This window comes from Pseudomonas sp. TE3-3-F2023, assembly GCF_036784815.1.
Taxonomy (GTDB): domain Bacteria; phylum Pseudomonadota; class Gammaproteobacteria; order Pseudomonadales; family Pseudomonadaceae; genus Aquipseudomonas; species Aquipseudomonas pudica.
Genome location: NZ_CP145113.1, coordinates 2,535,931 through 2,593,300 on the forward strand (window position 1 = coordinate 2,535,931; position 57,370 = coordinate 2,593,300).

The 57,370-nt window shown below is 64.0% G+C and carries 47 protein-coding genes (2 of these 47 running past the window's edge); 23 read left to right on the top strand and 24 right to left on the bottom strand.

The genetic code is table 11. The annotated features are described in order from the left end of the window. On the top strand, positions 1-711 hold the 3' portion of the coding sequence (locus tag V3314_RS11555; RefSeq protein ID WP_135002554.1) for an acetyl-CoA C-acyltransferase. It extends 474 nt beyond the left edge of the window; the window shows 711 of its 1,185 coding nt (coding positions 475-1,185); its start codon lies off the left edge, out of view; it ends in the stop codon at positions 709-711. Positions 712-748: 37 nt separating this feature from the next. On the opposite strand, the gene V3314_RS11560 is transcribed toward V3314_RS11555, so the two are convergent. Next, positions 749-1,609 (bottom strand): CAP domain-containing protein, encoded by an 861-nt coding sequence (locus tag V3314_RS11560; protein ID WP_284386188.1) that lies wholly within the window; start codon positions 1,607-1,609, stop codon positions 749-751. Between the two features lie 143 nt (positions 1,610-1,752). On the opposite strand from V3314_RS11560, the gene V3314_RS11565 reads away from it, so the two are divergent. Beyond that, the gene (locus V3314_RS11565; RefSeq protein ID WP_338460238.1) at positions 1,753-2,049 is read left to right on the top strand and encodes a DUF3144 domain-containing protein; all 297 of its coding nucleotides are present in this window, start codon (positions 1,753-1,755) and stop codon (positions 2,047-2,049) included. Positions 2,050-2,225: 176 nt separating this feature from the next. Here V3314_RS11565 and soxR read toward each other — a convergent pair whose 3' ends face one another. Then, positions 2,226-2,681, bottom strand: coding sequence for a redox-sensitive transcriptional activator SoxR (soxR, locus tag V3314_RS11570; RefSeq protein WP_338460239.1), 456 nt, complete (start codon positions 2,679-2,681; stop codon positions 2,226-2,228). 85 nt (positions 2,682-2,766) lie between these two features. Here soxR and V3314_RS11575 point away from each other — a divergent pair, with 85 nt between their 5' ends. Both V3314_RS11575 and V3314_RS11580 read left to right on the top strand, forming a co-directional pair. Further along, entirely contained in the window at positions 2,767-3,864 is a 1,098-nt protein-coding gene (locus tag V3314_RS11575) for an efflux RND transporter periplasmic adaptor subunit (protein ID WP_046616295.1), read from the top strand. Beyond that, positions 3,861-6,941, top strand: a complete 3,081-nt coding sequence (locus V3314_RS11580) for a MexW/MexI family multidrug efflux RND transporter permease subunit (RefSeq protein WP_338460240.1) — start codon at positions 3,861-3,863, stop codon at positions 6,939-6,941. The genes V3314_RS11575 and V3314_RS11580 overlap by 4 nt, the downstream gene beginning before the upstream one ends. Before the next feature lie 74 nt (positions 6,942-7,015). Here V3314_RS11580 and V3314_RS11585 read toward each other — a convergent pair whose 3' ends face one another. The 3 genes from V3314_RS11585 to lysA form a co-directional block, all read right to left on the bottom strand. Further along, positions 7,016-7,753, bottom strand: coding sequence for a GntR family transcriptional regulator (locus V3314_RS11585; protein ID WP_046616293.1), 738 nt, complete (start codon positions 7,751-7,753; stop codon positions 7,016-7,018). Positions 7,754-7,787: 34 nt separating this feature from the next. Further along, positions 7,788-8,231, bottom strand: coding sequence for an acetyltransferase (locus V3314_RS11590; RefSeq protein ID WP_085601509.1), 444 nt, complete (start codon positions 8,229-8,231; stop codon positions 7,788-7,790). A 206-nt stretch (positions 8,232-8,437) separates the two neighbouring features. Beyond that, complete coding sequence (gene lysA, locus V3314_RS11595) at positions 8,438-9,670, bottom strand: diaminopimelate decarboxylase (RefSeq protein WP_085589290.1); 1,233 nt, start codon at positions 9,668-9,670, stop codon at positions 8,438-8,440. Between the two features lie 124 nt (positions 9,671-9,794). Between lysA and V3314_RS11600 the strand changes: the two genes are divergently transcribed. After that, a complete protein-coding gene (locus V3314_RS11600; RefSeq protein ID WP_046616290.1) occupies positions 9,795-10,700 on the top strand; it encodes a LysR family transcriptional regulator in 906 nt (301 codons plus the stop codon). A gap of 159 nt (positions 10,701-10,859) precedes the next feature. On the opposite strand, the gene V3314_RS11605 is transcribed toward V3314_RS11600, so the two are convergent. Then, positions 10,860-11,213, bottom strand: coding sequence for a hypothetical protein (locus V3314_RS11605; RefSeq protein ID WP_085601510.1), 354 nt, complete (start codon positions 11,211-11,213; stop codon positions 10,860-10,862). Between the two features lie 274 nt (positions 11,214-11,487). Between V3314_RS11605 and V3314_RS11610 the strand changes: the two genes are divergently transcribed. After that, entirely contained in the window at positions 11,488-16,353 is a 4,866-nt protein-coding gene (locus tag V3314_RS11610) for an NAD-glutamate dehydrogenase (protein ID WP_338460241.1), read from the top strand. Between the two features lie 167 nt (positions 16,354-16,520). On the opposite strand, the gene V3314_RS11615 is transcribed toward V3314_RS11610, so the two are convergent. Then, positions 16,521-17,339, bottom strand: coding sequence for a pyruvate, water dikinase regulatory protein (locus V3314_RS11615; protein WP_024086557.1), 819 nt, complete (start codon positions 17,337-17,339; stop codon positions 16,521-16,523). A gap of 177 nt (positions 17,340-17,516) precedes the next feature. On the opposite strand from V3314_RS11615, the gene ppsA reads away from it, so the two are divergent. The 8 genes from ppsA (at position 17,517) to V3314_RS11655 (ending at position 25,857) form a co-directional block, all read left to right on the top strand. Continuing rightward, complete coding sequence (gene ppsA, locus V3314_RS11620) at positions 17,517-19,892, top strand: phosphoenolpyruvate synthase (protein WP_046616287.1); 2,376 nt, start codon at positions 17,517-17,519, stop codon at positions 19,890-19,892. A gap of 102 nt (positions 19,893-19,994) precedes the next feature. Continuing rightward, the gene (locus tag V3314_RS11625; protein WP_338460243.1) at positions 19,995-20,987 is read left to right on the top strand and encodes an alpha/beta fold hydrolase; all 993 of its coding nucleotides are present in this window, start codon (positions 19,995-19,997) and stop codon (positions 20,985-20,987) included. Positions 20,988-21,200: 213 nt separating this feature from the next. Further along, positions 21,201-21,692 (top strand): ribonuclease E activity regulator RraA, encoded by a 492-nt coding sequence (rraA, locus tag V3314_RS11630; RefSeq protein ID WP_021785500.1) that lies wholly within the window; start codon positions 21,201-21,203, stop codon positions 21,690-21,692. Between the two features lie 27 nt (positions 21,693-21,719). Next, positions 21,720-22,715, top strand: coding sequence for a zinc transporter ZntB (locus V3314_RS11635; RefSeq protein WP_338460244.1), 996 nt, complete (start codon positions 21,720-21,722; stop codon positions 22,713-22,715). Between the two features lie 214 nt (positions 22,716-22,929). Beyond that, positions 22,930-23,202: a hypothetical protein gene (locus V3314_RS11640; protein WP_004376140.1), complete on the top strand. Its 273-nt coding sequence runs from the start codon at positions 22,930-22,932 to the stop codon at positions 23,200-23,202. A gap of 2 nt (positions 23,203-23,204) precedes the next feature. Then, a complete protein-coding gene (locus V3314_RS11645) occupies positions 23,205-24,029 on the top strand; it encodes a mechanosensitive ion channel domain-containing protein (protein WP_004376138.1) in 825 nt (274 codons plus the stop codon). A 112-nt stretch (positions 24,030-24,141) separates the two neighbouring features. Further along, complete coding sequence (gene sigX / locus V3314_RS11650) at positions 24,142-24,708, top strand: RNA polymerase sigma factor SigX (protein ID WP_003248665.1); 567 nt, start codon at positions 24,142-24,144, stop codon at positions 24,706-24,708. Positions 24,709-24,819: 111 nt separating this feature from the next. Then, entirely contained in the window at positions 24,820-25,857 is a 1,038-nt protein-coding gene (locus tag V3314_RS11655) for an OmpA family protein (RefSeq protein ID WP_046616285.1), read from the top strand. A gap of 213 nt (positions 25,858-26,070) precedes the next feature. Here V3314_RS11655 and cobA read toward each other — a convergent pair whose 3' ends face one another. The 5 genes from cobA to V3314_RS11680 all read right to left on the bottom strand — a co-directional run bounded on the left by cobA (position 26,071) and on the right by V3314_RS11680 (position 31,839). Continuing rightward, the gene (cobA, locus tag V3314_RS11660; RefSeq protein ID WP_046616284.1) at positions 26,071-26,811 is read right to left on the bottom strand and encodes a uroporphyrinogen-III C-methyltransferase; all 741 of its coding nucleotides are present in this window, start codon (positions 26,809-26,811) and stop codon (positions 26,071-26,073) included. 27 nt (positions 26,812-26,838) lie between these two features. Beyond that, a complete protein-coding gene (locus V3314_RS11665; RefSeq protein ID WP_046616283.1) occupies positions 26,839-28,509 on the bottom strand; it encodes a bifunctional protein-serine/threonine kinase/phosphatase in 1,671 nt (556 codons plus the stop codon). Between the two features lie 9 nt (positions 28,510-28,518). After that, positions 28,519-29,730 carry a nitrate/nitrite transporter gene (locus V3314_RS11670; RefSeq protein ID WP_338460245.1) on the bottom strand — a complete coding sequence of 404 codons (1,212 nt, stop codon included), beginning with the start codon at positions 29,728-29,730 and terminating at the stop codon, positions 28,519-28,521. A gap of 306 nt (positions 29,731-30,036) precedes the next feature. Then, a complete protein-coding gene (locus V3314_RS11675; RefSeq protein WP_338460246.1) occupies positions 30,037-30,612 on the bottom strand; it encodes an ANTAR domain-containing protein in 576 nt (191 codons plus the stop codon). A gap of 12 nt (positions 30,613-30,624) precedes the next feature. Continuing rightward, complete coding sequence (locus V3314_RS11680) at positions 30,625-31,839, bottom strand: CmpA/NrtA family ABC transporter substrate-binding protein (RefSeq protein ID WP_338460247.1); 1,215 nt, start codon at positions 31,837-31,839, stop codon at positions 30,625-30,627. Between the two features lie 280 nt (positions 31,840-32,119). On the opposite strand from V3314_RS11680, the gene V3314_RS11685 reads away from it, so the two are divergent. Continuing rightward, on the top strand, positions 32,120-33,142 hold the full coding sequence (locus V3314_RS11685; protein ID WP_338460248.1) for a quinone-dependent dihydroorotate dehydrogenase: 1,023 nt from the start codon (positions 32,120-32,122) through the stop codon (positions 33,140-33,142). Between the two features lie 148 nt (positions 33,143-33,290). Here the strand turns inward: V3314_RS11685 and V3314_RS11690 are convergent, their stop codons facing one another. Beyond that, a complete protein-coding gene (locus tag V3314_RS11690) occupies positions 33,291-33,506 on the bottom strand; it encodes a ribosome modulation factor (RefSeq protein WP_003248687.1) in 216 nt (71 codons plus the stop codon). 561 nt (positions 33,507-34,067) lie between these two features. Here V3314_RS11690 and rlmKL point away from each other — a divergent pair. Both rlmKL and V3314_RS11700 read left to right on the top strand, forming a co-directional pair. Beyond that, positions 34,068-36,260: a bifunctional 23S rRNA (guanine(2069)-N(7))-methyltransferase RlmK/23S rRNA (guanine(2445)-N(2))-methyltransferase RlmL gene (gene rlmKL, locus V3314_RS11695; RefSeq protein WP_108481429.1), complete on the top strand. Its 2,193-nt coding sequence runs from the start codon at positions 34,068-34,070 to the stop codon at positions 36,258-36,260. A gap of 94 nt (positions 36,261-36,354) precedes the next feature. Continuing rightward, positions 36,355-38,745 (top strand): diguanylate cyclase, encoded by a 2,391-nt coding sequence (locus V3314_RS11700; RefSeq protein WP_046616277.1) that lies wholly within the window; start codon positions 36,355-36,357, stop codon positions 38,743-38,745. Between the two features lie 136 nt (positions 38,746-38,881). On the opposite strand, the gene dacB is transcribed toward V3314_RS11700, so the two are convergent. From dacB to V3314_RS11740, 8 genes are all read right to left on the bottom strand, one after another. Next, complete coding sequence (dacB, locus tag V3314_RS11705; RefSeq protein WP_338460249.1) at positions 38,882-40,339, bottom strand: D-alanyl-D-alanine carboxypeptidase/D-alanyl-D-alanine-endopeptidase; 1,458 nt, start codon at positions 40,337-40,339, stop codon at positions 38,882-38,884. Positions 40,340-40,524: 185 nt separating this feature from the next. Further along, a complete protein-coding gene (locus V3314_RS11710) occupies positions 40,525-40,869 on the bottom strand; it encodes a YggL family protein (protein ID WP_004376110.1) in 345 nt (114 codons plus the stop codon). Positions 40,870-40,910: 41 nt separating this feature from the next. Beyond that, positions 40,911-44,543 (bottom strand): transporter substrate-binding domain-containing protein, encoded by a 3,633-nt coding sequence (locus V3314_RS11715; RefSeq protein ID WP_338460250.1) that lies wholly within the window; start codon positions 44,541-44,543, stop codon positions 40,911-40,913. Between the two features lie 8 nt (positions 44,544-44,551). Further along, positions 44,552-45,169 (bottom strand): response regulator transcription factor, encoded by a 618-nt coding sequence (locus tag V3314_RS11720; RefSeq protein ID WP_046616274.1) that lies wholly within the window; start codon positions 45,167-45,169, stop codon positions 44,552-44,554. Positions 45,170-45,452: 283 nt separating this feature from the next. Next, on the bottom strand, positions 45,453-46,784 hold the full coding sequence (locus V3314_RS11725) for a deoxyguanosinetriphosphate triphosphohydrolase (protein ID WP_085601519.1): 1,332 nt from the start codon (positions 46,782-46,784) through the stop codon (positions 45,453-45,455). Positions 46,785-46,973: 189 nt separating this feature from the next. Continuing rightward, positions 46,974-47,303, bottom strand: coding sequence for a hypothetical protein (locus tag V3314_RS11730; RefSeq protein WP_046616272.1), 330 nt, complete (start codon positions 47,301-47,303; stop codon positions 46,974-46,976). Further along, complete coding sequence (locus V3314_RS11735; RefSeq protein WP_013971683.1) at positions 47,300-47,674, bottom strand: phage holin family protein; 375 nt, start codon at positions 47,672-47,674, stop codon at positions 47,300-47,302. The genes V3314_RS11730 and V3314_RS11735 overlap by 4 nt, the downstream gene beginning before the upstream one ends. A 9-nt stretch (positions 47,675-47,683) precedes the next feature. Next, entirely contained in the window at positions 47,684-47,998 is a 315-nt protein-coding gene (locus V3314_RS11740; RefSeq protein ID WP_046616271.1) for a YqjD family protein, read from the bottom strand. Positions 47,999-48,311: 313 nt separating this feature from the next. Here V3314_RS11740 and V3314_RS11745 point away from each other — a divergent pair, with 313 nt between their 5' ends. The 5 genes from V3314_RS11745 (at position 48,312) to V3314_RS11765 (ending at position 51,681) form a co-directional block, all read left to right on the top strand. Continuing rightward, on the top strand, positions 48,312-49,520 hold the full coding sequence (locus tag V3314_RS11745; RefSeq protein ID WP_338460251.1) for an ammonium transporter: 1,209 nt from the start codon (positions 48,312-48,314) through the stop codon (positions 49,518-49,520). 71 nt (positions 49,521-49,591) lie between these two features. Continuing rightward, the gene (locus V3314_RS11750) at positions 49,592-49,831 is read left to right on the top strand and encodes a glutaredoxin family protein (protein WP_085601521.1); all 240 of its coding nucleotides are present in this window, start codon (positions 49,592-49,594) and stop codon (positions 49,829-49,831) included. 108 nt (positions 49,832-49,939) lie between these two features. Beyond that, positions 49,940-50,371: a D-Ala-D-Ala carboxypeptidase family metallohydrolase gene (locus V3314_RS11755; RefSeq protein WP_046616268.1), complete on the top strand. Its 432-nt coding sequence runs from the start codon at positions 49,940-49,942 to the stop codon at positions 50,369-50,371. A gap of 65 nt (positions 50,372-50,436) precedes the next feature. Continuing rightward, the gene (locus tag V3314_RS11760; RefSeq protein ID WP_046616267.1) at positions 50,437-50,745 is read left to right on the top strand and encodes a hypothetical protein; all 309 of its coding nucleotides are present in this window, start codon (positions 50,437-50,439) and stop codon (positions 50,743-50,745) included. Between the two features lie 51 nt (positions 50,746-50,796). Beyond that, on the top strand, positions 50,797-51,681 hold the full coding sequence (locus V3314_RS11765) for a pseudouridine synthase (protein ID WP_338460252.1): 885 nt from the start codon (positions 50,797-50,799) through the stop codon (positions 51,679-51,681). 59 nt (positions 51,682-51,740) lie between these two features. On the opposite strand, the gene V3314_RS11770 is transcribed toward V3314_RS11765, so the two are convergent. From V3314_RS11770 to acnA, 3 genes are all read right to left on the bottom strand, one after another. Next, positions 51,741-53,306, bottom strand: coding sequence for a PAS domain-containing methyl-accepting chemotaxis protein (locus V3314_RS11770; protein ID WP_046616265.1), 1,566 nt, complete (start codon positions 53,304-53,306; stop codon positions 51,741-51,743). A gap of 198 nt (positions 53,307-53,504) precedes the next feature. After that, a complete protein-coding gene (locus V3314_RS11775) occupies positions 53,505-54,281 on the bottom strand; it encodes a type II CAAX endopeptidase family protein (protein WP_135002943.1) in 777 nt (258 codons plus the stop codon). A gap of 78 nt (positions 54,282-54,359) precedes the next feature. Next, a complete protein-coding gene (gene acnA, locus V3314_RS11780) occupies positions 54,360-57,101 on the bottom strand; it encodes an aconitate hydratase AcnA (RefSeq protein ID WP_135002942.1) in 2,742 nt (913 codons plus the stop codon). Positions 57,102-57,317: 216 nt separating this feature from the next. Here acnA and rlmM point away from each other — a divergent pair, with 216 nt between their 5' ends. Next, positions 57,318-57,370, top strand: partial view of a 23S rRNA (cytidine(2498)-2'-O)-methyltransferase RlmM gene (gene rlmM / locus V3314_RS11785; protein ID WP_046616262.1) — the beginning only. The gene runs 1,012 nt beyond the window's last position; 53 of the gene's 1,065 nt are visible here — the first part of the coding sequence; its start codon is at positions 57,318-57,320; its stop codon lies beyond the right edge, outside the window.

Genomic DNA, 57,370 nt, shown 5'->3' on the forward strand with positions numbered 1-57,370 from the left:
CGCCGCTATGGCATCAGCCGAGATGCGCAGGATGCCTACGCCTTGCAGTCGCAGCAACGCACTGCTGCGGCGCAGGCGGCGGGGTTGTTCGCCGATGAAATCGTACCCGTCACGGCACGCAGGAAGGTGGTCGACAAGTTGACCGGTGCGGTGAGCCATGAGCAAGTCTGCCTCAGCCAGGACGAAGGCAACCGGCCGGCGACCACCCTGGCAGACCTGCAAGGGTTGAAGCCGGTTGTCGAAGGCGGCTGCGTGACGGCTGGCAATGCCAGCCAGCTGTCTGATGGCGCCAGTGCCTGCGTGCTGATGGAAGGCGCCCTGGCCGCCCGCTCGGGCAGGGCGCCGCTGGGGCTGTATCGTGGCATCGCCGTGGCTGGGCTTGCGCCTGAAGAAATGGGTATCGGCCCTGTACTGGCGGTGCCCAGGTTGCTGCGCCAGCACGGCCTGACGGTGGACGACATCGGCCTGTGGGAGCTGAATGAGGCGTTCGCCTGCCAGGTACTCTACTGCGCCCAGCGCTTGCAGATAGACCCTGCGAAGCTGAACGTCAATGGCGGTGCCATCGCCATCGGCCACCCCTACGGCATGAGCGGGGCGCGGATGGTCGGGCATGCGCTTCTGGAGGGCAAGCGGCGCGGTGTGAAGTACGTGGTTGTGACCATGTGCGTTGGCGGCGGGATGGGCGCGGCGGGGCTGTTCGAAGTGCTGTAGCAAAGGTTTGTCTGGCCAGCCCCGGAGCCTGGGCCGGTCAAGGCGCGCCGAACAGCATCGTCCAGTAAACGCCGTTATCGCTACGCGAGTTTTCGGCAAAGGCCGCACCTACCTGGGTAAACATCGGGTTCATCAGGTTGGCGCAATGTCCGGGGCTGGCCAGCCAGCCTGCCATCGCCTTGCTCGGCGAGCCCTGGCCTGCGGCAATGTTCTCGCCGATCTGCCGCCCACGGTAGCCGGCATCCCATGCCCGATCCGCGGGCAGATCACCGTCGAGGTCGCGGTGCGCGAAAAAATTGTCGTTGGCCATCGCCCTGCTGTGGCGCTGCGCCGCCGTTCCCAGGGCGGTGTTCCAGGTCAACGGGCGTGCAGCGGCAAAGCGCTTGCGACCACACAGGCGCGGCTTCGCCCGTGCAGCGTTCACCTGTGCCAGCAACGCGTTGCTTGCCGATCGCCTATCGTCAAGCTGGGCATCGAGCAGGGGCCGAGCCAGCAGCACCCGCCATTCATTGCGTGAGCGACTGACGCCGATATCGGCATATTGGCTATCGAGCAGGGCTGCGCAGTAGTCGCTGCGGAGCATGTCAAAGGCCTCCTCGGCATCTCGCGCGCCGACCAGGCGGATGGCCCGCACCTTCACCGCCTGATAACCCGCAGCCTTCAATCCTTCCCGCAAACCCCCGCTGTAGCCGACCGGCAACGCCAGTTTCGGTTTCAACACCAGCGGTGTCGAGCCCCGGACAATGCGCCGCTCGCAGCGCTGTGGCTGGGCGCGATAGTCGTTGATGGCTGCCACCAGTTGCCTTTCCCCGCTGGCATGGGCGGGGTTGGCAAACAGGGGAAATAAAGGAATGAAGCAGAGCGAGACAAAGGGGAAGCGACGGACTGCTTGGCGCATGGGGTGAATGGCTCTGGTGGATAACGACGGCAAGGCCGATTTGAAAGCTCGGCTAAGACTGTGCGGCTCAATACAGGTTCACGTGTACGGAGTACAATTTTTCGCGGGTACTCAACGTGAATGCTGCAACAAGGTAAACCGCAATGACACAAGCTACCGATCAGGCTTTTTACGACCGCGCGGATGCGCATATCGAACTGGCGAACCAGCAGATCGAGAAAATCGAAGACCTGGGCAAGGTCAGTGCCTCGCTGACCTTCGGCGCCTCGCGCTTCAATGCCTGGATGAGTGCCCGCAGTTTCAAGACCAGTGCCGAACTGGCTGCCGCGCGGGAGGAGCTGTTGAAGTATTTCTGCGAGCAGTACCGGATGATGCTCGAGGACAACCTGGACGAGCACATTGAGCATTTTGACCAGTATGTGCTCGGTAAAGGCGACTGAACCCTATGGGGCAGGCGGTTTCCTTGTAGGAGCGGCCTTGTGTCGCGAACGGGCTGCGGAGCAGCCCCAGGACCTCAGCCGAAACGCACAAATTGCTGGGGCTGCTCTGCAGCCCTTTCGCGACACAAGGCCGCTCCTACAGCGGTACGCGATGTGGAGATAAACCCGGTGACGGGCTATCGGGCCTTTTTCTCCAGAAGCCGCGCCCCGGTACCTTCCTTGCCCAGCACATCCTCGGGGTTGCGCAGCGGGCATTCCTCCAGCGACAGGCAGCCGCAGCCAATGCAGTTGTCCAGGCTGTCGCGCAACGCTTCCAAGGTGCGAATGCGGGCGTTCAGGTCTTCGCGCCAGGCGGTCGACATCTCACTCCATTGCGCTGCCGTGAGCTTGCTGTTGGGCGCATAGCGGCTGAAGGCTTGCTTGATCTCCTCAAGCGCAATACCCGTGCGCTGCGCCACCTTGATGATGGCCAGCGTGCGCAGCACCAGTGAAGGATAACGGCGCTGGTTACCCGCCGTGCGGACACTGGCGATCAGCCCTTTGGTCTCGTAGAAGTGCAGCGCAGAAACCGCCACGCCGCTGCGCTTGGCCACTTCCCCTACCGTTAGCATCCGTGTTTTGTCCGCTGCCATGCCTGTTGACCTCAAGTTAACTCGAGCTTTTATAGTCCTGCCCGATCTTCCCCGCAACCGCTTTTCCTGATGATCGGAGCACTGCATGAACAAAAGGACGTTACTGGCCTGGGCTGGCGCTGTTGCAGGTGTGCTGGCCGCTGCCTATGCATTGGTCGGCAGTGGCTCGGCGCCGCCGGCTACGGCGGCATGGCCGGCGACCAAGGTGGCGCTGGCCACGGCCGAGCAAGTGCAGCTGGCACGGCAGAACTTTGCCTCGGGGGAACTGGAGGCGGTCAACCAGGTACAGGTGGCGGCCGAGACGGCGGGGCGCATCACCCGCATCGCCTTCGAGTCGGGACAATGGGTGAGTGCAGGGCAATTGCTGGTACAGCTGAACGATGCCCCGGAGCAGGCCCAGCGTGTGCAGTTGCGGGCCAGGCTACGCAATGCCGAAGTGGTGCTGCAGCGCAGCCGCAAGCTGCGCGCGGTGAACGCCGTGTCACAGGAGCTGCTCGACAATGCGGCCACCGCCGTGGACGTGGCCAGCGGGGAGCTGCAGCATGTCGAGGCGCTGATCGCGCAGAAGGCAATACGCGCGCCGTTTGCCGGCAAGCTCGGCATTCGCCGGGTGCATCAGGGCCAGTACCTGAGCGCCGGTGAGACCATCGCCAGCCTGGCCGACATCAGCCAGCTGCATGTCAATTTTTCCCTGGGCGAACAAGCCGCCCCCGAAGTGCACGTGGGGCAACTGCTGGCGCTGACGGTGGATGCGGTGCGCGGGCAGGACTTCCAGGCCCGGGTGGTCGCGGTGGACCCGGTGGTGAGCAAGGCGCGCCTGGTGCAGGTGCAGGCGGCCTTGCCGAACCCGGGCGGGCAGTTGCAGCCGGGCATGTACGCCGGCGTGCGCCTGGATGCCGCGCAGCCGTCAAGCGTGCTGGCCGTGCCGGAAACCGCGATCACCTACACCGCCTACGGGCAGACGGTGTTCGTCGCTACCCGGGACCCGGAACAGGGCACCCGGGTCAGCCGGGTGCGGGTGACTACTGGTGAGCGCTGGCAGGGCCGGGTGGAGATCACCTCAGGCCTGGCGCCCGGTGACCAGGTGGTGGTGTCCGGCCAGTTGAAACTGAGCGACGGCATGCCGGTCGAGCCTGTGGCGCAGGACAGCCTGCAGGCCAGCCAGGGAGGGCGGCAATCGTGAAGTTCACTGACCTCTTTGTCCGCCGCCCGGTGCTGGCGCTGGTGGTCAGCAGCCTGATCATCCTGCTGGGGCTGTTTGCCATGGGCAAGCTGCCGATCCGCCAGTACCCGCTGCTGGAAACCTCCACCATCACCATCAGCACCGAGTACCCGGGCGCCTCTGCCGAGCTGATGCAAGGCTTCGTGACCCAGCCGATCACCCAGGCGGTGTCGTCGGTAGAGGGCATCGACTACCTGTCCTCGTCGTCGCAGCAGGGGCGCAGCCTGATCACCTTGCGCATGGTGCTCAATCGCGATTCGACCCAGGCGCTTGCCGAGACCATGGCCAAGGTCAACCAGGTGCGCTATCGCCTGCCGGAAAAGGCCTACGACCCGGTGGTGGAGCTGTCGGCAGGGGACTCCACGGCGGTGGCCTACGTGGGCTTTGCCAGCGAAAGCTTATCGATACCCGAACTGAGCGATTACCTGTCGCGGGTGGTGGAACCGCAGTTCTCCGGCATCGACGGTGTGGCCAAGGTGCAGTCGTTCGGCGGGCAGCGATTGGCCATGCGCCTGTGGCTGGACAGCGAGCAGATGGCCGGGCGCGGGGTGACGGCCGCCGACGTGGCGCAGGCGGTGCGTGCCAACAACTACCAGGCGACGCCGGGGCAGGTGCGTGGGCAGTACGTGCTGGCCGGTATCCAGGTGGACACCGACCTGACCCGGGTCGAGGACTTCCGCGAGCTGATCATCCGCAACGATGGCACCGACCTGGTGCGCCTGCGCGATGTCGGCACCGTCGAGCTGAGCGCGGCCGCCACACAGACCAGCGCCACCATGGACGGCAAGCCCGCCGTGCACCTGGGGCTGTTCCCCACCCCAACCGGCAACCCGCTGGTGATCGTCGAGGGTATTCGCCAGCTGCTGCCGCAGATCCGCCAGACCCTGCCACCCGGGGTGGAGGTGGCGCTGGCCTACGAGACCGCACGCTTCATCGACGCCTCGATCGACGAGGTGCTGCGTACCCTGGTGGAAGCCATGCTGATCGTGGTGCTGGTCATCTGGCTGTGCCTGGGTTCGCTGCGCAGCGTGGTGATCGCGGTGGTGGCCATCCCGCTGTCGATGCTCGGCGCGGCAGGCCTGATGCTGCTGTTCGGCTTCAGCCTGAACCTGCTGACCTTGCTGGCGATGGTGCTGGCCATCGGCCTGGTGGTGGACGACGCCATCGTGGTGGTGGAGAACGTGCACCGCCATATCGAAGAGGGCAAGTCGCCGGTTGCCGCGGCGCTGGCCGGGGCGCGGGAAATCGCCGGGCCGGTGATCGCCATGACCCTGACCCTGGCCGCCGTATACGCGCCGATCGGCTTGATGGGCGGGCTGACCGGCACGCTGTTCCGTGAGTTTGCCCTGACCCTGGCGGGGGCGGTGATCGTGTCCGGCATCGTCGCGCTCACCCTGTCGCCGGTGATGAGTTCGCTGTTGTTGCAACCCGGCCAGCAGCATGGCGCCATGGCCAACATGGCCGACCGCCTGTTCGGCATGCTGACCGGGGCCTATGGGCGAGCACTTGCCTACACCCTGTCGCATCGCTGGATCAGTGGTGGTGTGGCGCTTCTGGTGTGCCTGAGCCTGCCTTGGCTATACCTGCTGCCGCAGCGCGAACTGGCCCCGCCCGAGGACCAGGCGGCGGTGCTGACGGCCATCAAGTCGCCGCAGCATGCCAGCCTGGATTATGTGGAGCGCTTTGCCCTGAAACTGGACCAGGTGATGAAGTCCCTCGCCGAAACCACCGACACCTGGATCATCAACGGCACCGACGGCCCGGCCGCCAGTTTCGGCGGCATCAACCTCAGCGCCTGGCAGGTTCGCGAGCGTTCCGCCGCGCAGGTGCAGGCGCAGTTGCAGCAGGCCGTGGCGGACATCGAGGGCAGCAGCATCTTCGCCTTCCAGGTGGCCTCGCTGCCGGGCTCCAGCGGTGGCTTGCCGGTGCAGATGGTGTTGCGCAGCGCACAGGACTACCCCGAGCTGTACCAGACCATGGAGATGATCAAGCAGCGCGCCCGCGACAGCGGCCTGTTCAGCGTGGTGGACAGCGACCTCGACTACAACAACCCGGTGGTCAAGGTGCGCATCGACCGCGCCAAGGCGGCCAGCCTGGGCATCAGCATGCAGGCCATCGGCGAGTCGCTGGGCGTGCTGGTGGGCGAACAGTACCTCAACCGCTTCGCCCTGTTCGGGCGCTCCTACGACGTGATCCCGCAAAGCATCCAGGACCAGCGCCTGACACCGGCTGCGCTGAACCGCCAGTACGTGCGTGCCGAAAACGGCAGCCTGGTGCCGCTGGCCACGGTGGTGCACCTGGACATCGAAGTGGCGCCCAACCGCTTGCTGCAGTTCGACCAGCAGAACGCCAGTACCCTGCAGGCGATCCCGGCGCCCGGTGTGTCGATGGGTAATGCCGTGGCATTTCTCGAACAGCTTGCCGCCGAACTGCCACCTGGCTTCAGCCATGACTGGCAATCGGAGTCGCGCCAGTACGTGCAGGAGGGCTTTGCCCTGATGTGGGCGTTTCTCGCCGCCCTGGTGGTGATCTACCTGGTGCTGGCCGCGCAGTACGAAAGCCTGGTGGACCCGCTGATCATCCTGGTGACCGTGCCACTGTCGATCTGCGGTGCGCTGCTGCCGCTGGCGCTGGGCTGGGCCACGCTGAACATCTACACGCAGATCGGCCTGGTGACCCTGATCGGCCTGATCAGCAAGCACGGCATCTTGATGGTGGAGTTTGCCAACGAGATCCAGGTGCGTGACAACCTCGACCGTGCCGCCGCCATCGTCCGCGCCGCGCAGATACGCCTGCGGCCGGTGCTGATGACCACGGCGGCGATGACCTTCGGCGTGCTTCCGCTGCTGTTTGCCAGCGGCGCCGGGGCCAACAGCCGCTTTGGCCTGGGGGTGGTGATCGTGTGCGGGATGCTGGTGGGGACCTTGTTTACCCTGTTTGTGCTACCGACGATCTATGCCTTGCTGGCGCGAGACCATCGGGTGACCACGGTGCGGGGGCAGCAGTTGGCGGAGGCTGAGCGGGCGCTGGACATGTGAGGTAAACCTGGACACAAGGCCGCTCCTACAGGGATCGCGCAAGTTTTGGGATATCGAGCATGGCGCTGGTTTGATCAGCCAGGCGACCGATCGCGGCGTATCTGGGTGACGAGGGTAAAGCGATCATCCGGGTGCACCGTCTCGGAAACCGCCATCAGGTCGCCGTTTTCCTCGCGGTAATGGCGAATGATCTTCAGCCCCGGCGCGCCTGCCTCGGCCTTCAGCACCCTGGCCATTTCCGCGGTCAGCAACACTGCCCGCACCTGCTGGTCGACCACCGCGATCGCCCGGCCATAGTGCTGCTCGATCAGCCCCGCAATCAGTTGGTCGGGGTGCTCGCGGGCCAACTCGATGACCTCGGCATAGTCGCGCTGCGCGTACACATCGGTCCAGCACAGCGGCGCCGCGTTGTGCACGCGGTCGACACGGATGCTCGACACGCAGAAGTAGTGCTCGCCCGGTACCAGCCCCAGCCGCGCCGCCTCGCTCAGGTCGGCGACGAAGTGGCGCACGTCCTGGATTTCCCGTTGCTGGGTTTCCGCCAGGTGCGCGAGGTCCGCCACGCTGGCCAGTGACTGCGAGTAGCCACCGCGCGGGCTGCTGGCCTCCACCCGGGTACCCACGCGCTTGCGCCGCGATACCAGCCCTTGGTTGAGCAACTGGTTGATCGCCGCGCGCACCGTGTGTCGGCTCACATCGTAAAGGTCGCACAGCTCGAACTCGGTCGGCAGCAGGCTGCCCACCGGGTAGCGGCCGCTGGCAATACCTTCCATCAAGTCCTTTGCCACGGTGGTGTAGCGCGTCGGGTTCATACCTTTGGTCTGTCTCGCGAAGTAGCCCCGGAAATCAAGCCTGTGCGGGCAGGCTCATATGCAGCAAGGGGAACGGCCGGCCTTCGCCATCCAGCGGTGAGCGGCCGGTCTGGATGAAACCGTAGTGCCGGTAGAACCCCACTGCCTGCGGGTTCTGCTCGTTGACATCGACGCTCATAACGTTGTGCTTCTGGCGGCCGAAATCCAGCAGCGCGCGGCCAATGCCCTGGCCATGGCGCTCGGGGGCGACAAAGAGCATTTCCACGTGGTTGCCATTGAAGCCAATGAAACCAAGTGGGCGGTCTTCGGTGTCAACCGCAACCCAGAGCTCGACGGCCTGGAAGTAGACGTCGCGCAATTGCGGCAGCAGCGCGTCGATGTCGGACGCTTGCAGAAAGTGGTGCGTGGCGCGCACGGCGCGCAGCCAGATATCGAGCAGTTGCGGATGATCTGCAGCGATGCTTTGGCGGATGATCATGGAGTGATGCCTGGTCGGTGTATGGCTGCGGGGTCGGGAGGAAGAAAAAGGGTACCCGGATTGTAGGTGGCGGGGCAATGACGGTGGGGCAGGGCATCAGCTGATGCGTTGCCCGGGCTGGCCCTTTCGCGGGTAAACCGCTCCCACAAGCAAGCACTGCCCTCGAGCCCGGCGCCGTACCTGTGGGAGCGGGTTTACCCGCGATATCAGAAGCCCGCCTCCAGGCCCAGCAGGTCCTGCACTGTCTGCCTGCGGCGAATCATCCGTAGCGCCCCATCCTCGATCAGGAACTCCGGCAGCAATGGCCGGCTGTTGTAGTTCGACGACATCGACGCGCCATAGGCCCCGGCGTCGTGGATCACCAGCAGGTCACCCACCTGCGCCTGGGGCAGGTCGTGCGGGGTCAGTTCCTGGTCATCCTGGGTAAACACATCACCCGACTCGCACAGCGGCCCGGCCACCACTGTCGGCTGCCGTGGGCGGTCAACCGGCTGGCCGTCGGCGTCGAGCAGTGTCATGCGGTGGTAGGCCCCGTACATCGCCGGGCGCATCAGGTCGTTGAAACCGGCGTCGATCATGACGAAGGTATTGCGGCCCACCTGTTTCACGGCGCGTACCTCGGCCACCAGGTAGCCCGATTCCGCCACCAGGAAGCGCCCTGGCTCGATCTCCATGCGCACGGGGTGGCCCAGCATCGCCTCGATCTCCTTGCGGGCCACGGCCCAGGTCCGGGCGTAGCGTTGCAGGTCGACCGGCTTGTCGCTGCTGCGGTATGGGGTGGAAAGGCCGCCGCCAATGGAGAACGCCTCGATGTCCACGCCCAGGCGGCCGATCAGCTCGATCATCGAGCGGGCCACTTGCTCCAAGTGCTGATAATCCACCCCCGAGCCGATGTGCATGTGCACCCCCACCAGGTGCAGGCCATGGGTTTTCACGCAGGCCAGCGCTTCGCCCAGCTCTTCGTGCCAGATGCCGTGCTTGCTGTTCTCGCCACCGGTGTTGGTCTTGCGGCTGTGGCCATGGCCGAAGCCGGGGTTGATGCGGATCCACACGCGGTGGCCGGGCGAGCGTTCACCCAGTTGGCGCAGCATGTCAATGGAACCGGCGTTGACTTCGATCTTCGAGGCCACCACCCGCTCCAGGGTCGGCCGGTCCAGCGCGTCGCAGGTCAGCACCACGCCGGCAGGGTCGCCATCCACGCTTGCGCCCGCGGCAAAGGCCCGCTCCATTTCGCCCAGCGACACTGCGTCCAGCACCAGACCGTGGGCGCGCATCAGGCGCAGCACATGCAGGTTGGGGTTGGCCTTCTGGGCGAAGCGCACGGTATCGAACACTTTCAGCTGTTCGACGCGCTCGGCGATGGTGCCGGCGTCATAGGCCCATAGCGGCGAGCCGTGCTGGCGGACAGCCTCGGCCAGAAGAGTGAAGGGTGCAGTCATGGTGGCGCTACTCATATAAGGAAGGCCACGAGAATGAGCCAAAGCAGGAATTCAGAAAAATAGCTATTTTTCTGTCAGCCATTCATATCTGATATGACTATTACCGACTTGCCAGGTGCTGCCCGTGAAACTGTCCGTCCGCCATATCGAAGTGTTTCGCGCCATCATGGCCGCTGGCAGCGTCACCGGTGCGGCGCGCTTGCTGTTTACCTCGCAGCCCACTGTCAGCCGCGAACTGGCGCGGCTGGAGCAGGTGACCGGGCTGAACCTGTTCGAGCGCGAAGGCGGCCGTCTGGTGCCGACGGCCCAGGCGCTGCTGTTGATCGAGGAGGTTGAGCGGGCCTACGTAGGGCTGGAGCGCATCGACCGCTTTGCCCAGGCCATCCGCAATTTCGAGCAGGGTCGGTTGGCCATTACCTGCCTGCCGCTGTTTTCCCAGACCTTGCTGCCCAAGGCTTGCCAGCGCTTTCACCAACAGCACCGGGGCGTGAGCGTGAGTATCCTGGCGCAGGAGTCGCCGTTGCTGGAGGAGTCGCTGGTTGCCCAGCAGCATGACCTGGGCCTGACCGAGGTAGAGCAGATACCGCGTGGCGCCTACGGCGAATTGCTGTTCAGCGCCAACATGGTGTGCGTGCTGCCCGACGGGCACCCGTTGCAGGCAAGGGCCGAGCTGGAGCTGAGCGATTTCCACGAGGTCGACTTCATCAACCTGGCCAGCCTGGACACCTACCGGCAGCGCCTGGACCAGCACTTTCGCGCGGCGGGGGTGAACCGCCGCACGGTCATCGAAACCACCAGTGCTGCCTCGGTGTGCGCCATGGTCAGGCAAGGCCTGGGGGTGGCGATCATCAACCCGCTGAGCGGGCTGGAAGCGGCGCAGGGCGGGTTGCCGATCCGGCGGTTGCGGGTGTCGGTGCCGTACCAGGTGATGCTGATCAGGCCGGACCACCGGCCGGCATCGGCGGCGGTGGAGCCGTTTTGCCAGGCGTTGCGGGTGCAGGCCCGGGAGATGCAGCAGGCGCTGGCATGATCGTTGTGGGGGAACTGCCTTGCACAAAACCTAAAAACTGGCGCGATCACTGTGGGAGCGGGCAAGCCCGCGAAGCAGGCGACGCGATGGATGGCACCGGCTGTGCCGGTGTTCGCGGGCATGCCCGCTCCCACAGGGGCAGCGCCGGTATTCAGTTCGTCACAGCTCGCAGACGAAGGTGCCGGTCCCGGCCAGGATGTTCTCCAGGGTTTCCTTCACTTCCTCCATGTCACTCAACTCGCTGGTCAGGTTGATCTCCAGCACCTCATCTCCCTTCAGCGCATCCCGGTCGCCGGCCGCCACTTCGATCAGCAGTCGCTTGGCGCCTAGGGTCACTTTCAGGCCATCCAGCGTCGACGGCTCGTCATCCAGGGTCAGGTCGACGGTGTCTTCGTCCGGGTAGCGGGTCAGCAGGAACATCTGACCCTTGTCGCTGTGGCAGCACAGGGTCGCCATGTTGTCTTCCTCGTCATCGCAAGGGGTGGCGAACAGAAGGGCAGTATTGATTTGCATGGACAAGGCTCGGATCAAAGGAAACGGAAGGGAATTCTGACAGTCTTGCCTACAGGCATAAACGTAAAGTTACCGCCCCTTGACCGAAATTGTCGCAGCGCTGCAAGCCTTGATGACCAATCAGTCGTTAAGCTTCGGCGAGCCCTGGGCGTGCCTGCGCACGTTCAACGCCTGGTTTTACCGTCCGCCTTGCCACGGGTTGGCTATCGTTGATCCGTACACGGCGCACGCAGCGACGCTTCAACTATTACAAAGCCCAAGCGGAGTACCACAGATGGCGTTCTTCACCGCAGCCAGCAAAGCCGACTTCCAGCATCAACTGCAAGCGGCCCTGGCGCAGCACATCAGCGAACAGTCCCTGCCACAAGTCGCGCTGTTCGCCGAGCAATTCTTCGGCATCATCTCTCTGGACGAACTCACGCAACGCAGGCTTTCCGACCTGGCCGGCTGCACCCTGTCAGCCTGGCGCATCATCGAGCGTTTCGACCCCGAACACCCGCAAGTACGGGTGTACAACCCCGATTACGAACGCAATGGCTGGCAATCGACCCACAGCGTGGTTGAAGTGCTGCACCACGACCTGCCGTTCCTGGTCGACTCGGTACGCACCGAGCTCAACCGCCGCGGCTACAGCATCCACACCCTGCAGACCACCGTGCTCAGCGTGCGCCGCGGCGCCAAGGGCGAGCTGCTTGAACTGCTGCCCAAGGGCACCCAGGGCGAGGGCGTACGTCATGAGTCGCTGATGTACCTGGAGATCGACCGTTGCGCCAACGCCGCCGAGCTGACGGTACTGGCCCGCGAGATCGAGCAGGTGCTGGCCGAGGTGCGGGTGGTGGTGGCCGACTTCGAACCGATGAAGGCCAAGCTGCGTGAAGTGGTGGCGGAGGTGGAGCAGACCGCCTTTGGCCCGGCGCAGAACGAAAAGGGCGAGGTCAAGGCTTTCCTCGAGTGGCTGCTGGACAACCACTTCACCTTCCTGGGCTATGAAGAATTCACTGTCAAGGGCGATGCCGATGGTGGCCAGATGGTCTACGACGAGCAGTCGTTCCTCGGCCTGCCGCGCCGCTTGCGCGTGGGCCTGACGAGCGATGAGCTGCGCATCGAAGACTATGCCGTGGCCTACCTCAATGAACCGTTGCTGCTGTCGTTCGCCAAGGCCGCGCTGCCAAGCCGCGTACACCGCCCGGCCTACCCGGACTACGTGTCGATCCGCCAGCTGGACGCCGACGGCAAGGTGATCAAGGAACACCGCTTCATGGGCCTGTATACCTCGTCGGTGTACGGCGAAAGCGTGCATGCCATCCCTTATATCCGGCAGAAGGTTACCGAAATCGAGCGCCGCTCGGGCTTCGATCCCAAGGCCCACCTGGGCAAGGAACTGGCCCAGGTGCTGGAAGTGCTGCCGCGCGACGACCTGTTCCAGACCCCGGTCGACGAGCTGTTCAGCACTGTCATGTCGATCGTGCAGATCCAGGAACGCAACAAGATCCGCGTGTTCCTGCGCAAGGACCCGTACGGCCGCTTCTGCTACTGCCTGGCCTATGTACCGCGGGAAATCTACTCCACCGAAGTGCGGCAGAAGATCCAGCAGGTGCTGATGGAGCGCCTGAAGGCCAGCGACTGCGAGTTCTGGACCTTCTTCTCCGAATCGGTGCTGGCCCGTGTGCAGCTGATTCTGCGGGTAGACCCGAAAAACCGTATCGACATCGACCCGCAGCAGCTGGAACGCGAAGTGATCCAGGCCTGCCGCTCGTGGCATGACGACTACTCGGCGCTGGTGGTCGAAAACTTCGGCGAAGCCCAGGGCACCAATATCCTCGCCGACTTCCCCAAAGGTTTCCCGGCTGGTTACCGCGAGCGCTTCGCCGCGCACTCGGCGGTGGTCGACCTGCAGCACGTGCTGAACCTGTCGGAAAGCAAGCCGCTGGCGATGAGCTTCTACCAGCCGCTGACCCAGGTCGGCGAGCGTACCCTGCACTGCAAGCTGTACCACGCCGACACCCCGCTGGCGCTGTCCGATGTGCTGCCGATCCTGGAAAACCTCGGCCTGCGCGTACTCGGCGAGTTCCCGTACCGCCTGCGCCATGCCAGTGGCCGCGGCTACTGGATCCACGACTTCGCCTTCACCTACAGCGAAGGCCTGAGCCTGGACATCCAGCAGCTCAACGACACCCTGCAGGATGCCTTCATCCACATCGTCCGCGGCGATGCCGAGAACGACGCCTTCAACCGCCTGGTGCTCACCGCCGGCCTGCCATGGCGCGATGTGGCGCTGTTGCGCGCCTATGCCCGTTACCTGAAGCAGATTCGACTGGGCTTCGACCTTGGCTACATCGCCAGCACCCTGAACAACCACACCGACATCGCCCGCGAGCTGACCCGGTTGTTCAAGACCCGCTTCTACCTGGCGCGCAAGCTCACCCAGGAGGACCTGGATGACAAGCAACTGCGCCTGGAACAAGCCATCCTGACAGCGCTGGACGACGTGCAGGTGCTCAACGAAGACCGCATCCTGCGTCGCTACCTGGACCTCATCAAGGCCACCCTGCGCACCAACTTCTACCAGCCGGATGCCAACGGCCAGAACAAGTCGTACTTCAGCTTCAAGTTCAACCCCAAGCTGATCCCCGAGCTGCCCAAGCCGGTGCCCAAGTTCGAGATCTTCGTCTACTCGCCACGGGTCGAGGGCGTGCACCTGCGCTTCGGCAACGTCGCCCGCGGCGGCTTGCGCTGGTCCGACCGCGAGGAAGACTTCCGCACCGAGGTGCTGGGCCTGGTTAAAGCCCAGCAGGTGAAGAACTCGGTGATCGTACCGGTCGGCGCCAAGGGCGGCTTCCTGCCGCGCCGCCTGCCGCTGGGCGGCAGCCGCGACGAGATCGCGGCCGAAGGCGTGGCGTGCTACCGCATCTTCATTTCCGGCCTGCTCGACATCACCGACAACCTCAAGGACGGTGGCGTGGTGCCGCCGGCCAACGTGGTACGCCACGATGATGACGACCCGTACCTGGTGGTGGCGGCCGACAAAGGCACCGCGACCTTCTCCGACATTGCCAACGGCATTGCCATCGATTACGGCTTCTGGCTGGGCGACGCCTTCGCCTCGGGCGGTTCGGCCGGTTACGACCACAAGAAGATGGGCATTACCGCACGCGGCGCCTGGGTTGGCGTGCAGCGCCACTTCCGCGAGCGCGGCATCAATGTGCAGGAAGACCCGATCACCGTGATCGGCATCGGGGACATGGCCGGCGACGTGTTCGGCAACGGCCTGCTGATGTCCGACAAGCTGCAGCTGGTGGCTGCCTTCAACCACTTGCACATCTTCATCGACCCGAACCCGGAGCCAGCCGCAAGCTTTGCCGAGCGCAAGCGCCTGTTCGACCTGCCGCGCTCGGCCTGGAGCGACTACGACACAAGCATCATGTCCGAAGGCGGCGGGATCTTCCCGCGCAGTGCCAAGAGCATCGCCATCAGCCCGCAGATGAAAGAGCGCTTCGCCATCGACGCCGACCGCCTGACCCCGACCGAGCTGCTCAATGCTTTGCTCAAGGCACCGGTAGACCTGCTGTGGAACGGTGGCATCGGTACTTACGTCAAGGCCAGCACCGAGAGCCACGCCGACGTCGGCGACAAGGCCAACGACGCGCTGCGGGTCAATGGCAACGAACTGCGCTGCAAGGTGGTGGGCGAGGGCGGCAACCTGGGCATGACCCAGCTTGGCCGGGTCGAGTTCGGCCTGCTTGGCGGCGCCACCAACACCGACTTCATCGACAACGCCGGCGGCGTGGACTGCTCCGACCACGAGGTCAACATCAAGATCCTGCTCAACGAAGTGGTGCAGGGTGGCGACATGACCGAGAAGCAGCGTAACCAGCTGCTGGGCAGCATGACCGACGAAGTGGCCGGCCTGGTGCTGGGCAACAACTACAAGCAGACCCAGGCGTTGTCACTGGCGGCTCGCCGCGCCCGCGAGCGGATTGCCGAGTACAAGCGCCTGATGGCCGACCTGGAGGCCCGTGGCAAGCTGGACCGCGCCATCGAGTTCCTGCCGTCCGAGGAGCAGTTGGCCGAGCGCCTGGCCGCCGGCCAGGGCCTGACCCGCGCCGAACTTTCGGTGCTGATCTCGTACAGCAAGATCGACCTCAAGGAACAGCTGCTCAAGTCGCTGGTGCCGGACGACGATTACCTGACCCGCGACATGGAAACCGCCTTCCCGCCGTCGCTGGTCAGCAAATTCGCCGACTCCATGCGCCGCCACCGCCTGAAGCGCGAAATCGTCAGCACCCAAATCGCCAACGATCTGGTCAACAACATGGGCATCACCTTCGTCCAGCGCCTGAAAGAGTCGACCGGCATGAGCCCGGCCAACGTGGCCGGAGCCTATGTGATCGTGCGCGATATCTTCCATCTGCCGCACTGGTTCCGCCAGATCGAGGCACTGGACTACCAGGTGCCGGCGGAAATCCAGCTGACCCTGATGGACGAACTGATGCGCCTGGGCCGCCGTGCCACCCGCTGGTTCCTGCGCAGCCGCCGCAACGAGCAGGACGCCGGGCGCGACACCGCGCACTTCGGGCCGAAGATCGCGCAACTGGGGCTCAAGCTCGACGAGTTGCTCGAAGGCCCGACCCGCGAGCGCTGGATGGTACGCTACCAGGGCTTCGTCGAGGCTGGTGTACCGGAGTTGCTGGCGCGCATGGTGGCTGGCACTACCCACCTGTACACCCTGTTGCCGATCATCGAGGCCTCGGATGTTACTGGCCATGATCCGGCGCAGGTGGCCAAGGCGTTCTTCGCCGTGGGCAGCGCGCTGGACCTGACCTGGTACTTGCAGGAAATCAGCAACCTGCCGGTGGAAAACAACTGGCAGGCGCTGGCCCGCGAGGCGTTCCGCGATGACATCGACCTGCAGCAGCGGGCGATCACCATCTCGGTGCTGCAGATGGCCGATGCGCCGGAAGACATGGACGCCCGCGTGGCGCTGTGGGCCGAGCAGCACCGGGGAATGGTGGAGCGCTGGCGCGCCATGCTGGATGACCTGCGCAATGCCACCGGTACCGACTATGCGATGTACGCGGTGGCCAACCGCGAGCTGGTCGACCTGGCCATGAGCGGGCAGGCGGCGGTGGTGCCGTCCTGAGCTTCATGAGGCGGTAGAAGAAAGCCCCGGCAGTGATGCCGGGGCTTTTTTGTATTCCTGGGCCGGCCTCTTCGCGGGTGAATCCGCTCCCACAGAAGTATCTCAAGCCTTGAGTGCAGTGAGGTCCCTGTGGGAGCGGGTTTACCCGCGAAGAGGCCGGTACAGGCTTACTTGAACCTGCGCTCCACGCCTTTCTCCACCAGAATCTTCGCCGAAATCTCTTCCACGGAAAAATGCGTGGAATTGATGTTGGGAATGTTCTCCCGGCGGAACAGGTTCTCCACCTCGCGCACTTCGAACTCGCACTGGGCAAAGCTGGAATAGCGGCTGTTGGGCTTGCGCTCGTGGCGGATGGCGGTGAGGCGGTCGGGGTCGATGGTCAGGCCGAACAGCTTGTTGTGGTGCTTTTTCAGCACCGCCGGCAGCTGCAGGCGCTCCATGTCGTCCTCGGTCAGCGGATAATTGGCGGCGCGGATGCCGAATTGCATGGCCATATAAAGGCAGGTGGGGGTCTTGCCGCAGCGCGATACGCCTACCAGGATCAGGTCGGCCTTGTCGTAGTAGTGGGTGCGCGCGCCATCGTCGTTGTCCAGGGCGAAATTCACCGCCTCGATGCGTTCCATGTAGTTGGAATTGCCGCCGATCGAGTGCGACTTGCCGACGGAATACGACGAATGGGCAGTCAATTCCTGTTCAAGCGGGGACAAAAACGAAGAAAAGATGTCGATCATGAAGCCATTCGAGGTAGCCAGGATCTCACGGATGTCCTGATTGACGATGGTGTCGAAGATGATCGGGCGTACACCATCGCGCTCGGCCGCGGCATTGATCTGCTGGACCATGGTCCGTGCCTTTTCCGGCGAATCGATGTAGGGACGGGTGAATTTATTGAACGGAATGCTCTCGAATTGAGCGAGCAGACTCTGGCCCAGGGTTTCGGCAGTGATGCCGGTGCCGTCGGAGATGAAGAACGCGGTTCGTTTCATTTGCGATCTGGGCCTTAAGCTGATGACGTTTCTTGGATATGATAAGTTCGGTTTGCCGAATGCGGCTGTCGGCATTCTCACTTATTTTCCAGGTACAGGCCACAAGCGTCCGGCCAAGTCAACGAAGGCAGGCGGGCGCCCTTGAGCTTTTCCAATACAGTTAGTGGAGAGATCACCTTGGTAGAGTACGTAGTTTCCCTCGATAAGCTCGGCGTCCATGATGTAGAGCATGTGGGGGGCAAGAACGCATCCCTGGGCGAGATGATCAGCAACCTCGCAGGTGCTGGTGTATCGGTACCGGGCGGCTTTGCCACTACGGCGCAGGCGTACCGCGATTTTCTCGAACAGAGTGGTCTCAACGACCGTATCCACGCCGCGCTCGACGCACTCGACGTGGATGACATCAACGCCCTGACCAAGACTGGCGCGCAGATTCGCCAGTGGGTCATGGAAGCCGACTTCCCGCCGCGTCTTGACAGCGAAATCCGTGCGGCCTTCGCCGAAATGGCCGCCGGCAACGAAAACATGGCCGTCGCCGTGCGTTCCTCGGCCACCGCCGAAGACCTTCCGGACGCCTCGTTCGCCGGCCAGCAGGAAACCTTCCTCAACATCCGCGGCGTCGACAACGTGATCCGCGCGGCCAAGGAAGTGTTCGCCTCCCTGTTCAACGACCGCGCCATCGCCTACCGCGTGCACCAGGGCTTCGACCACAAGCTGGTGGCCCTGTCCGCCGGCGTGCAGCGCATGGTCCGCTCCGAAACCGGCACCGCCGGCGTCATGTTCACCCTCGACACCGAGTCGGGCTTCCGCGACGTGGTGTTCATCACCGGCGCCTACGGCCTGGGCGAAACCGTGGTGCAGGGTGCGGTCAACCCTGACGAATTCTACGTGCACAAGAGCACCCTGCAGGCAGGCCGCCCGGCTATCCTGCGCCGCAACCTGGGCAGCAAGGCGATCAAGATGGTCTACGGCGAAGAAGCCAAGGCCGGCCGTTCGGTCAAGACCGTCGAAGTGGACCGCGCCGAGCGCGCGCGCTTCTGCCTGACCGATGCCGAGGTCAGCGAGCTGGCCAAGCAGGCCATGATCATCGAGCAGCACTACCAGCGCCCGATGGACATCGAATGGGCCAAGGACGGTGACGACGGCAAGCTGTATATCGTCCAGGCGCGCCCCGAGACGGTGAAGAGCCGCTCCAGCGCCAACGTCATGGAACGCTACCTGCTGAAAGAGAAGGGCACCGTACTGGTCGAAGGCCGCGCCATTGGCCAGCGCATCGGCGCCGGCAAGGTCCGCGTGATCAACGACGTATCGGAAATGGACAAGGTCCAGCCGGGCGATGTGCTGGTCTCCGACATGACCGACCCGGACTGGGAACCGGTGATGAAGCGCGCGAGCGCCATCGTCACCAACCGTGGCGGGCGTACCTGCCACGCGGCGATCATCGCTCGTGAGCTGGGCATTCCGGCCGTGGTCGGTTGCGGCAATGCCACCCAGGTGTTGAAAGACGGCCAGGGTGTGACCGTGTCCTGTGCCGAAGGCGACACCGGCTTCATCTTCGAGGGCGAGCTGGGCTTCGACGTCAAGCAGAACTCGGTCGACGCCATGCCCGACCTGCCGTTCAAGATCATGATGAACGTCGGCAACCCGGATCGTGCGTTCGATTTCGCCCAGCTGCCCAACGCCGGTGTCGGCCTGGCGCGCCTGGAGTTCATCATCAACCGCATGATCGGCGTGCACCCCAAGGCACTGCTGAACTACGCCGGCCTGCCAGCCGACCTGAAAGACAGCGTCGACAAGCGCATCGCCGGCTACAACGACCCGGTCGGCTTCTATGTCGAGAAGCTGGTCGAAGGCATCAGCACCCTGGCGGCGGCCTTCTACCCGAAAAAGGTCATCGTGCGCCTGTCGGACTTCAAGTCCAACGAGTACGCCAACCTGATCGGCGGCAAGCTGTACGAGCCGGAAGAAGAAAACCCGATGCTGGGCTTCCGTGGCGCTTCGCGTTACATCAGCGAATCGTTCCGTGACTGCTTCGAGCTCGAGTGCCGTGCGCTCAAGCGCGTGCGCAACGAGATGGGCCTGACCAACGTCGAGATCATGGTGCCGTTCGTGCGTACCCTGGGTGAAGCCAGCCAGGTTGTCGACCTGCTCGCCGAAAACGGCCTGGCCCGTGGTGACAACGGCCTGCGCGTGATCATGATGTGCGAACTGCCGTCCAACGCCATCCTCGCCGAAGAGTTCCTGGAATACTTCGACGGCTTCTCGATCGGCTCCAACGACCTGACCCAGCTGACCCTGGGCCTGGACCGTGATTCGGGCATCATCGCCCACCTGTTCGACGAGCGTAACCCTGCGGTGAAGAAGCTGCTGGCCAACGCCATTGCCGCGTGCAACAAGGCTGGCAAGTACATCGGCATCTGCGGCCAGGGCCCGTCGGACCACCCGGACCTGGCCAAGTGGCTGATGGAACAGGGCATCGACAGTGTGTCGCTGAACCCGGACTCGGTACTCGAAACCTGGTTCTACCTGGCCGAAGGGCAGGGCGCGGTCTGATGCAGTAAAACGCGGGGGTACGTCTGGCGTACCCCCGCCTGGTTTTTTCCAGGGCGAGCTCCAGCAATGGATCCCGCCCTTTTTTGTGCACCAAGCAACCTTATGCAAAGCAGCAGCACTCTATTCCCCGTCGCCTTGCTCAGTGCCGAACGCCGCGGCGACCTCAGCGAAGACGTGTACCGGATCAAGGCCGGCAACAGCCCCGACCCCAGCGTCGAGCTGGCTGTCACCCGCCTGGGGCTGGCCGATCAGGGCCAGGCCCAGGGCGTGCCGGTCATTCTCCTGCACGGCAGCTTCTCCAACCGCCGCTTCTGGTACTCGCCCAAAGGGATTGGCCTGGGGGCCTATCTCGCCCGCGCCGGCTTCGATGTATGGATCCCGGAAATGCGCGGCCACGGCCTTTCGCCGCGCAACCATGACTGGAAGCACAACAGCGTTGCCGCCTATGCCCGCGATGACCTGCCGCTGATTGCCGCGTTCGTGCGTGAACAATCGGGCCAGGCGCCGCACTGGGTCGGCCATTCCCTGGGTGGTACGACCCTGGCGGCAGCGCTGGGCGGTGGCTTTCTGCCTGCCGAGCAGGTGGCCAGCGTGGCGCTGTTCGGCACCCAGATCAGCCGCGTGTACTGGCCGCTGAAGGTGCCGCCGCTGGTCTGGGGGGCGAAGCTGCTGCTCAAGCGCTGGGGGCAGATCTCCGGGCCGCGTTTCAAGCGTGGGCCGGAGGATGAGCCGATCGGCCTGGCCCTGGAGAGCATGCGCTGGCATGGCCTGTTCGGGCGCTTTGGCGACAAGCAGAGCGACTGGTGGGCGGGGCTGGCCAAGGTGGATGTGCCGCTGCTGGCGGTGGCTGGTGCAGGGGACTTCCAGGACCCGGTGTGGGCCTGCCGCAAGCTGTTCGAGCAATTGGGCGGTGAGCGCAAGCAGTTTTTGCGGTTGGGCCCCGAGGAAGGGTTCGAGGCTTTCGGGCATGTCGACATGCTGGTGAGCAAGGCCGCGCAGGTGCAGGTGTGGCCGCTGGTGGAGCGTTGGCTGCGGGATCCGCTGGTGCCGGTGCATGAATCCACGGTGGTGGCGGAGCCTGTGCCCGCCAGTTGATTCTGCTGTGTCTGTACTGGCCCTATCGCCGGCAAGCCAGCTCCCACAGGAGTACCACTAGCCTGAAGCCAGCGGGGGCCTGTGGGAGCTGGCTTGCCGGCGATAGGGCCGGTACAGGCAAAACATGACCGTTCGGTCCTGGATGACTGCGATGGGCTCTACGGTGTAGCCTTGGCCGATACCCGCTTTCGTTGTGACTGACAGGAGCTTCCCATGCAGCATTACGTTACGCCCGACCTGTGTGATGCCTACCCGGACCTGGTGCAGGTGCTGGAACCGATGTTCAGCAATTTCGGCGGCCGTGATTCGTTCGGCGGCCAGATCGTCACCATCAAGTGCTTCGAAGACAACTCGCTGGTCAAGGAGCAGGTCGAGCTCGATGGCAAGGGCAAGGTCCTGGTCGTCGACGGCGGTGGCTCGCTGCGTCGTGCATTGCTCGGCGACATGCTCGCCGAGAAGGCTGCCAAGAACGGTTGGGAAGGCCTGGTCATCTACGGCTGCGTGCGTGACGTCGACGTGCTGATCCAGACCGATGTCGGTGTGCAGGCCCTGGCCAGCCACCCGATGAAGACCGACAAGCGCGGCATCGGCGACCTTAACGTGGCAGTGACCTTCGCCGGGGTGACCTTCCGCCCGGGCGAGTACGTGTATGCCGACAACAATGGCGTGCTGGTTTCGCCAAGCCCGCTGAAAATGCCGGAGTGATGCGCCGCCCGCGCTGATGGAGCTTTGATGTTCGAGGAAGACAACGCGCAGTGGGGGCTGGTACACGCCCTGGTGCTCGATGGCAAAGGTGGCGCGCGCTCGATTGCCCGTACCGAGCTGGACGACCTGCAGCTGCAACCTGAGCAGAGCCTGTGGCTGCACTGGGACCGCAGCCATCCGCAAACCCGTACCTGGCTGCTGCACGACAGCGGCCTGAGCGCGTTTGCCTGCGAGCTGATGCTGGAGGAAAACACCCGGCCGCGCCTGCTGCCCATGGCCGATGAACAGTTGTTGCTGTTCCTGCGTGGGGTCAACCTGAACCCGGGTGCTGAGCCCGAAGACATGGTCTCGGTGCGCATCTTCGCCGAGGCGCAGCGGGTCATTTCGCTGCGCCTGCGGCCGTTGCGCGCCAGTGACGAGATTCTCCAGCAGCTCGAAGAGGGCAGGGGCCCGAAATCGGCGTCCGAGCTGCTGCTGCTGATGGGCGAACTGCTCACCGAAAAGGTCCAGGGCTTGGTCAGCGACCTGTCCGAACTGGTCGACCTGGAAGAAGAAAAGGTCGAGTCCGACGAACGGTACACCCCGGAAAACGGCTGCTTGCAGCAGATCCGCCGGCGTGCCGCCGGCCTGCGGCGATTCCTGGCTCCGCAGCGGGAGATCTACGCCCAGCTGTCGCGCAGCAAATGGAGCTGGTTCGTCGATGCCGACGCCGATTACTGGAACGAGCTGAACAACAGTCTGATCCGCTACCTCGAAGAGCTGGAACTGGCCCGCGAGCGGGCCGCCCTGGTGCTGGAAAGCCAGGATCGCCGGCGCAGCGAGCGCATGAACCGCACCATGTACCGCTTCGGCATCATCACCTGCATCTTCCTGCCCATGAGCTTCATCACCGGGCTTCTGGGCATCAATGTCGGCGGCATCCCCGGGGCGGAAAACCCCTATGGCTTCCTGTTCGCCTGCATCGTCGTGCTGGGGCTGGCGGTGGGGCAGTGGTGGCTGTTCCGGCGGTTGCGGTGGGTATAGATGCTCATTGACCTGCACCGGCCCTATCGCCAGCAAGCCAGCTCCCACAGGTGCACCACAGGCTTCCGGGTTTGTGGTACCCCTGTGGGAGCTGGCTTGCCGGCGATAGGGCCGGTGCAGGCAAGCACCATTCATTTTGAAACATTCGTCCCAATGCGATGTGTGACCCATCGACCGGCCATCTCGTCTCTGACTGACACTGCGCGAGGTGCCCATGCACGATCCGTTTGAAGAATCCCTGCGCGACCTGCTCAAGGCGTCACCTTCCGGCAATGACCGGGACGACCGGGACGACGCCGCTTGCCTGGGCCGCGTGCTGAAAACCGCCAACCGCCAGGTTGGCGCAGGTGATCTGTTCAGCCTGCTTGGCCGCTGGAGCCAGGCGCTGCTGATCGCCGTGAACAATGGCGCGGCGCATGTTGCGCCGGTGCGTCGACACTCTTCCCGCAACGCTGCCAACGGCAGCAAAGCAGATAAGGCCGATTGAATATGGAACTCGATCTCTGGACCCAGAGCCTGGTCACCGCCATGACTGCCCTTTGGACCAAGGTAGCGAACTTCATCCCCAACCTGTTCGGCGCGCTGGTCGTGGTGCTGCTCGGTTTCGTGGTGGCCAAGCTGCTCGACACGCTGCTGTCCAAACTGCTGGCCAAGTTCGGCCTGGACCGCCTCATGGCCGGCACCGGCCTGACCAAGATGCTTGGCCGGGTCGGCATCCAGGTGCCGATCTCCACCTTAATCGGCAAGATCGTCTACTGGTTCGTGCTGCTCATCTTCCTGGTGTCGGCCGCCGAGTCGCTGGGCCTGGAGCGGGTCTCGGCAACCCTCGACATGCTTGCCCTGTACCTGCCGAAGGTGTTCGGCGCAGCCCTGGTGCTGCTGGCCGGCGTGCTGCTGGCGCAAGTGGCCAACGGCCTGGTGCGCGGCGCTGCCGAAGGCATCGGCCTGGAATACTCGGCAGGCCTGGGGCGTATCACCCAGGGCCTGGTGATCATCATCAGTATCTCGGTGGCCATCAGCCAGCTGGAGGTGAAAACCGACCTGCTGAACCATGTGATCGTGATCGGGCTGATTACCGTTGGTCTGGCCGTTGCGCTGGCAATGGGCCTGGGCAGCCGCGAAATCGCCGGGCAGATCCTGGCCGGCATCTACGTGCGCGAGCTGTACCAGGTGGGCCAGCAGGTGCGAATTGGCGAGGTCGAAGGGCACATCGAGGAGATCGGTACGGTCAAGACGACGCTGCTGACCGATGATGGCGAACTGGTTTCGCTGTCCAATCGTGAGCTGCTTGAACAGCGAGTCAATAGCCGCTAACCGCACAAAGCTGTTAATGTATGCCGCCGCGAAAATCGACCCACGGGGTCGCGCGGCGACATTGACCTGACTGTCGGCCAGATCCGTTTTGAATAAAGTTCATTCGCCGCCCATGCGTTATGACCCCCGCGAGCTCACCGACGAAGAGTTGGTGGCGCGTTCGCATGAGGAGCTGTACCACGTTACCCGCGCCTATGAGGAGCTCATGCGGCGCTACCAACGGACCCTGTTCAACGTCTGTGCGCGTTATCTGGGGAACGACCGTGACGCGGACGATGTCTGTCAGGAAGTCATGCTGAAAGTGCTGTACGGGCTGAAGAACTTCGAGGGTAAGTCCAAGTTCAAGACCTGGCTCTACAGCATCACCTACAACGAATGCATTACCCAGTACCGCAAGGAGCGCCGTAAACGTCGGTTGATGGATGCCTTGAGTCTGGACCCTGTTGAAGAGGCGTCCGAGGACAAGGCTCCGAAGCCGGAAGAAAAAGGCGGGCTGGACAAATGGCTGGTGCATGTGAACCCGATTGACCGGGAAATTCTGGTGCTGCGTTTTGTCGCAGAGCTGGAATTTCAGGAAATTGCCGACATCATGCACATGGGCCTGAGCGCGACAAAAATGCGCTACAAGCGCGCGCTAGACAAGCTTCGGGAGAAATTTGCCGGCCTCGATGAAACTTAGTGGCATGCAAATATCTCTAACGAACCGGCGAGTTCTGCTAGACTTGCCGTCGAGTTGTCCCCCTTGTTTGTGGTGGGACTGCTTAACTATCACCAGATGGGGATTTAACGGATGAAATTGAAAAACACCTTGGGCTTGGCCATTGGCTCGCTCGTCGCTGCTACTTCGTTCGGCGTTCTGGCTCAAGGCCAAGGCGCTGTGGAAATCGAAGGCAACGTTACCAAGCAGTACTACGACAGCGAACGTAACTTCAAGAACGACGGCACCAATCCTGGTGTTCGCCTGGGCTACTTCCTGACCGACGACGTTTCCCTGGACCTCGGCTACAACGAGACCCACAACGCTCGTGGTGAAGTCTTCAACAAAGACATCAAAGGTTCCAAAGCCAAGCTCGACGCTACCTACCACTTCGGTACCGTTGGCGACGCTCTGCGTCCGTACGTTTCCGCCGGTTTCGCTCACGAGAGCCTGGGCCAGGCCACTCGTAGCGGCCGCGACCACTCCACCTTCGCCAACGTCGGCGCTGGCGCCAAGTGGTACATCACCGACATGTTCTTCGCCCGTGCCGGCGTAGAAGCCATGTACAACATCGACAACGGCAACACCGAGTGGGGTCCGACCGTTGGTGTTGGTCTGAACTTCGGCGGTAGCCCGAAGCAAGCTGAAGTCGCTCCGGCTCCAGTTGCCGAAGTGTGCTCCGACTCCGACAACGACGGCGTTTGCGACAACGTCGACAAGTGCCCTGACACCCCGGCCAACGTTACCGTTGACGCTGATGGCTGCCCGGCTGTTGCCGAAGTCGTTCGCGTTGAGCTGGACGTCAAGTTCGACTTCGACAAGTCGGTCGTCAAGCCAAACAGCTACGGCGACATCAAGAACCTGGCTGACTTCATGAAGCAGTACCCACAGACCACCACCACCGTGGAAGGTCACACTGACTCCGTCGGCCCAGACGCTTACAACCAGAAGCTGTCCGAGCGTCGTGCCAACGCTGTCAAGCAGGTCCTGACCCAGCAGTACGGCGTGGAATCCAGCCGTGTTGACTCGGTTGGCTACGGCGAAACCCGTCCGGTTGCCGACAACGCCACCGAAGAAGGCCGCGCTATCAACCGTCGCGTTGAAGCTCAGGTAGAAGCCCAGGCCAAGTAATTGGTTTGAAGCTTCATGAAAAACCCGGCCTCGGCCGGGTTTTTCTTTGCCTGTTTCTTGGGTTTGTGTGCCCCTTGTGGGAGCGGCCTTGTGTCGCGAAAGGGGCGCGTAGCGGCCCCAGTTTTTCAGCTTCGCCGCAGGTATTGCCGGGGCTGCTGTGCAGCCCTTTCGCGACACAAGGCCGCTCCCACAAAGGCCGGCGCAGGCAGCGCATCATCCGGCAATTGCCACAAGGTCCTGCTCCCCCTGTTCCCCAACCACCTCCCCAATCACCAATATCGCCGGGCTACGCAAGCCAAACCCCCGCGCATCCTCGACCATCCCCCGCACATCGCTCCTGCACTCCCGCTGCTGCGGCAACGAGGCATTTTCGATCATCGCCACTGGCGTCGCCGGTGCCATGCCCCCGTCGAGCAACCCTTGGCGTACCTGCTCCAGCCTGGCCACGCCCATGTACACCACCAGCGTCGTCCCGCCCTGGGCCAAGGCCGCCCAGTTCAGTTCGCTGTCGTCCTGGGTATGTGCCGTCACCAATGTCACGCCCCGGCTCACACCTCGTGAGGTCAGGGAAATACCGCATTGCGTGGCGCCAGCCAGGCCGGCGGTGATGCCGTTGACCACTTCCACCTCGATGCCATGCCTTTGCAGCCACAGCGCCTCTTCACCACCACGGCCGAAGATGCACGGGTCGCCGCCCTTGAGCCGCACCACGCAGCGTCCTTGCCGCGCATGGCGCAGCATCAGGCGCTGGATGAAGGCCTGCGGCGTGGAGCGGCAGCCGCCGCGCTTGCCCACGGCAATCACCCGAGCCTGTGGGCAATGCTCCAGCACCGCCGGGTTGACCAGGTCGTCGATCATCACCACAGCGGCTCGCTGCATGGCGCGCACGGCCTTGAGGGTGAGCAGCTCGGGATCACCAGGGCCAGCACCAACCAGCCAGACTTTCGCATTCATCAGGGTTTCCTCATCGGCAGGGTGCGTTCAGCCCTTGAGCAGGGTGAGCAGCAATATCAGGTTGAACAGCAAGGACAGCAGGGCCAGGGTGCGCCAGACCTTCAACGGTTCGCGCTCCAGCAGCGGCCGTGGCCGGCTGGGCAGTTCCTGGCGGTCGCCACGCTCGAGCAGCAGCAACCAGTGTTCGGCGGTTTCGAAGCGCTGCGCCGGGTCGGCTGCCAGTGCCTGCTGCAGGTTGTGCTGCAGCCATTCCGGCAGGTCGGGACGGTAGCGCGCGGCGTTGACCGGCTGGCCGAAGCGCGGGCGCTGGAAGGCCTCCACTTCGCCGTAGGGGTAATGCCCGGTCAGCAGGTGGTACAGCGTCACGCCTACTGCATAAAGGTCCTGGCGTGGGCTGGGCGGTTGGCCGTCGAACGCTTCCGGGGCAATGTATGACGGCGTGCCTGGCAACTCGTGCAGTGGGTCTTCCGACAGGCCCGGGCAGTAGGCCAGGCCAAAGTCCAGCAGGCGCAGTTGGCCATCGCTGCCCAGGTGCAGGTTCTCTGGCTTGATGTCGCGGTGCAGCAGGTTGCGCCGGTGCAGTACACCGACCGCCTGCAGCAGCTGCCGGGCCAGCTCCAGCCACTGCGGCATGGGTAGCGGGCCGTGCTCGGCCAGCAGCGCTGCCAGGCTCTGGCCGGGGTATTCGCGCATCACGTAGTACAGGTGCTGGCGCTGGCCGGCGGTGTGCAGCTCGGGGAAGTGCCGGCCAGCGACCCGGCGCAGGAACCATTCTTCCAGCAACAGCCCTTGCGCCGCGCCGGGCTCCTGCTCGCGTGCGGTGGGCAGGGTCTTCAGCAGCCAGGCTCGGCCCTGGCCATCGCGCACCCGGTACAGCAACGACTGGCGGCTGTGCGAAAGCAGCTTTTCGGCTTGCCAGCCATCGATTACCTGGCCTTCACGCAGCGGGCCGGGCACTGGCCATTGCTGCAGTTGCGCCAAGGTATCGCCCAGGTTGGCCGTGCCCAGTTGCTCGACCTGCACCAGCAAGGCACTGGCGTTGTCCTGGCTGCCGTTCAGGTGCGCGCTGGCGACCAGGGTGTCGACGGCCAGTTGCAGGTCAGGTTGCTCGCGCAGCACCGCCTGGATGTGCTGGTCGCCCAGGCTGGCCCATACGCCATCGCTCAACAGCAGGAAGCTCTCGCCTGGCTGCAGCTCACCTTCCAGATAATCCACCAGCAGGTGCTGGTCCAGCCCCAGCGCGCGCTTCAGCACATGCTGCATGCCGGGCTGGTCCCATACGTGGTCTTCGCTCAGGCATTGCAGGCGCCCAGCGTGCCAGCGGTACACGCGGCAATCACCCACGTGGGCCAGGGTAAAGCGCCGGCCACGCAGCACCAGCGCGCTGAGAGTGGTCAGCAGTGGCTGGCCACTGCCTTGGGCACGCAACCAGCGGTTCTGCGCCAGCAGCAGGCGGTCGAGGGCCTGGGCCACGCTCCAGGTCGCGGGAGTGGCATAGTAGTCCAGGGCCAGCGCCTGCAGGCTGGCACGGGCTGCCAGGCCGCCATCGGCACATTGGCTGACGCCGTCGGCGAGGGCGAACAGGTAGCCTTTGCTGGCGGCCAGCTCCGGCGCCGGGGTAACCAGGCGCAGGGCGTCCTGGTTTTCCTCGCGCGGCCCGGTGGCGCTGGCCTGGGCAAAGTTCAGTTGCAGGCTCATGGCTGTGCCTCAGACCCGTGCCGCGGTAACCGCAGCCGAGCCCCAGGTGGTGCGCCAGCGCTGTTTAACGCCGTGCAGGCCGAACCAGGCCAGCAAGCCCAGGCTGGCGAACAGCCACAGCCCCAGCTGGTAGTCACCGGTGTACTGCTTGATGGTGCCCAGCCCGGCGGCCAGCAGGAAGCCTCCAATGCCGCCGGCCATGCCGATCAGCCCGGTCATCACGCCGATCTCCTGGCGGAAGCGTTGCGGTACCAGCTGGAACACCGCGCCATTGCCGGCCCCGAGGCCGAGCATGGCGCTGACGAACAGGGCCAGTGCGGCGGCAGCGCTGGGCAGATTGAAGCCGACTGCTGCGATGCAGATGGCCGCCACGCTGTACATGCCCAGCAGGGTGCGGATGCCGCCGAAGCGGTCGGCCAGCGCGCCGCCGAGCGGGCGCATCAGGCTACCGGCGAACACGCAGGCAGCGGTGTAGTAGCCAGCCGTGACCGGGCTCAGGCCATACTGGTCGCTGAAGTAGCCGGGCAGGGCGCTGGCAAGGCCGATGAAGCCGCCGAAGGTGACGCTGTAGAAGAACATGAACCACCAGCTGTCACGGTCACCCAGGGCCTTGAGGTAGTCGGCCATCGCTTTTGGCTTGGGCCGCTGCGGAGCATTGCGTGCCAGCAGGGCGAACACCACCAGGGCCAGCGACAGCGGGACCAGCGCGAAGCCGAACACATTGTTCCAGCCAAAGCCCGCAGCCAGCGCCGGGGCCAGCAGGGCGGCGAACACTGTGCCGGAGTTGCCGGCACCGGCAATGCCCATGGCTTTGCCTTGGTGCTGTGGCGGGTACCACTGCGAGGCCAGCGGCAGTGACACGGCGAACGAAGCGCCGGCGAAGCCGAGGAACACGCCCAGCAGCAGCGCTTGTTCATAGCTGTGCACGCCCAGTTGCCAGGCAGTGGCGAGGGCGACGATGACCACCACCTGGCCGATCAGCCCGGCGGTCTTGGGCGACAGGCGGTCGACCAGCACGCCCATGGCAAAGCGCAAGATCGCCCCGGCCAGGATCGGCGTGGCCACCATCAGGCCCCTTTGTTGTGCACTCAGCTGAAGATCGGCGGCAATCTGCACCGCCAGTGGGCCAAGCAGGTACCAGACCATGAAGCTGAGGTCGAAGTACAGGAACGCGGCGAACAGCGTGGGCACATGCCCGGATTTCCAGAAGCTGGTACTCATCGAACACCTCACTCGGCAATGCAACGGAACGAAAAAGACGCCGCTACCCGCTCCACGCAGGTGGAGGGGAGAGCGACGTCTTTGTCGGGATCAAGTGGGCAACCGCCGTTGGCTACCGGTGATATTCGTTCAGCAAGAGATGGGCCAACTCTGAGAAGTTGCAGTCCCCTTGTAGGAGCGGCCTTGTGTCGCGATGGGCTGCGCAGCAGCCCCGGCAATCTCTGCCGCGAAGCTGAGATCCTGGGGCTGCTGCGCAGCCCATCGCGACACAAGGCCGCTCCTACAGGGACCGCGTGAAGGAGGTTGCTAGCCCAGCATCTCGTGCATGGCAATGATCTGCTCGGCCACCTGGATAAGTTTCTGCTGCCGGCTCATGGCCTGGCGGCGCATCAGGGTGTAGGCCTCTTCTTCGTTACAGTCCTTCATCTTCATCAGCAAACCCTTGGCCTGCTCGATGCGCTTGCGCTCGGCCAGTTGCTGGTCGCGAGCAAGCAGTTGCGCCTTCAGTGCCTGGTCGCTTTCGAAGCGGGCCATGGCCACGTCCAGGATCGGTTGCAGCCGCGCGGCATGGATGCCTTCGACGATGTAGGCGCTGACCCCTGCCTGGATCGCCTGGCGCATCACCTCGGGGTCGTGCTCGTCGGTGAACAGCACGATCGGCCGCGGCTGGTCGCGGCTGACCAGGACAACCTGTTCCATCACATCGCGGTCCGGTGAGTCGGTATCGATCAGCACCACGTCCGGGCGCACCGTTTCGACGCAGGCGGGCAGGTCGATGGTCAGGCCAGGGGCTTCGATGACCTCGAAGCCGGCCTCGCTCAAGGCGGCCTTGAGGCGGCCGAGTTTGTTCTGGGTGTCGTCGATCAGCAGGATGCGCAACATGGATGGTTCCCCTCACGCGCCGACACGGGCATCGGGCAGGTTGCCTAGGGCATGCAGGCTGAAACTTCGGGCATAACCGTAGGGGTCGCTGCCGTCCCAGCGGCTGCCATCGATCAGCAGGCTGCTGCGCATCGGCTGCTCGGGGCAGGCCACGCCGAGGCTTCGGGCCGCCTCGCCATACAGTGCCAGTTGCTGGACCTCGCGGGCTACGCCGAGGTAGTCGGGGTCATCGCGCAGCAGGCCCCAGCGGCGGAACTGGGTCATGAACCACATGCCGTCGGACAGGTACGGCAGGTTGGCCCGGCCATGGTCGTGCAGGCGCAGGGCGTGGGGGTCTTGCCAGTGGTTGCCCAGGCCATCGTGGTAGCTGCCGAGCAGGCGCGGTTCGATACTTGCCTGGGGGGTGTCCAGGTAGGCGCTGCCGCTGAGCAGTTGCGCGGTGCTGCGGCGGTTTTCCGGGCTTTGCTCGATGAAGCGGCTGGCCGCCAGGACCGCCTTGATCAGCGCGCGGGCGCTGTTGGGGTATTGCTCGACAAAGCCGCGGGCGCAGGCCAGGACCTTTTCCGGGTGGTCCGGCCAGATCGATTGGCTGGTGGCCAGGGTGAAGCCCTGGCCCTTGGCCACGGCATCGGCAGCCCAGGGTTCACCCACGCAGAAACCGTCGATGCGCCCGGCCTGGATATGTGCGGCCATCTGCGCCGGTGGCACCACCACGCTGTCGACGTCGCGCAGTGGGTGGATGCCCTGGCTGGCCAGCCAGTAATACAGCCACATGGCGTGAGTGCCGGTGGGGAAGGTCTGGGCGAAGGTGAGGCGTGCGCCATGCTGGTGCACCAGGCGCGCCAATGCTTCAGGGTTGGTCACTCCTTTGCTCTGCAAGGCCGGGGACAGGTTTATGGCCTGGGCGTTCTGGTTCAGCCCCATGAGCACGGCCATGGCGCTGGCCGGTACACCGCCGATGCCCAGGTGCACGGCGTACACCAAGCCATACAGGCAGTGCGCGGCATCCAGCTCGCCGCTGACCAGCTTGTCGCGCAACCCGGCCCAGGAGCCCTGGCGCTTGAGGTTGAGGGTGAGGCCGTGCTGCTGGGCGAAGCCCTGGGTGGCGGCGACTATCACCGAGGCGCAGTCGGTCAGGGCCATGTAGCCGATGTTCAGGCAGGGCTTCTCCGGCGCGTCACTGCCGTTGACCCAGGCCAGGGGCGTTGCTCGGGGTACAGTGTTCACAAGGCTCCTCGCCCATACTGATAAGGCTGTGGGCTTTTCCGGTGCAACCGATGTGCCATCTGGCAGCATCCCTGTGGAGCAACTGCCTTGTGCCGCCTGCATTGGCCTCATCGCCGGCAAGCCAGCTCCCACAGATACAGCACAGCTTTCAGCCCTTGTGTTGTACCTGTGGGAGCTGGCTTGCCGGCAATGGGCTGCGCAGCAGCCCCACGATTTGCTGTCATGCCGGCCCCACGCTGGCTATAATCGCCCCCTCATTCACCCCGAGCCTTGCCCGCCCATGTATACCCTGGCCCGCCAGCTGCTGTTCAAGCTTTCTCCGGAAACCTCCCACGACCTGTCCCTGGACCTGATCGGCGCCGGTGGCCGTCTTGGCCTCAACGGCATGCTGTGCAAGCAGCCGGCGGCTATGCCGGTCACGGTCATGGGCTTGAACTTCGCCAACCCGGTGGGCCTGGCGGCCGGCCTGGACAAGAACGGTGCGGCCATTGACGGTTTCGCCCAGCTGGGCTTCGGCTTCGTCGAAATCGGCACCGTCACCCCGCGCCCGCAGCCGGGCAACCCCAAGCCACGCCTGTTCCGCCTGCCGGAGACAACGGCCATCATCAACCGCATGGGCTTCAACAACCTGGGCGTTGATCACCTGCTCGGCCGGGTGCGGGCTGCACGTTACAACGGCGTGCTGGGCATCAACATCGGCAAGAATTTCGACACCCCGGTGGAGCGTGCCGTCGATGACTATCTGATCTGCCTGGACAAGGTGTACACCGACGCCAGTTACATCACGGTCAACGTCAGTTCGCCAAACACCCCGGGCCTGCGCAGCCTGCAGTTCGGCGATTCGCTCAAGCAGTTGCTCGATGCCCTGGCCGAGCGCCGCGAGCAACTGGCCGGCACGCATGGCAAGCGCGTACCTCTGGCAATCAAGATTGCCCCGGACATGAGCGACGAAGAAACCGCCCTGGTCGCCGCGGCGCTGATGGAGTCGGGCATGGATGCGGTGATTGCCACCAACACCACGCTGGGGCGTGAAGGTGTCGAAGGGTTGCCGTACGGTGGCGAGGCGGGCGGCCTGTCGGGCGCGCCGGTGCTGGAGAAGAGCACCCATATCGTCAAGGTGCTGGCGGGCGAACTGAGCGGCAAGCTGCCGATCATTGCCGCTGGCGGCATTACCGAAGGCCGCCATGCCGCCGAGAAGATCGCTGCCGGGGCGAGCCTGGTGCAGATCTACTCCGGCTTCATTTACAAGGGGCCTGCGCTGATTCGCGAGGCGGTGGACGCTATCGCTGCGATGCCTCGGTGATCTGCCGGCCATTCGCGGGCGAGCCCGCGAAGAAGCCAGCGCGGATGTGGATTCGAAGTCATAAAAAAGGGCCCCATCAAGGGGCCCCTGGGCCTTCGCCCGCCGCCCGGATAGGGCGTGCATGGTGAATCGAATTCAGTGTCCTCGTTCAGCCAACGGCGTGATTTTCGTTGAGTCTATGGATGCCAGCGGTGCCAGTCATTCCGTCCCAGTTATCACCGCGACCTTCACGCCAGCCGTTGATCCAGGCTTGGCGAACAGAAGGAAGATTGAAGGGGCAAAGTTCGCGGGATTTGCCGGTGACCCCATATTGGTAGCCACGTGAATATGCTCTTTCCAACGGATCACGCTTAAGTCTTCTCATAGGGTGTTGCCCTCACTTGTTGACTGTAATGTCCCGTCGGCCTCTCCGAGGCCGGGCAGAGTCTTTCTGCCGGTGTGCGCTCGCTGCCGGCGTGGCGAGCTGAAAGTGCCACCTCGTTGCGAAGCGGCCTGAGACCAGTTCTATCGAATGCGAGTCACGGTGTGAATGATCGATTTGTCATAAGCACGTAACCTTTCCAAGGGTGAGGGGATAAGTAAATAAATGCGACTCAACCTTGTTTAGCGTTGAGCCCGCTATGATCAGGCTTTGCCGATCATTGACGTCATTTCGCCAGCGTTGCTCGCGGATGACAGAAATAATTTGAAATGCGACGAAGGGTCACACTGGCCCCGGCATCGCCAGAATTTTTCGTACTGCCTGATGATCTAAGCTGTCTTTGCCACTGGGCCAGGCACAGATCGGTCAGGCGGCCCGGCCTTCCACCGCACGCTTGTGTGCCGGGAAAGGCCACCCGCACGCCTGCTGGAAAGGTGTGCGGGCAAACATCGCGGGGCGATGCGTCGCCCCGTCAGTCAAATAGCCCAAGGCGCTGGATTACTCATGTCGGACCGTTTCGAACTTTACCTCACTTGCCCCAAAGGCCTGGAAGGCCTGCTTGCCGAAGAAGCGCGGGGCCTCGGCCTGGATGACGTGCGCGAGCACACCTCGGCCATTCGTGGCGCCGCCGACATGGAAACCGCCTACCGCCTGTGCCTGTGGTCACGCCTGGCCAACCGGGTGCTGCTGGTACTCAAGCGCTTCTCCATGAAGAACGCCGACGACCTCTACGACGGCGTGCACGCGGTCGACTGGGCCGATCACCTGGCGGCCGATGGCACCCTCGCGGTGGAGTTCAGCGGCCATGGTTCGGGTATCGACAACACCCACTTCGGTGCGCTGAAGGTCAAGGATGCGATCGTCGACAAGCTGCGCAACCGCGAAGGCCTGCGCCCGTCGGTGGAAAAGATCGACCCTGATGTGCGCGTGCACCTGCGCCTGGACCGTGGCGAAGCCATTCTCTCCCTCGACCTTTCCGGGCACAGCCTGCACCAGCGTGGCTACCGCCTGCAGCAAGGCGCCGCGCCGCTGAAGGAAAACCTGGCGGCGGCGGTGCTGATCCGCGCCGGCTGGCCGCGCATTGCCGCCGAAGGTGGCGCGCTGGCCGACCCGATGTGCGGTGTGGGTACCTTCCTGGTCGAAGCGGCGATGATCGCCGCAGATATCGCGCCCAACCTGAAACGTGAGCGCTGGGGCTTCAGTGCCTGGCTCGGCCATGTACCGGCGTTGTGGCGCAAGGTGCATGACGAGGCGCAGGCGCGGGCACAGGCCGGTCTGGCCAAACCGCCGCTGTGGATCCGTGGTTACGAAGCCGACCCGCGGCTGATCCAGCCAGGCCGCAACAACGTCGAGCGCGCCGGCCTGGGTGACTGGGTAAAGATCTACCAGGGCGAAGTCAGCACCTTCGAGCCGCGCCCGGACCAGAACCAGAAAGGCCTGGTCATCAGCAACCCACCCTATGGCGAGCGCCTGGGTGACGAAGCCAGCCTGCTGTATCTCTACCAGAACCTTGGCGAGCGCCTGCGCCAGGCCTGCATGGGCTGGGAGGCGGCGGTGTTCACCGGCGCGCCGCAGCTGGGCAAGCGCATGGGTATTCGCAGCCACAAGCAATACGCGTTCTGGAACGGCGCCTTGCCGTGCAAGCTGCTGTTGTTCAAGGTGCAGCCCGACCAGTTCGTTACCGGCGAGCGCCGCGAGGCGCAGCCTGAAGGCACGGAAACCCGCCAGCAGGCAGCACCAGCCAGCGAACCGGCGCGCCTGTCGGAAGGGGCGCAGATGTTCGCCAACCGCCTGCAGAAAAACCTCCGGCAACTGGGCAAGTGGGCCCGCCGTGAGCAGGTCGATTGCTACCGCCTGTACGATGCCGACATGCCCGAATACGCCCTGGCGGTCGACCTGTACCAGGACTGGGTTCACGTGCAGGAATACGCCGCGCCACGTTCGGTCGACCCGGACAAGGCCCAGGCACGCCTGCTCGACGCGCTGGCAGCCATCCCGCAGGCCCTGGGCATTTCGCCGCAGCGTGTGGTGCTCAAGCGTCGCGAGCGGCAGAGCGGCACGCGCCAGTACGAGCGCCAGGCTACCGAAGGCCGCTTCCAGGAAGTGAACGAAGGCGGCGTCAAGCTGCTGGTCAACCTCACCGACTACCTCGACACCGGCCTGTTCCTCGACCATCGCCCGATGCGCATGCGCATCCAGCGCGAAGCAGCCGGCAAGCGCTTCCTCAACCTGTTCTGCTACACCGCCACGGCGACCGTGCATGCGGCCAAGGGCGGCGCGCGCAGCACCACCAGCGTCGACCTGTCGAAAACCTACCTGGACTGGGCGCGGCGCAACCTGGCGCTCAATGGCTTCTCCGAACGCAACCGCCTGGAGCAGGGCGATGTGATGGCCTGGCTGGAAGGCAACCGCGACAGCTACGACCTGATCTTCATCGACCCGCCGACCTTCTCCAACTCCAAGCGCATGGAAGGCGTGTTCGACGTTCAGCGTGACCACGTGCAGCTGCTGGACCTGGCCATGGCCCGCCTGGCGCCGGGTGGCGTGCTGTATTTCTCCAACAACTTCCGCAAGTTCCAGCTGGACGAGCACCTGATGGCGCGTTACGCGGTGGAGGAAATCACGGCCCAGACCCTGGACCCGGACTTCGCTCGCAATAACCGTATCCATCGCGCCTGGCGTCTGCAGCTTCGTTGAGGCGACGAGGTACATTGCACGGCTAATGGCCAATAGCTATAACTGAGTGCAGGGCAAGATAATCCGCAGGACGCTGACGTGACGAGATGGGTGTATGTCAAAGGGTGGCGTGCGTGCGCGGTTGCTTGGCCTGTGCACAGAGGCGGTGTCCGCCTGGGCGGTGGCCCTGGTTGCCCTGGTCGTAGGCGGCCTGTTGACGGCCGTCCTGGCGTTAGCCACGCAAACCTTCTACAAGCAGCAGCTGCGCCAGCGCTTCGAGCTGCTGGCCAGCGAGCGTTTCAGCCGTATCGCCGAGCGGTTTGACGAACAGCAGCAGCGCCTGGACGGGCTGCGGCGGTTTTTCAGCTTTTCCAACGAAATCACCCCACACGAGTTCGACGGCTACGCCAGGCCATTGCTGCAGCGGACCCTGGCCTACGCCTGGGCGCCGCGTGTCGAAGCCGCGCAACGCGCCGAGTTCGAGCGCCAGGCCAGTGCGCATTCCGGTCCGGGCTATGTGATCCGCGACCAGGATCAGCAAGGCCAGTGGCGGCCATCCCCCCAGCGCGACCATTACTTCCCGGTACTCTATACCCAGTCGGGTGAATTGCCCGGGCTGCCCTATGGGCTGGACCTCGCCGGCCAGGAAGAGCCCCTGGCGGCCCTGTCGCGGGCGCTGGGGCCGGGCAGCATGGCGGTTTCCGAGCCACTGCCCATGTTCGATACCAGCTCGGATGCGCGTGGCCTGCTGATGGTGGCGCCGGTGTTTTCCGATGCCAACCCCCGCGGCGCGGCAGTGGGCTATGTGACGGCCTTGCTGAGCATGCGTGAACTGGTCAGTGACGGGCGCCCGGTTTCGGCAGACGACAACCTGGTAGTCCGTATCGTCGACCCCACCGGGCTGCACGGCCCCGAAGTGATGTTCGATTCGCAGAACCCGGTCGCCCCCCTGCCGCTGGCCACCAACCAGCTGTTGCACCTGGCTGACCACCACTTCCAGCTGAGTATCCGGCCGAGTCTGGCCTTCGTGCGCGCCAACCGTTCCTCCGCGGTGTTGGCCGTGAGCCTGCTGGGCGGCTTGTTGAGCCTGCTGCTCAGTATCTTGCTCTACAACCTGTTCAGCCAGCGCCAGCGTGCCTTGGCCCTGGTCGAGCAGCGTACTGCCGAGCTGCGGGTCAGCGAGCAGTCACTGCGTGGCACCCACAACCAGCTGCGCAGCGTGCTGGATGCCGCAACCCAGGTGGCGATCATCGCCACCAACCTCAAGGGCGTGGTCAGTACCTTCAACGCCGGCGCCGAACGCATGCTCGGTTACCCCGCCAGCGAGGCGATCGGCCAGCTGCGCCTGGAGGACCTGGTGCTGCCCGAGGAATTGAGCCTGCGTACCCATGCCTTGAGCCTGCGTTACGGCCGACCGATTGAAGGTGGCCAGGCCATGTTCGCCGAAACGGTGCAGGAGCATGGCGCCGAGCCGGGGGAGTGGACCTTGTTGCGCGCCGATGGCAGCCAACTGGTGGCCAACATGCTGGTCACCGCCATGCTCGATGAACAGGGGTTGTGGATCGGTTACCTGGCGATCTGCATCGATGTCACCGAACGGCGTCGGGTGCATGAGGCGCTGGCGGCCCGTGACCGCCTTCTGGAAAAGCTCAGTGCCGAGGTGCCGGGCGGCATTTATCAGTACCGCCTGGATGGCAACGGCCATTCCTGCTTTCCGTATGCCAGCATGGGCCTGTACGACATCTACGAAATTGACCTGCAGCAGTTGCGCGAGGATGCCACGGCGGTATTCGAGCGCATCCACCCGGATGACCTGGAGCGCGTGCGCCGCTCGGTGCGTTACTCGGCCGAACATCTGTCGCCCTGGCGCGAAGAATACCGGGTCTGCCTGCCGCGTGCCGGGCTGCGCTGGGTGCGTGGCGAGGCGACACCGGAGGTGGGCGAGCAGGGGTGCACCTTGTGGCATGGCTACCTGACCGACATCTCCGACCTCAAGGGCGTGGAGGAAGAGTTGCGTGCGCTGTCGGTGACCGACTCGCTGACCGGCATCCATAACCGCCGTTACTTCCAGGAGCGGCTCAAGCTCGAACTGGAACGGGCCCAGCGCGATGGCCTGGCACTGGCGGTGATCATGCTCGATATCGATCACTTCAAGCGCATCAACGACCATTTCGGCCATGCCGTCGGCGACCGCGTGCTGCGTAGCTTGTGCCTGCGTATCGGCCAGCGTTTGCGGCGTACCGATGTGTTCTGCCGGCTGGGCGGCGAGGAATTCATGGTGCTGTGCCCCGGCAGCGATGCCGAGCAGGCCCGGTTGCTGGCGCTGGAGCTGTGGCATGGGGTGCGCAATGTGCCGGTGGAAGGCGTGGGCAGGGTGACCGCGAGTTTTGGTGTGGCGGGCTGGCGACCGGGGGAGGGGGCCGATGCCTTGCTGTTGCGGGCTGATGCCGGGGTATATGCGGCCAAGCAGGCCGGGCGGGATCGGGTGGAGGGGGAGTTGGCCTGATCGTTTTTGGTTGTCGGTACCGGCCCCTTCGCGGGCTTGCCCGCTCCCACAGGTACTACACCGTTATTGAACTTGGTGCAATACCTGTGGGAGCGGGCAAGCCCGCGAAGAGGCCGGTACTGGCTACCTATACCTATCAGTTGGCCGCTGTGCTGCCGGCCAGTTTCGGCTGGCGGTACAGGTCCAGCAGCACCTGGTCGAGCACCTGCGAGGCGCCCCACGGTTTCGGATCGTTTAGGATCGCCGCCACTGCCCAGGTATGGCCGTTGCTGTCACGGCTGAAGCCGGCAATTGCCCGCACGGTGTTCAGCGTGCCGGTCTTGATGTGCCCTTCGCCGGTCATGGCGGTACGCTTCAGGCGCTTGCGCATGGTGCCGTCCATACCCACCAGCGGCATCGAGCTCATGAATTCGGCAGCATAAGGGCTCTTCCAGGCGGCCTGCAGCATCGCGGCCATTTCCCGAGTGCTGACCCGTTCGGCGCGCGACAGGCCGGAACCGTTTTCCATCACCAGGTGCGGGGCGGTGATGCCCTTCTTCGCCAGCCATTGGCGCACCACGCGCTGGGCAGCGCGAGCGTCGTCACCGTCGGCATCGGTGCGGAACTGCGCACCAAGGCTCAGGAACAGCTGCTGAGCCATGGTGTTGTTGCTGTATTTGTTGATGTCGCGGATCACTTCCACCAGGTCTGGCGAGAAGGCACGGGCCAGCAGGCGAGCGCCCTTGGGCACGTTCTCGAAGCGGTCACCACCCTGGATGCTGCCACCCAGCTCGTTCCAGATAGCGCGCACGGCACCGGCGGCGTAAGTCTGGTGATCGAGCAGTGACAGGTAGGTCTGCGAATTGCAGCCGTCACCCAGCTGGCCGCTGACCGTTACACTGATGCCATCGGCCTGCTGCACCGGGTTGTAGCGCACGTCACCCGAGCACTGTTTGGAGGCCACCGCCTTGACCTGGTTATCGATGCGGATACTGGCAATCGGCGGCTCGACCGCGATGGTGACCTTGCCGCCATCGTTGCGGGCCACGAAACGCAGGGCCTTGAGGTTGACCAGCAGCGAGTCGGGCTTGACCAGGAACGGCTTGTTCATATCGCCGCCGTCGTCGTTGAACTGCGGCAGATTGGGCTGCACGAAGTGGCTGCGGTCCAGCACCAGATCGCCGGTGATAGTGCGCACGCCATTGGCGCGCAGGTCACGCATCAGCAGCCACAGCTTCTCCATGTTCAGTTTTGGGTCGCCGCCACCCTTGAGGTACAGGTTGCCGTTGAGTACACCGTTGCTCAGGGTGCCGTCGGTGTAGAACTCGGTTTTCCACTGGAAGGTCGGGCCCAGCAGTTCGAGGGCGGCGTAGGTAGTGACCAGTTTCATGGTCGAGGCCGGGTTGACCGAGACATCGGCATTGAACACGGTCGGTGTGCCGGGGCCGTCAAGCGGCAGCATCACCAGCGACAGGGCAGAATCCTGCAGCTTGTTGGCCTTGAGGGCCTGCTGCACCTTGGCAGGCAGCGTGGTGTTGACGGCGGCGGCCTGGCTGGGCAGGGCGAGTGGCAACAGCAGGCCGGCAAGAACGAGGGGACGAAGCGTTTTGATCATGATCGATAAATACCCTACGGCGAGGGAAAAGGGCATTGGGGCTGTAAGGGATGATGGCCCCAGGGTGAAAGAATACGCATTATGCCCCAAGCGCAGCGACGATGCGCCACGTTCGACGGAAAAGCACCCCCAATAAAAAGGCCACCCCTTGGGGTGGCCTTTTCAGCGATCGAGCCGGGCCGGTATTACTCGGCCTTGTTGATCGGCTTTTCCGGGTACCAGGCGTCCAGCAGCGGGCTGACTTCGATCTTGGTCAGTTCGCTACGGCCTTTGAGCCAGGCTTCAACGGCTGCACGCTGTTCTTCGCTGACCGAGCCACGTTTGACCGAGCACACCAGGCCGAAATCGTCACCGCCTACATAGTCCAGGCCATTGGCATCCATGGCTTCTGCCAGGAACGCGTCGAGGAAAGCATCGATTGCCTGGTCATCCAGATCTTCCTTGAATTCCAGGTTCAGCTCGAAGCCCAATTCCTGAAACTCGTCGACACACAGCTTCTTGCGCAGACGACGGGAGCGGTTTGTGGCCATGAAACAATCCTCTTAGGTAATAACGCCGCGCAGTCTACCAGTTAACACGCGTGGCTGCCTGCCTGTGTGCAGGTGCCTGTGGCCAGTTCCTTGGCCAGGGCACGTTCTACCCGGCACATATGTCGCGCCAGTGCCTGGCGCCGCAGGCGCAACTGGGCGGTAGGCAAGCCGCTTGCTTCCAGGGCTTCGCAGGCCTTCATCAATGCGGGGGCTTCCAGCATCCGCGCGGCGCTGAGCACCTTGTGCGCTTGTTCGGCAATGGCATCGCTGTCGTGCTGCGGATTCAGTGCCATCAAGGTGGCCAGGTCGGCCTGCAGGCTCTGCTGCAACGCCTGCAGGAAGCGCTGGCGGTCGTTCGGGTCTTGGCCGACCACTGTGGCCAGGCCGTCCAGGTGGTACAGCTTGCGCCGCGGTTTGTGTTGGCGGTGCGGGCGTATGCCGGCCAGGCGCTGGCTGAGCGTGCCCAGGCTAATCGGCTTGAGCAGGCAGTCGTCCATGCCGGCGCTCAGGCACTTGCGGCGTACCTCCGGCTGTGCGTTGGCGGTGTAGCCGAGAATGGTGCAGCGCGGCCGCTTGCCATGGCGTTCCTCGGTGCGTACGGCGGTGGCCAGCTGGTAGCCGTTCATGTGCGGCATGTTGCAGTCGAGCACCAGCACATCGAAGTCGCCCGCCCGCCAGGTGGCCAAGCCTTCGCGACCGTCGCGGGCGCTGGTGTGCTTCAGTCCCAGGTAGCCAAGCTGCTGTGCCATCAATTGCAGGTTGGCTGGATGGTCGTCGATCACCAGCACGTTCAGCCTTGGGTCGGGCACATCGAGGTTCTCTATCTGCCGGGCCGGCTGCGCCGCAGCGTCAACCCGCTGCAGCGGCATCTTCAGGCGCACCTGGGTGCCGACATCCTCCAGGCTCTTGATGGTCAGGCTGCCGCCCATCATTTCGCACAGGTTGCGACAGATGGCCAGGCCCAGCCCGGTACCCGCACGGGCGCTCTGGCTATGCGGGTTGGCCTGGATGAACGGGTTGAACAGGCGTTGCAGGTCATCTGCGTGGATGCCGATGCCGCTGTCGCGTACCTCCAGCTCCAGCACGGCGGGGGTGGTGGTGCCGTCGTCCACCAGGCCGACGCAGATGCGCACCTGGCCATGCTCGGTAAACTTGATGGCGTTGCTTACCAGGTTGGACAGGACCTGCTTGAAGCGCAGGGGGTCGAGCAGGGCATGGCAACGTGCGGCCGGTGCGATCATAACCTCCAGGGCCAGGCCTTTCTGCCGCGCCTGGCCTTCGAAAATGCGCCCCACCGATTCGACCAGGGCTGCAAGGTCGACGGCCTCCGGGGCAAGGGACAAGTGCCCCGACTCGATGCGCACGATGTCGAGGATATCGCCGATCAGGCCCAGCAGGTCCTTGGCCGAATGATGGGCCAGTTCCAGCGCGCTGCGGTCTACCCGGCCTTGGTCGGCGCGCTTGACTGCCAGCTCGAGCATGCCGATGACCGCATTCATCGGGGTACGGATTTCATGGCTGATGGTGGCCAGGAACGTGCTTTTGGCGCGGTTCGCATCGTCGGCCTGCTGCTTGGCCTGGCGCAGCTCCATGACCAGATGGCGGCGTTCGCTGATGTCGATCCAGCCACCGATGATGCCCTGTACCACACCCAGTGAGTCGCGGTACGGCAGAATCCAGTGGTAGATGGTCATTTCCCGGCCCTGGATCCGTAGTGGCCGGTCCATGATCAGTGGCGAGCCTTCGGCCATCACCTTCAGGTAATCGGCGTGGATCTGCCGGGTCTGCTCGCTATCGGCGAACAGGCTACCCTCCAGGTTCTTGCCGATGACCTCCTCGGACCGGGCCTGCACGGCTTCGAGGTAGCTGTAGTTGCAGCTTTGCAGGCGGCCCTCGCGATCACGCACGTACATGGGGTGGGGTGTGCCGTTGAGCAGGGCGCGCATGAATGCCAACTGGTCGTTCAGCGCCCGTTCGGCACGTTGCCGTTGGCGAATCTGCAGACGCAGGCGGGCATTCCACAGCAAGGCCAGGAGCAATAGCACGGCGGTGCCCAGTACCACTTGAATCGCCAGCCTGCGGTAGCCGTGGTCATTGCCATCCTCGTGCAGGCTGAAGCCGCGCCAGCGGTTGTTGATGACCCCCAGTTCTTCCGGCGAGATGCTCAGCAGCGCCTTGTCGAGGATCGACACCAGCACCTGCGATGGGGCACTGGTGGCCATGGCGAAGTTGGCGGGTTCGCTGCCGACGGTGGCCCGGATGACCAGTTCCGGGTTGCCGGCCAGCGCGTGGTTGGCGTCGATCAAAGTGGTGATCACTGCATCGACGGCACCGCTGTTGAGCAACGCCATGGAATAGAACGAGCTTTCGGTCTCGACCCAGCCGATTTGCGGATAGTGCTTCGACAGCATGGCGTCCATGGCGCTGTAGCGGGTGATGGCGATGCGATGACCCTGCAGTTGTTCCAGCGAGGTGAGGGGTTGTTTGTCCTTGCGGCTGACCAGCACATAGGCGCTTTCAAGGTAGGGCTGGCTGATTTGCAGGTCGTCTTCGTTCACCCCGCCGGTGGCCAGTGCAGCGATGACATCGGCGCGGCCATCCTTGAGGCGAGCAATCATGTCGGCAAGGCCGCTGGCGCGCTGTACCTCGAAACGCAAGCCGGTGCGCAAGCGAAGGAGTTCGAGCAGGTCAGCGGTGATGCCGCGAAAATGCCCCGAGCCATCGAAATACGAGACAGGTGCAGCGGTGTCATCGATTGCCACACGCATCACCGGGTGGTCCTTCAGCCATTGTTCTTCGGTGTCGGTCAGTTGCAGCTTGCGGTCGGTCAGCAGTTGGTCGCTACCGGCGCTCCAGCGTTTGAAGATACTGGCGCGTATGGCCGAAGTCTGTCTGTCCAGGGTGGCGTTCACCATCTGCATCAGCACCTTGTCCTCGTGGCGCAGGGCAAAACCGAAGCCGATGGCTTCGTGCTTGCCGAAACTGGCCATGCGCAGGCGTGGCAGGTGGCCGCGATTGAGCTGGTAGTGAGTGGAAATGGTATCGCCGATGAACACGTCGGCCTGGCCGAACGCCACGGCACTCAAGGCCTCGCTGGATGAGCCGAAGGCCAGCAGCTCGGCCTTGGGGTAGGCGCTTTTCACCTCCTGCCGCGGCAGGTAGTGGTAGAGCATGCCCAGGCGCATGCCGGCCAGGCCCATGTCCAGCGCCCGGCTTTCGTCCTCGCGGGTTACCAGCACCGGTTGGTCGATGGCATAGGGGTGCGACAGGGCAAGGCCATCGCTGGCCGCTTCGTAGCCATTGGCGCTGCCAAGCAGGTCGATATCGCCCTGGCGCAGCGCCTCCACTGCCGCTTGCCGGCTGGAAAAGCGCAGCACACGCACGGGCAACTGCAGGGCGTTGCCGATCAGGCTCGCATACTCGGCGGTAAGGCCTTGGTAGTCGCGGCCCCCACTGGTGATGTCGAATGGTGGGTAGTCCGGTGCCGAGGTACCCAGCACCAGTTCCTGACGGCCTTCGAGCCATTGCCGTTGCTCGTCGGTGAGCGCAGGCAATGCCGGCCTGGCCGATGAGCGTGCCAGCAAGGTATAGGATGAAGCTTCGTGGTGGGCCGCCTGTGCCACGCTGCTGAACAGGAGCAGGGTGAACAGCAGGCGAACTATGAGCTGCGCCATGACTACCCTCAGACCAGCGCGTTGCGTTTGGCCATTTCAATCAGGTCGACCAGCGTATTGACCTGAAGTTTGTGCATGAGGCGCTTCTTGTAGGTACTGACGGTCTTGCTGCTGAGGAACATGCCCTTGGCAATTTCCTTGTTGCTGCGGCCTTGGGCGAATAGTTGCAGTACCATCAGTTCGCGGTCATTTACCTGGCGGAAAAGTTGCAAGTCGGCATCTACCGCATGGTCATGCTTGATTGCCTGGCTGGGGAAATAGTTGTAACCAGCCAGCACGGCCTTGATTGCACTGAGCAGTTCGCTCAGGTCTTCCTGTTTGCACACATAGCCTGCAGCACCCGAGTGCATGCAGCGTACGGCAAACAATGCGGGAGATTGCGCGGTCAGTACCAGCACCTTCAGGGGCAGGGCCATGGCCTGGAACCGGGCAAGCACCTCCAGCCCGTCCAGCTTGGGGATGCTGATGTCGAGGATGACCAGGTCGGGCGAGGTTTCGCGAATCATCTGCATGGCGTCAACGCCGTTGTCCGACTCGCCGACAACCTTGTAATTCTGGTTTTCCAGCAACATACGAACGGCCAGGCGGATGACGGGATGGTCGTCGACGATAAATATGGAATGCATGTTCAACTTCCCTGCGGGCGATTGAGGATGACAGGCGGCACCTTATCGCAGTTGAAAGTCATCGGGCATGCGAGGAAGGGCTATTAGCCCTATATGGGAAATGGCTTACAAGATAAAACACTTCGGGCTACGAGCCAGGCACATTTAACTCAATGTCAAAACGTGATTGGTAACTTTTCATTTATTTTTATTCGTGTTGTTTAACTTGTCGCCAGTGTATGTAGGAAGTTTCCCACAAAGTACGGTGCAGCTCCGGGCAATGCCCGGGTTGCACCGTCAGGGCTCAAGTCGGGCTGGAGCGCCCGGTCATTTCCCGGGCCATTTCGCTGGCATAGCTGTCGGTCATCCCGGCGATGAAGTCGATCATGCGCAGGAAGGCGCTGTGCAGCGAGCCGTGCGGGTCGGGGGCATTGTTGCCGATCAGGTCCAGTACCCGGCGGCTCTTGAACGAGGGTGTGCGCCCACCGTGCTGCTCGAGGGCCGCCCCGCAGAAGGTGTTCAGCAGGATCTCCAGCGTGGTGTAGGCGCCGATCTCGTGCAGGGTCTTGCGCTTGTCCTGGAAGATCTTGTTGCGTGCCATGGCCTTGGCCTGCAGCACGCAGCGCTTGGCCGGGCCGTGCATGTGTTCGACCAGGTCGCCCGCAAGCTGGCCGGCCAGCAAGGCCTGCTGCTGCTCGACGAAGGCGCGAGCGGCAGCGTTGGTCAGGTGCTCGATGGCCTTGCCGCGCAGGATCGCCAGCTTGCGCCGCCGGGAGTCGCCAGGGCCGAGCTGGCGGTAGGTTTCCGGCAGGTCATCGCCGACCAGGTCGAGCAACAGCGCTTCGACTTCAGCGTACTGCAACAGCTCCATTTCCAGGCCGTCTTCCAGGTCGATCAGCGCGTAGCAGATGTCATCCGCAGCCTCCATCAGGTAGACCAGCGGGTGGCGCGCCCAGCGCTGGTGTTCCAGTTGCGGCAGGCCGAGCTTGCGGGCGATCTGCTCGAGCAGCGGCAGCTCGCTCTGGTAACTGCCGAACTTGTGCTTCTTGTAGCCCAGGGCGTCGGCGTGGCGTGCGCTCCATGGGTACTTCAGGTAAGTACCGAGGGTGGCATAGGTCAGCCGGGTACCGCCGTCGAACTGGTGGTACTCCAGCTGGGTGAGTACGCGAAAGCCTTGGGCGTTGCCTTCGAAGTTGAGGAAGTCGGCGCGCTCGTCGTCGCTCATGTCGTCCAGCCAGCCACGCCCGGCGGCCTGCTGGAACCAGTGGCGGATGGCGTCTTCGCCAGAGTGACCGAACGGTGGGTTGCCGATGTCATGGGCCAGGCAGGCCGACTGCACGATCATCCCCAGGTCGCTGGGGGCGCACCAGTCCGGCAGGCTGTCGCGCAGGGTTTCGCCGACGCGCATGCCCAGCGAGCGGCCAACGCAGCTGACTTCGAGCGAGTGGGTCAGGCGTGTGTGGATATGGTCGTTGCTGGAAACAGGGTGCACCTGGGTCTTGCGCCCGAGACGGCGGAAGGCTCCGGAGAAGATGATGCGGTCGTGGTCCTTGTGAAAGGGGCTGCGCCCGAGTTCATCGGCGCTGTACAGGGCTTTGCCCAAGCGTTCGCGGGTGAGCAGGGTGTGCCAGTCCAAGGCGCGGTCTCCTGTGGATCGAGGGGTATAGCTTCCGGTGTCCGGAAGGGCAGCGCAAGGGGTAAGCCTGTAAGGGCCCTATCGCCGGCAAGCCGGCTCCCACAGGGATCGCACATGGCGTGAGACCGATGCGGTCGAGGTGGGAGCCGGCATGCCGGCGATAGGGCCGGTGCAGTCGACGGAAAACGCTCAGGGGCGGCGGCTGCCTTGCAGGTACAGGCGCAGCAGCGGCAGCAGGCCGGTGCCCAGGCGCAACAGCCGCGCCAGGTTGCCGCTGCGCACACCTTTGCCGGTGAGGAAGCCCAGCGCCACCACGGCGCCAATCCCCCACAGCGGCGCATGCTTGATGCCCAGCCCGTCGTGCAGCGAGCTGCCCATGCCGCGCACGCGGCGCAGCGGCTCCAGCAATTGCGCGGACTCGTGGCGGATTTCCTGGCGGTGCATTTCCATGCGCAGGCGCAGCAGCGCCTTGCGCAGTTCACGCGGGTTACGGGTGTTTGGCAGTTCTGGCAGGCTCATGGCAACAGGCGCTCCCGGTCCTTGGCAAGTTCCTCTAGGGTGGCGCCGAAGGGCGACGACTCGTCGAACACCGCTGCTTTCAGGCGCAGGCCGCAATACAGCGCGGCGATGCCGTAGAACACGCACAAGCCGATGATGCCGGCCAGGCGATAGCTGTCCCACAGCAACACCAGCAGCAGCCCGGACAGCGCCGTCAGCAGCAGCAGGGCGAATACCAGGGCCAGGCCAGCGAACAGCAGCAAGCTCAATGTGCGACCCTTCTGCTCCTGCAACTCGATGCCGAACAGTTCGATATGGCTGTGCAGCAGCCCCAGGGCAGCCGCGCCCAGGCGCTTGCCCGAGGCGCTGGCGCCGTTGGCGTCGTTCTCCATGGGAACCCCTTAGCGCCGGTTGGCCAGCAGGCCGATCAAGAGGCCGACGCCTGCGGCAATGCCGATCGCCTGCCATGGTTTTTCCTGCACGTACTGTTCGGCACTGCCCAGTGCTGCGTGGCCGCGCTCGCGCACCGAGTCCTGGGTCAGCTGCAGGTTTTCGCGGGCTTGGGCCAGGCGATCGTGGATCTGTGCGCGCAACTCGTCAGCCTGGTCGCCGGCCAGGTTGGCGGTGTCGGCCAGCAGCTTCTCGGTATCGCGGACCAGAGCCTGGAAGTCAGCCATCAATATCTCTTGTGCAGTCTTTGCCGATTTGCTGGCCATGGGTGTCTCCCTGTCGATGGATGTTGGTAGTTCGAGTGATAGCACGCGCGGAAGGTTCAAGTGCCGGCGCTGGTATGGGCCTTGCTAAGCCTTTGCCACGTTGCGGGGCGCCCCAGGCGAGTATTGGGCCAATTCAGGGCGCCAGCGCAGCGGATACCGATAAACCTTAACCCAATCCACGACAAACCCAAGAAAAAACCACGCAGGCTCCGCCCGGCTCACCGAAACAGGGCAGGGGGCTGGCACCGAATCGGTGCAGGGATGCAGGTTCTTGAGCTGTCCTGGTGCCTTTTTCAGCAGGTCTGCCTATTTCATGGAAAACATGCACAGCGCGATGGACTCCCTGGTCCACGGTTCCAACACCCTGTTCATTCTCATGGGCGCCATCCTGGTGCTGGCCATGCACGCCGGCTTCGCGTTTCTCGAAGTGGGCACGGTGCGCCACAAGAACCAGGTCAACGCCTTGTCGAAAATTCTCAGCGACTTCGCTATCTCGGCACTGGTGTACTTTTTCATCGGCTACTGGATCGCCTACGGTGTCAGCTTCTTCCAGCCGGCGGCGGCGCTGGCGGCCGACCATGGCTATGCGCTGGTCAAGTGCTTCTTCCTGCTGACCTTCGCCGCGGCGATCCCGGCGATCATCTCCGGGGGTATCGCCGAGCGGGCGCGCTTCGTGCCGCAACTGTGTGCCACGGCGTTGATCGTGGCGTTCATCTACCCGTTCTTCGAGGGCGTGGTGTGGAACGGCAACCTGGGCGTTCAGGCCTGGTTGCAGGCACGCTTCGGCGCGCCGTTCCATGACTTTGCCGGCTCGGTGGTGGTGCACGCCATGGGCGGCTGGCTGGCGCTGGCTGCGGTGTTGCTGCTGGGCGTGCGCCGCGGGCGCTACCGCGATGGCCGGCTGGTGGCGTTTGCGCCATCGAGCATACCCTTTCTGGCATTGGGCTCGTGGATCCTGATCATCGGCTGGTTCGGCTTCAACGTCATGAGTGCCCAGACGTTGCAGGGTGTCAGCGGCCTGGTGGCGATCAACTCGCTGATGGCCATGGTCGGTGGCACCCTGTCGGCCCTGCTGGCCGGCCGTAACGACCCGGGCTTCCTGCATAACGGGCCGCTGGCCGGGCTGGTGGCGGTTTGTGCAGGTTCCGACCTGATGCACCCGATCGGTGCGCTGGCCACCGGCCTGGTGGCGGGCGCGCTGTTCGTCTGGACCTTCACTGCGGCGCAGAACCGCTGGAAGATCGACGATGTGCTGGGTGTGTGGCCGTTGCATGGTCTGTGCGGTGTGTGGGGCGGCCTGGCCTGCGGCATCTTCGGCCAGGAGCTGCTGGGTGGCATGGGCGGTGTCAGTCTGGCAAGCCAGTTGCTGGGCAGCCTGATGGGCGTGGTGGTGGCGCTGGCTGGCGGTTTTGCTGTGTATGGTGCAATCCGCGCGCTGCACGGGCTGCGCTTGAGCCATGAGCAGGAGTTCCAGGGCGCGGACCTGTCGCTGCACCGTATCGGCGCCACCAGCCAGGATTGAGCCAGGTCAGGTGCACGGGGGGCAGGACGGACCTAGAATAGGTTTCTCCCTGTCAAATCGGACTTGCCCCCATGCTGCCTGAATGCCAACTGTTCGGCACCCTCGGCTGCCACCTGTGTGAAGTGGCCGAGGCCGTGCTGATGCCCTTCGTCGACCATGGCCTGCTGGTGGAGCTGGTCGACATTGCCGAGAACGAAGCCATGTACGAGCGCTATGGCCTGATCATTCCGGTGCTGCGCCGCTGTGACAATGGCGCCGAGCTGCACTGGCCGTTCGATGCCGGACAGGTGGTGGCGTTTCTCGAGCAGTAACAGCGCCAGGGGAGGTTTGTCCCTGCTCCATGCAGTGTGCTGCGTTGTGATGATCCGCTGCCGGCACGTTGAGGCCGGCATCCATCACCGGTCATCAGGAATCCAGCCATGCGCATTTCTCCCCATTTCACCCTCGATGAAATGACCATTTCGCAGCTCGCCGCCAGGGAAGGGCTCGACAACAATCCTCCCGCTGAAGCGCGTGCCAACCTGCAGTTGCTGTGCAATGCACTGGAGCAGGTGCGTGCGTTGTTCGGCGCACCAATCATCGTCAGCAGCGGCTATCGCAGCCCCGCAGTCAACCAGCGCATTGGCGGGGCGTTGACGAGCAAGCATCTGCAGGGGCTGGCGGCTGACTTCACGGTGATTGAAGTGAGCCCGCGCGAGGTGGTGCGCCGTATCAGCGAAAGCGCCATCCCCTTCGACCAGCTGATCCTCGAATTCGATAACTGGGTGCACCTGGCTGTGTCGCGTAGCGCCCCACGACGCCAGGTGCTGACCATCCGCAAAGGCACCGGCTATCTGCCGGGCCTGCAATGAAGCGCATTGACGGCGACAAGGGGATGTTCGTATGCTGTATATAAATACAGTATCGAGGTAAAGCCATGCTCAATGTCGAGCAACTCAAGTACAGCGTCAACCGCATGCCCGTCGAGCGGGTGGCCGACGCTGTTCTGGAACTGCGCCTCGAAGGCTTGGTGACCGACGACCGCACTCCGTTCGGCAAGGTCCATTTCAATACCTGCTTCGCCGAAATCGAGGCCCTGTTCCAGCGTGCCGGCTACCACCGTGGGTTGGACGTGGTGGGTTACCAAGGGTTGCTCTATGCCCTCTACGACCCGGGGCGATGGGAGCCGGTGCAGGTGTTGCGATGGCTGAAGGAGCGCTGCGAGGCCATTGCCAAGGCTGGTTGAGGGCGCGGGCTTGGGGGATAATGCGCGGCCGTGAACGTTTCGAGCCCTGCCATGACCACGCCTTTCGACCCCGCCCGCCAGCAAGCCAGCACGGTGTGCCTGCCTCCCGGTAACTGGGCGACGGTGCTTGACTGCCTGTGTGACCATTTCAAGGCCATCGACCGCGCCCAGTGGCTCGACCGCTTTGCCCGTGGTCGGGTGCTGGATGCCGAGGGGCGGGCGGTTTCTGCCGAACTGCCTTACAAGCGCGGTATGCGTTTGCATTACTTCCGTGAGGTGCCGAACGAGCGGCCGATCCCGGTGCGGGAGACCGTACTGCATGTGGATGAGCACCTGGTGGTAGCCGACAAGCCGCATTTCCTGCCAGTGACGCCGACAGGTGAATACGTCGAGCAGACCTTGCTGCGCCGCCTGATCCGCCGCCTGGGCAACCCGCATCTGGTGCCGTTGCACCGTATCGACCGGCACACTGCCGGGCTCGTGCTGTTTTCCGCCAACCCGCAGAGTCGCAGTGCCTACCAACGGTTGTTCCCCGAACGGCGCATCGACAAGCGCTACCAGGCCATTGCCGCGGCCATGCCGCAGCACGATTTCCCGCTGGTGCACAAAAGCCGCCTGGTACATGGCGAGCCGTTTTTCCGCATGCATGAAGTAGAGGGGGAGGCCAACAGCGAAACCCTGGCCGAAGTGCTGGAGAAAAATGGCGAGCTGTGGCGTTACGGGCTGTCGCCGGTGACTGGCAAGACCCATCAACTGCGTGTGCACATGGCGGCATTGGGGGCGGGGATCTGCAATGACCCGTTCTATCCGCAGTTGCTAAACGAAGAGGATGATTACCAGCGGCCACTGAAGTTGCTGGCGCAGAGCCTGCGCTTTGCAGACCCGCTGAGCGGGGAAGAGCGCTATTTCGAGAGCTGCTTGCAGCTGGATTGGTAGTCTGGACGGGGTCGTTGTAGGAGCGGCCTTGTGTCGCGATGGGCCGCTCCTACAGGGCCCTAGCGGTTGAACCGCTCTACCAGCGAGTACTGGGTACCCGCCGTGCTGGTCAGCTCTTCGCTGAGCAGCGCCGAGTGCTGGGCCTGTTCGGCAGTCTGGTCGGCCAGGTCGGCAATGGTGCTGATGTTGCGGCTGATCTCGTCAGCCACTGCAGTCTGCTCCTCGGTCGCTGCAGCAATCTGGGTGGCCATGTCGGTAATGTTGGCCACCGCTTCACTGATGCCCACCAGCGCCTCGTCGGCCTGCATTACACGGTCGACGCCTTCCTGCGCCTGGCGATGGCCGGTTTCCATGGTCAGCACGGCATTGCTGGCAGTTTGTTGCAGCTTGGCGATCAGGCCGTGAATCTGCCCGGTGGATTCGGCAGTGCGCTGGGCCAGCTGGCGCACTTCGTCGGCCACCACGGCAAAACCTCGGCCCATTTCACCGGCACGTGCCGCTTCGATGGCCGCGTTCAACGCCAGCAGGTTGGTCTGGTCGGCGATGCCCTTGATCACGTCGACCACCCCACCAATCTCATCGCTGTCCTTGGCCAGTTGCGTAACCGTCTGGCCGGTCTCGCCCACCGCCGCCGACAGGCGTTCGATGGCCTCGCGGGTTTCACCGGCAATCTGCCGACCCTGGCTGGTCAGGCGGTTGGCTTCCTGGGTGGCATCGGCGGTTCGCTGCACGTGGTTGGCCACTTCCTGGGTGGTGGCGGCCATCTGGTTGACCGCAGCGGCAACCTGCTCGGTCTCCACCCGCTGGCGCTCCAGGCCTGAAGAACTCTTGTGCGCCAGCGCGTCGGACTGGCGCGCCTGTTCGCTGAGGTGTTCGGCGCTGTCCTGCAGGCGGGTCAGGCAGGTTTTCATGCGCGCGTCCTGGCTGAGCATGGCCATTTCCAGGCGCGCCTGCACGCCACGGCTGTCGGTGTACATCTGCGCGATCAGCGGGTCGGAGGTGGTCTGTTCGGCCAGGCGCAGCAGGCGCTTGAGGCCGCGCTGTTGCCAGCTCAGGCCCAGCAGGCCCAGCGGTACGGAAAGCCCGGCAGCCAAGGCGAAGCCCCAGGAATGGCCCAGCCAGTTGCCGATCAGGAAGCCTACCTGGCTGATCAGAATGAACGGCAGCCAGTCCTGCAGCACCGGAAGCCACTTGTCCCGGCGTGGTATCGGCGGTTTGCCCTGGTTGATGCGCTGGTACAGCGCCTCGGCGCGACGGACCTGCTCGGCGGTAGGTTTGACCCGCACCGACTCGAAGCCGACCACCTGATTGTTGTCGAAGATCGGCGTGACGTAGGCGTTGACCCAGTAGTGGTCACCAGACTTGCAGCGGTTCTTGACGATGCCCATCCACGGCTGGCCCTGCTTGAGGGTTTGCCACATGTGGGCAAACACCGCTGGCGGCACATCCGGGTGGCGTACCAGGTTGTGCGGCGCACCGGTCAGCTCTTCGCGGGTGAAACCACTGATCTCGATGAAGGCATCGTTGCAGTAAGTGATCACACCTTTGGCATTGGTGGTGGAGATCAACCGCTGCTGGGCAGGGAAAGTCCGTTCTCTCTGGGTAATCGGCTGGTTGTTACGCATGGGTTGATAGTCCGCAGGGCTTTCGACAGATATCGGCAAGCCGCTGGTTTTATTGAATGAATAATTAATGTGCTTGATCTATAGCAATAAGCCAGCACGTGATCTGGTTTACCCAGCGAGCACGTTCAAGCAAGTTAGCGTCATTATTGCGTTTTTACTGCTTTTTCATGACGGATAGGTCGAATGATGACCGATTAGCTAGCCAAGAGCCAGCATTGGGTAGCTGAACAGGGTGAAGTGCACCAGGTTAAGGGCGAAATGGCAGAGTACCGCCGCCGCCACACCGCCCCAGCGGTACGCCAGCCCGTAGCCGATTCCGGCAAGGGTGGCCAGGTACACCCATTGCCAGCCGGCTCCCAGGTGGGCCAGGCCGAACAGCAAGGCGGCGGCGAACAATCCTGCCCCTTGGTGGCGCAGCAGCCGTTGCAAGCCGGCCTGGATGTAACCGCGGAACAACAGCTCTTCGGTCAGGCTTACCAGCAGCAGGTTGTTCAGCAGCCAGAGCCAGGCTTGGTCGGGCCATTTCGGGGCCCAGGCCAGCATGCCCAGTGCCCAGGCACCGCCCAGGCATGCAAGCAGGGTCAGGGGCAGGGCATACAGCAAGCTGCTGGCCAGGCCCTGGCTGCGCCACAGGAACAACCAAGGGCAGGCCAGCAGCAGCCAGGCGCCGATCAGTGGTTTGTCCAGGTTCAGGTACATCGTGAAGGGCAGGGCGCCGGGGCTGAGGACTACGCCGTCGATGACCTTGGCTGCGTTGTAGCCGGGCAACCAGTGCAATGCCAGGGCAATGGCCAGCAGGATGAACACCGTGTGGCCGAGGGCTTGTTGCCAGCGCTGGGGGCGGCGAGCGAGCAGGGCGCTGGCAAGCAGGGCGAGAAAGGTGGGCAGGGTGGTTATGCCGAGGTTGCCGTGGCTCAGGGCAAGGGTGTAGCCAAGCGCCAGGAGTAAAAGTGCGATCAGGTGGAGGCGAGGCACAAGTGGTCCTTCTGATTGAACGATGTTGGGTCTGCTGCGCGGCCCATCGCCGGCACAGCAGCCCCAAGCATACCCGCCTCAACCAGCAATCAGCTGGCGCAACACATAATGCAATATTCCCCCGGCCTTGAAGTACTCCACTTCATTCACGGTATCGATCCGGCATAGCACCTCGATCTGCTCCTGCTGCCCATCCTCGCGGGTGATGCGCAAGGACAGGCTCATGCCCGGGTGGATCTGTGCGCCGTCCAAGCCCAGCACATCGATCTTCTCCTTGCCGGTCAGGCCCAGTTGCTTGCGGTTGTGCCCGGCCTTGAACTGCAGCGGCAGTACGCCCATGCCTACCAGGTTGGAGCGGTGAATGCGCTCGAAGCTTTCCGCCAGTACCGCCTTGACCCCCAGCAGGTTGGTACCCTTGGCTGCCCAGTCGCGGCTCGAGCCGGTGCCGTACTCCTGGCCGGCGATCACCACCAGCGGGGTGCCTTCCTGCTGGTAGCGCATGGCCGCGTCATAGATCGACAGCTTCTCCCCACTGGGCACGTGCAGGGTGTTGCCGCCTTCTTCTCCCGCCAGCATTTCGTTGCGGATGCGGATGTTGGCGAAGGTACCGCGCATCATCACTTCATGGTTGCCACGCCGCGAGCCGTAGGAGTTGAAGTCGCGGGGCTCCACGCCCTGCTCACGCAGATAGCGCCCGGCCGGGCTGTCGGCCTTGATGTTGCCGGCTGGCGAAATATGGTCGGTGGTCACCGAGTCACCCAGCAGCGCCAGGATCCGCGCACCCTGGATGTTGGTGATCTGCGGGGGTGGCCCGCCGATGTTTTCGAAGAACGGCGGATGCTGGATATAGGTGGAGTCGGCCTGCCACACGTAGGTGGCCGCCTGCGGTACCTCGATCGCCTGCCACTGTGCATCGCCGGCGAACACCTCGGCGTATTCCTTGTGGAACATCGCCGTGTCGACCTTGGCCACGGCAGCGGCGATTTCCTGCTGGCTGGGCCAGATGTCGCGCAGGTATACCGGCTGGCCATCCTTGCCGGTGCCCAGCGGGTCGCGGGTCAGGTCCAGGCGCACGCTGCCGGCCAAGGCATAGGCCACCACCAGCGGCGGCGAGGCCAGCCAGTTGGTCTTGACCAGCGGGTGCACGCGGCCTTCGAAGTTGCGGTTGCCCGACAGCACCGATGCCACCGTAAGGTCGGCGCTGGCGATGGCGTTTTCGATCGCTTCATCCAGCGGGCCGGAGTTGCCGATGCATGTGGTACAGCCATAGCCGACCAGGTCGAACCCCAGTTGGTCCAGATAGGTGGTGAGCCCGGCGGCCCTGAAGTAGTCGGTGACCACCTTGGAGCCTGGCGCCAGTGAACTCTTGACCCAGGGTTTGCGTTGCAGGCCTTTTTCCAGAGCCTTTTTCGCCACCAGCCCGGCGGCCATCATCACGCTGGGGTTGGAGGTATTGGTACACGAGGTGATCGCGGCAATTACCACGGCGCCATCGCGCAGGGTGTGGGTCTGGCCTTGATGACTGTAGTCGATCTCCCCGGCCTGGTCGGCGTTGCCCACTGCCACGCCGCCGCCACCTTCGCTTTCCAGGCGGCTGACTTCTTTGGCCAGCGGTTTGGGTTGCAGTTCGATGAAGTGGTCGAAGGCCTGGCTGACCTGGCCCAGGGCCACCCGGTCCTGCGGCCTTTTTGGCCCTGCCAGGCTGGCCTCGACCTCATGCATGTCCAGCGCCAGGCTGTCACTGAACAGTGGCTCCTGGCCGGGCTGCCGCCACATGCCCTGGGCTTTGCAGTACTGCTCGACCAGTTGCACGGTCGCCTCTGGGCGGCCGGACAGGCGCAGGTAGTCCAGGGTCACCTGGTCGACCGGGAAGAAGCCGCAGGTGGCGCCGTATTCCGGGGCCATGTTGGCGATGGTCGCACGGTCCGCCAAGGGCAGCTCGGCCAGGCCGTCACCATAGAACTCGACGAACTTGCCCACCACGCCCTTCTTGCGCAGCATCTGCGTCACTGTCAGCACCAGGTCGGTGGCGGTGATGCCTTCGCGCAGCTTGCCGGTCAGCTTGAAGCCGATCACTTCGGGGATCAGCATCGACACTGGCTGGCCGAGCATGGCTGCCTCCGCTTCGATGCCGCCCACGCCCCAGCCGAGCACGCCCAGGCCGTTGATCATGGTGGTGTGCGAGTCGGTACCCACCAGGGTGTCGGGGAAGGCATAGGTGAGGCCATCTGCCTCGCGGGTCCAGACGGTGCGGCCGAGATATTCGAGGTTGACCTGGTGGCAGATGCCGGTGCCCGGCGGTACCACGCTGAAGTTGTCGAAGGCGCTCTGGCCCCAGCGCAGGAAGGCATAGCGCTCGCCGTTGCGCTGCATCTCTATGTCGACGTTTTCGCTGAAGGCCTGTGGCGTGCCGTAGCGGTCGACCATCACCGAATGGTCGATCACCAGGTCCACGGGTGATAGTGGGTTGATGCGCTGCGGGTCGCCGCCGGCCTTGGCCATGGCTGCGCGCATGGCGGCCAGGTCGACCACGGCCGGCACACCGGTGAAGTCCTGCATCAGTACCCGCGCCGGGCGGTACTGGATCTCGCGGTCGGAGCGTCGCTCGCCCAGCCATTGGGCGAGGGCGCGCAGGTCGTCGCCGGTGACGGTCTTGCCGTCCTCCCAGCGCAGCAGGTTTTCCAGCAGCACCTTCAGCGACATGGGCAGGCGTTGCAGGTCGCCCAGTTGGCGGGCGGCCTCGGTGAGGCTGAAGTAGTGGTAGGTCTTGTCGCCGACCTGTAGGGATTTGAGGGTATTCAGGCTATCGAGCGAGGGCATTGCCAACTCCTTCTGCGCCGGTGCCTGGCAACATTTGCCGGTGGCACCGCTCTGTATCGATCCGCACGGCACGGACCTGGCTGAAAGGTCAGGTTAGACCGCTTTGCGCCACCTGACCCTTTTCTGGACCGGCGGGGCGTGTCGCAGGTTCCGATCTTCCTTTATCATCGCCGCCCTGCCGGCGCCTGTGGCGCGCCAGCCGTAGTGGAGTGAGAGATGAATACCCTGTTCATGCATTGCCGGCCCGGTTTCGAGGGTGAGGTGTGCGC

Bases quoted from the DNA above. Each gene is read 5' to 3' on its own strand.
- V3314_RS11560 (WP_284386188.1), bottom strand. From the start codon at position 1,609: ATGCGCCAAGCAGTCCGTCGCTTCCCCTTTGTCTCGCTCTGCTTCATT.
- V3314_RS11565 (WP_338460238.1), top strand. From the start codon at position 1,753: ATGACACAAGCTACCGATCAGGCTTTTTACGACCGCGCGGATGCGCAT.
- soxR (WP_338460239.1), bottom strand. From the start codon at position 2,681: ATGGCAGCGGACAAAACACGGATGCTAACGGTAGGGGAAGTGGCCAAG.
- V3314_RS11575 (WP_046616295.1), top strand. From the start codon at position 2,767: ATGAACAAAAGGACGTTACTGGCCTGGGCTGGCGCTGTTGCAGGTGTG.
- V3314_RS11585 (WP_046616293.1), bottom strand. From the start codon at position 7,753: ATGAACCCGACGCGCTACACCACCGTGGCAAAGGACTTGATGGAAGGT.
- V3314_RS11590 (WP_085601509.1), bottom strand. From the start codon at position 8,231: ATGATCATCCGCCAAAGCATCGCTGCAGATCATCCGCAACTGCTCGAT.
- lysA (WP_085589290.1), bottom strand. From the start codon at position 9,670: ATGACTGCACCCTTCACTCTTCTGGCCGAGGCTGTCCGCCAGCACGGC.
- V3314_RS11605 (WP_085601510.1), bottom strand. From the start codon at position 11,213: ATGCAAATCAATACTGCCCTTCTGTTCGCCACCCCTTGCGATGACGAG.
- V3314_RS11610 (WP_338460241.1), top strand. From the start codon at position 11,488: ATGGCGTTCTTCACCGCAGCCAGCAAAGCCGACTTCCAGCATCAACTG.
- V3314_RS11615 (WP_024086557.1), bottom strand. From the start codon at position 17,339: ATGAAACGAACCGCGTTCTTCATCTCCGACGGCACCGGCATCACTGCC.
- V3314_RS11625 (WP_338460243.1), top strand. From the start codon at position 19,995: ATGCAAAGCAGCAGCACTCTATTCCCCGTCGCCTTGCTCAGTGCCGAA.
- rraA (WP_021785500.1), top strand. From the start codon at position 21,201: ATGCAGCATTACGTTACGCCCGACCTGTGTGATGCCTACCCGGACCTG.
- V3314_RS11635 (WP_338460244.1), top strand. From the start codon at position 21,720: ATGTTCGAGGAAGACAACGCGCAGTGGGGGCTGGTACACGCCCTGGTG.
- V3314_RS11640 (WP_004376140.1), top strand. From the start codon at position 22,930: ATGCACGATCCGTTTGAAGAATCCCTGCGCGACCTGCTCAAGGCGTCA.
- V3314_RS11645 (WP_004376138.1), top strand. From the start codon at position 23,205: ATGGAACTCGATCTCTGGACCCAGAGCCTGGTCACCGCCATGACTGCC.
- sigX (WP_003248665.1), top strand. From the start codon at position 24,142: ATGCGTTATGACCCCCGCGAGCTCACCGACGAAGAGTTGGTGGCGCGT.
- V3314_RS11655 (WP_046616285.1), top strand. From the start codon at position 24,820: ATGAAATTGAAAAACACCTTGGGCTTGGCCATTGGCTCGCTCGTCGCT.
- cobA (WP_046616284.1), bottom strand. From the start codon at position 26,811: ATGAATGCGAAAGTCTGGCTGGTTGGTGCTGGCCCTGGTGATCCCGAG.
- V3314_RS11665 (WP_046616283.1), bottom strand. From the start codon at position 28,509: ATGAGCCTGCAACTGAACTTTGCCCAGGCCAGCGCCACCGGGCCGCGC.
- V3314_RS11670 (WP_338460245.1), bottom strand. From the start codon at position 29,730: ATGAGTACCAGCTTCTGGAAATCCGGGCATGTGCCCACGCTGTTCGCC.
- V3314_RS11675 (WP_338460246.1), bottom strand. From the start codon at position 30,612: ATGTTGCGCATCCTGCTGATCGACGACACCCAGAACAAACTCGGCCGC.
- V3314_RS11685 (WP_338460248.1), top strand. From the start codon at position 32,120: ATGTATACCCTGGCCCGCCAGCTGCTGTTCAAGCTTTCTCCGGAAACC.
- V3314_RS11690 (WP_003248687.1), bottom strand. From the start codon at position 33,506: ATGAGAAGACTTAAGCGTGATCCGTTGGAAAGAGCATATTCACGTGGC.
- rlmKL (WP_108481429.1), top strand. From the start codon at position 34,068: ATGTCGGACCGTTTCGAACTTTACCTCACTTGCCCCAAAGGCCTGGAA.
- V3314_RS11700 (WP_046616277.1), top strand. From the start codon at position 36,355: ATGTCAAAGGGTGGCGTGCGTGCGCGGTTGCTTGGCCTGTGCACAGAG.
- dacB (WP_338460249.1), bottom strand. From the start codon at position 40,339: ATGATCAAAACGCTTCGTCCCCTCGTTCTTGCCGGCCTGCTGTTGCCA.
- V3314_RS11710 (WP_004376110.1), bottom strand. From the start codon at position 40,869: ATGGCCACAAACCGCTCCCGTCGTCTGCGCAAGAAGCTGTGTGTCGAC.
- V3314_RS11715 (WP_338460250.1), bottom strand. From the start codon at position 44,543: ATGGCGCAGCTCATAGTTCGCCTGCTGTTCACCCTGCTCCTGTTCAGC.
- V3314_RS11720 (WP_046616274.1), bottom strand. From the start codon at position 45,169: ATGCATTCCATATTTATCGTCGACGACCATCCCGTCATCCGCCTGGCC.
- V3314_RS11730 (WP_046616272.1), bottom strand. From the start codon at position 47,303: ATGAGCCTGCCAGAACTGCCAAACACCCGTAACCCGCGTGAACTGCGC.
- V3314_RS11735 (WP_013971683.1), bottom strand. From the start codon at position 47,674: ATGGAGAACGACGCCAACGGCGCCAGCGCCTCGGGCAAGCGCCTGGGC.
- V3314_RS11740 (WP_046616271.1), bottom strand. From the start codon at position 47,998: ATGGCCAGCAAATCGGCAAAGACTGCACAAGAGATATTGATGGCTGAC.
- V3314_RS11745 (WP_338460251.1), top strand. From the start codon at position 48,312: ATGGAAAACATGCACAGCGCGATGGACTCCCTGGTCCACGGTTCCAAC.
- V3314_RS11750 (WP_085601521.1), top strand. From the start codon at position 49,592: ATGCTGCCTGAATGCCAACTGTTCGGCACCCTCGGCTGCCACCTGTGT.
- V3314_RS11755 (WP_046616268.1), top strand. From the start codon at position 49,940: ATGCGCATTTCTCCCCATTTCACCCTCGATGAAATGACCATTTCGCAG.
- V3314_RS11760 (WP_046616267.1), top strand. From the start codon at position 50,437: ATGCTCAATGTCGAGCAACTCAAGTACAGCGTCAACCGCATGCCCGTC.
- V3314_RS11765 (WP_338460252.1), top strand. From the start codon at position 50,797: ATGACCACGCCTTTCGACCCCGCCCGCCAGCAAGCCAGCACGGTGTGC.
- V3314_RS11770 (WP_046616265.1), bottom strand. From the start codon at position 53,306: ATGCGTAACAACCAGCCGATTACCCAGAGAGAACGGACTTTCCCTGCC.
- acnA (WP_135002942.1), bottom strand. From the start codon at position 57,101: ATGCCCTCGCTCGATAGCCTGAATACCCTCAAATCCCTACAGGTCGGC.